Origin of the sequence: Mycobacterium sp., from assembly GCF_002863225.1 — a bacterium.
In the GTDB taxonomy this organism is placed as follows: domain Bacteria; phylum Actinomycetota; class Actinomycetes; order Mycobacteriales; family Mycobacteriaceae; genus Mycobacterium.
In genome coordinates this window covers 1-55,782 of sequence record NZ_PKEK01000035.1, presented here as the reverse complement: position 1 = coordinate 55,782, position 55,782 = coordinate 1, and the positions used below count along the sequence as shown (strand labels likewise).

General features: G+C 66.6%; 56 protein-coding genes and 1 pseudogene. 27 read left to right on the top strand and 30 right to left on the bottom strand.

The window, feature by feature from the left end; genetic code table 11:
- Window positions 1-58 precede the first annotated feature (58 nt).
- Window positions 59-796, top strand: a complete 738-nt coding sequence (locus tag CYU59_RS08480; protein ID WP_292981655.1) for an acetyltransferase — start codon at window positions 59-61, stop codon at window positions 794-796.
- Here CYU59_RS08480 and CYU59_RS08475 read toward each other — a convergent pair.
- Entirely contained in the window at window positions 793-2,133 is a 1,341-nt protein-coding gene (locus CYU59_RS08475; RefSeq protein WP_292981652.1) for a deoxyribodipyrimidine photo-lyase, read from the bottom strand. The two genes, CYU59_RS08480 and CYU59_RS08475, sit on opposite strands and share 4 nt — an antisense overlap.
- 16 nt (window positions 2,134-2,149) lie before the next feature.
- The gene (locus CYU59_RS08470) at window positions 2,150-2,632 is read right to left on the bottom strand and encodes a TspO/MBR family protein (RefSeq protein ID WP_292981649.1); all 483 of its coding nucleotides are present in this window, start codon (window positions 2,630-2,632) and stop codon (window positions 2,150-2,152) included.
- Window positions 2,633-2,722: 90 nt separating this feature from the next.
- Here CYU59_RS08470 and CYU59_RS08465 point away from each other — a divergent pair, with 90 nt between their 5' ends.
- The gene (locus CYU59_RS08465; RefSeq protein ID WP_292981646.1) at window positions 2,723-3,235 is read left to right on the top strand and encodes a MarR family winged helix-turn-helix transcriptional regulator; all 513 of its coding nucleotides are present in this window, start codon (window positions 2,723-2,725) and stop codon (window positions 3,233-3,235) included.
- Between the two features lie 41 nt (window positions 3,236-3,276).
- Entirely contained in the window at window positions 3,277-4,302 is a 1,026-nt protein-coding gene (gene fni / locus CYU59_RS08460) for a type 2 isopentenyl-diphosphate Delta-isomerase (protein ID WP_292981690.1), read from the top strand.
- A gap of 24 nt (window positions 4,303-4,326) precedes the next feature.
- On the opposite strand, the gene CYU59_RS08455 is transcribed toward fni, so the two are convergent.
- The 3 genes from CYU59_RS08455 to CYU59_RS08445 all read right to left on the bottom strand — a co-directional run bounded on the left by CYU59_RS08455 (window position 4,327) and on the right by CYU59_RS08445 (window position 5,945).
- On the bottom strand, window positions 4,327-4,866 hold the full coding sequence (locus CYU59_RS08455; protein ID WP_292981644.1) for a MarR family winged helix-turn-helix transcriptional regulator: 540 nt from the start codon (window positions 4,864-4,866) through the stop codon (window positions 4,327-4,329).
- Between the two features lie 96 nt (window positions 4,867-4,962).
- Window positions 4,963-5,664, bottom strand: a complete 702-nt coding sequence (locus tag CYU59_RS08450; protein WP_292981641.1) for a GAF and ANTAR domain-containing protein — start codon at window positions 5,662-5,664, stop codon at window positions 4,963-4,965.
- A gap of 62 nt (window positions 5,665-5,726) precedes the next feature.
- Entirely contained in the window at window positions 5,727-5,945 is a 219-nt protein-coding gene (locus tag CYU59_RS08445) for a DUF2945 domain-containing protein (protein WP_292981638.1), read from the bottom strand.
- Between the two features lie 186 nt (window positions 5,946-6,131).
- On the opposite strand from CYU59_RS08445, the gene CYU59_RS08440 reads away from it, so the two are divergent.
- The gene (locus CYU59_RS08440) at window positions 6,132-7,598 is read left to right on the top strand and encodes a DUF2867 domain-containing protein (RefSeq protein ID WP_292981635.1); all 1,467 of its coding nucleotides are present in this window, start codon (window positions 6,132-6,134) and stop codon (window positions 7,596-7,598) included.
- Here the strand turns inward: CYU59_RS08440 and CYU59_RS08435 are convergent.
- From CYU59_RS08435 to CYU59_RS08400, 8 genes and pseudogenes are all read right to left on the bottom strand, one after another.
- Window positions 7,577-8,572 (bottom strand): DUF5914 domain-containing protein, encoded by a 996-nt coding sequence (locus CYU59_RS08435; protein ID WP_292981632.1) that lies wholly within the window; start codon window positions 8,570-8,572, stop codon window positions 7,577-7,579. The genes CYU59_RS08440 and CYU59_RS08435 overlap by 22 nt on opposite strands.
- Window positions 8,569-10,092 carry an FAD-dependent oxidoreductase gene (locus tag CYU59_RS08430; RefSeq protein ID WP_292981629.1) on the bottom strand — a complete coding sequence of 508 codons (1,524 nt, stop codon included), beginning with the start codon at window positions 10,090-10,092 and terminating at the stop codon, window positions 8,569-8,571. Before CYU59_RS08430 ends, CYU59_RS08435 begins: the two co-directional genes overlap by 4 nt.
- On the bottom strand, window positions 10,089-10,814 hold the full coding sequence (locus CYU59_RS08425; protein ID WP_292981626.1) for a class I SAM-dependent methyltransferase: 726 nt from the start codon (window positions 10,812-10,814) through the stop codon (window positions 10,089-10,091). The genes CYU59_RS08430 and CYU59_RS08425 overlap by 4 nt, the downstream gene beginning before the upstream one ends.
- Window positions 10,801-11,112, bottom strand: coding sequence for a lycopene cyclase domain-containing protein (locus tag CYU59_RS08420; RefSeq protein WP_292981623.1), 312 nt, complete (start codon window positions 11,110-11,112; stop codon window positions 10,801-10,803). Before CYU59_RS08420 ends, CYU59_RS08425 begins: the two co-directional genes overlap by 14 nt.
- Window positions 11,109-11,432, bottom strand: coding sequence for a lycopene cyclase domain-containing protein (locus CYU59_RS08415; protein WP_292981688.1), 324 nt, complete (start codon window positions 11,430-11,432; stop codon window positions 11,109-11,111). The genes CYU59_RS08420 and CYU59_RS08415 overlap by 4 nt, the downstream gene beginning before the upstream one ends.
- Window positions 11,429-12,391 carry a phytoene/squalene synthase family protein gene (locus CYU59_RS08410; RefSeq protein WP_292981620.1) on the bottom strand — a complete coding sequence of 321 codons (963 nt, stop codon included), beginning with the start codon at window positions 12,389-12,391 and terminating at the stop codon, window positions 11,429-11,431. Before CYU59_RS08410 ends, CYU59_RS08415 begins: the two co-directional genes overlap by 4 nt.
- Complete coding sequence (crtI, locus tag CYU59_RS08405; RefSeq protein WP_363114166.1) at window positions 12,388-14,046, bottom strand: phytoene desaturase family protein; 1,659 nt, start codon at window positions 14,044-14,046, stop codon at window positions 12,388-12,390. The genes CYU59_RS08410 and crtI overlap by 4 nt, the downstream gene beginning before the upstream one ends.
- A gap of 47 nt (window positions 14,047-14,093) precedes the next feature.
- Window positions 14,094-14,840: pseudogene (locus tag CYU59_RS08400) on the bottom strand (polyprenyl synthetase family protein); the annotation flags it as partial.
- A gap of 569 nt (window positions 14,841-15,409) precedes the next feature.
- On the opposite strand from CYU59_RS08400, the gene CYU59_RS08395 reads away from it, so the two are divergent.
- Window positions 15,410-16,033 carry a TIGR03085 family metal-binding protein gene (locus tag CYU59_RS08395; RefSeq protein WP_292981614.1) on the top strand — a complete coding sequence of 208 codons (624 nt, stop codon included), beginning with the start codon at window positions 15,410-15,412 and terminating at the stop codon, window positions 16,031-16,033.
- Here the strand turns inward: CYU59_RS08395 and CYU59_RS08390 are convergent.
- The 4 genes from CYU59_RS08390 to CYU59_RS08375 all read right to left on the bottom strand — a co-directional run bounded on the left by CYU59_RS08390 (window position 16,030) and on the right by CYU59_RS08375 (window position 21,068).
- The gene (locus CYU59_RS08390) at window positions 16,030-17,382 is read right to left on the bottom strand and encodes a TIGR01777 family oxidoreductase (RefSeq protein WP_292981611.1); all 1,353 of its coding nucleotides are present in this window, start codon (window positions 17,380-17,382) and stop codon (window positions 16,030-16,032) included. The genes CYU59_RS08395 and CYU59_RS08390 overlap by 4 nt on opposite strands.
- Window positions 17,383-17,461: 79 nt before the next feature.
- Window positions 17,462-18,706, bottom strand: coding sequence for a glycosyltransferase family 4 protein (locus CYU59_RS08385; protein ID WP_292981608.1), 1,245 nt, complete (start codon window positions 18,704-18,706; stop codon window positions 17,462-17,464).
- On the bottom strand, window positions 18,703-20,247 hold the full coding sequence (locus CYU59_RS08380; RefSeq protein WP_292981685.1) for a glycoside hydrolase family 57 protein: 1,545 nt from the start codon (window positions 20,245-20,247) through the stop codon (window positions 18,703-18,705). Before CYU59_RS08380 ends, CYU59_RS08385 begins: the two co-directional genes overlap by 4 nt.
- Before the next feature lie 35 nt (window positions 20,248-20,282).
- The gene (locus CYU59_RS08375) at window positions 20,283-21,068 is read right to left on the bottom strand and encodes a class I SAM-dependent methyltransferase (protein WP_292981605.1); all 786 of its coding nucleotides are present in this window, start codon (window positions 21,066-21,068) and stop codon (window positions 20,283-20,285) included.
- A 251-nt stretch (window positions 21,069-21,319) separates the two neighbouring features.
- On the opposite strand from CYU59_RS08375, the gene CYU59_RS08370 reads away from it, so the two are divergent.
- From CYU59_RS08370 to CYU59_RS08355, 4 genes are all read left to right on the top strand, one after another.
- Window positions 21,320-22,120: an electron transfer flavoprotein subunit beta/FixA family protein gene (locus CYU59_RS08370; protein WP_292981603.1), complete on the top strand. Its 801-nt coding sequence runs from the start codon at window positions 21,320-21,322 to the stop codon at window positions 22,118-22,120.
- A gap of 36 nt (window positions 22,121-22,156) precedes the next feature.
- A complete protein-coding gene (locus CYU59_RS08365) occupies window positions 22,157-23,113 on the top strand; it encodes an electron transfer flavoprotein subunit alpha/FixB family protein (RefSeq protein WP_292981600.1) in 957 nt (318 codons plus the stop codon).
- Window positions 23,114-23,184: 71 nt separating this feature from the next.
- Window positions 23,185-23,526, top strand: coding sequence for a DUF3253 domain-containing protein (locus tag CYU59_RS08360; RefSeq protein ID WP_292981597.1), 342 nt, complete (start codon window positions 23,185-23,187; stop codon window positions 23,524-23,526).
- Window positions 23,527-23,599: 73 nt separating this feature from the next.
- Window positions 23,600-23,878 (top strand): hypothetical protein, encoded by a 279-nt coding sequence (locus CYU59_RS08355; protein ID WP_292981594.1) that lies wholly within the window; start codon window positions 23,600-23,602, stop codon window positions 23,876-23,878.
- A 23-nt stretch (window positions 23,879-23,901) separates the two neighbouring features.
- On the opposite strand, the gene glgX is transcribed toward CYU59_RS08355, so the two are convergent.
- Window positions 23,902-26,037 (bottom strand): glycogen debranching protein GlgX, encoded by a 2,136-nt coding sequence (gene glgX, locus CYU59_RS08350; RefSeq protein ID WP_292981591.1) that lies wholly within the window; start codon window positions 26,035-26,037, stop codon window positions 23,902-23,904.
- Between the two features lie 102 nt (window positions 26,038-26,139).
- Here glgX and CYU59_RS08345 point away from each other — a divergent pair, with 102 nt between their 5' ends.
- The gene (locus tag CYU59_RS08345) at window positions 26,140-26,640 is read left to right on the top strand and encodes a DUF427 domain-containing protein (RefSeq protein WP_292981588.1); all 501 of its coding nucleotides are present in this window, start codon (window positions 26,140-26,142) and stop codon (window positions 26,638-26,640) included.
- A 7-nt stretch (window positions 26,641-26,647) separates the two neighbouring features.
- Here CYU59_RS08345 and CYU59_RS08340 read toward each other — a convergent pair whose 3' ends face one another.
- Entirely contained in the window at window positions 26,648-27,028 is a 381-nt protein-coding gene (locus CYU59_RS08340) for an SRPBCC family protein (protein ID WP_292981585.1), read from the bottom strand.
- Window positions 27,028-28,506 (bottom strand): cryptochrome/photolyase family protein, encoded by a 1,479-nt coding sequence (locus CYU59_RS08335; RefSeq protein WP_292981582.1) that lies wholly within the window; start codon window positions 28,504-28,506, stop codon window positions 27,028-27,030. The genes CYU59_RS08340 and CYU59_RS08335 overlap by 1 nt, the downstream gene beginning before the upstream one ends.
- Before the next feature lie 47 nt (window positions 28,507-28,553).
- On the opposite strand from CYU59_RS08335, the gene CYU59_RS08330 reads away from it, so the two are divergent.
- Window positions 28,554-28,943, top strand: a complete 390-nt coding sequence (locus tag CYU59_RS08330; protein ID WP_292981579.1) for a PPOX class F420-dependent oxidoreductase — start codon at window positions 28,554-28,556, stop codon at window positions 28,941-28,943.
- Here the strand turns inward: CYU59_RS08330 and CYU59_RS08325 are convergent.
- Entirely contained in the window at window positions 28,940-30,703 is a 1,764-nt protein-coding gene (locus tag CYU59_RS08325; RefSeq protein WP_292981577.1) for an NAD(P)/FAD-dependent oxidoreductase, read from the bottom strand. The genes CYU59_RS08330 and CYU59_RS08325 overlap by 4 nt on opposite strands.
- A 148-nt stretch (window positions 30,704-30,851) precedes the next feature.
- Between CYU59_RS08325 and CYU59_RS08320 the strand changes: the two genes are divergently transcribed.
- From CYU59_RS08320 to mnmA, 4 genes are read left to right on the top strand one after another with little or no spacing between them, the layout of a single operon-like run.
- The gene (locus CYU59_RS08320; protein WP_292981574.1) at window positions 30,852-31,673 is read left to right on the top strand and encodes a GNAT family N-acyltransferase; all 822 of its coding nucleotides are present in this window, start codon (window positions 30,852-30,854) and stop codon (window positions 31,671-31,673) included.
- Entirely contained in the window at window positions 31,673-32,626 is a 954-nt protein-coding gene (locus CYU59_RS08315) for a lysophospholipid acyltransferase family protein (protein ID WP_292981571.1), read from the top strand. The genes CYU59_RS08320 and CYU59_RS08315 overlap by 1 nt, the downstream gene beginning before the upstream one ends.
- Window positions 32,627-32,659: 33 nt before the next feature.
- Window positions 32,660-33,841: a cysteine desulfurase family protein gene (locus tag CYU59_RS08310; protein ID WP_292981568.1), complete on the top strand. Its 1,182-nt coding sequence runs from the start codon at window positions 32,660-32,662 to the stop codon at window positions 33,839-33,841.
- On the top strand, window positions 33,838-34,911 hold the full coding sequence (mnmA, locus tag CYU59_RS08305; RefSeq protein ID WP_292981566.1) for a tRNA 2-thiouridine(34) synthase MnmA: 1,074 nt from the start codon (window positions 33,838-33,840) through the stop codon (window positions 34,909-34,911). Before CYU59_RS08310 ends, mnmA begins: the two co-directional genes overlap by 4 nt.
- Before the next feature lie 32 nt (window positions 34,912-34,943).
- Here mnmA and CYU59_RS08300 read toward each other — a convergent pair whose 3' ends face one another.
- Window positions 34,944-35,573 carry a sensor domain-containing protein gene (locus tag CYU59_RS08300; protein WP_292981683.1) on the bottom strand — a complete coding sequence of 210 codons (630 nt, stop codon included), beginning with the start codon at window positions 35,571-35,573 and terminating at the stop codon, window positions 34,944-34,946.
- Window positions 35,574-35,606: 33 nt separating this feature from the next.
- Between CYU59_RS08300 and CYU59_RS08295 the strand changes: the two genes are divergently transcribed.
- From CYU59_RS08295 to ligA, 4 genes are all read left to right on the top strand, one after another.
- A complete protein-coding gene (locus CYU59_RS08295; protein WP_292981563.1) occupies window positions 35,607-36,620 on the top strand; it encodes a methionine synthase in 1,014 nt (337 codons plus the stop codon).
- A 21-nt stretch (window positions 36,621-36,641) separates the two neighbouring features.
- Entirely contained in the window at window positions 36,642-37,181 is a 540-nt protein-coding gene (locus tag CYU59_RS08290; RefSeq protein ID WP_292981560.1) for a nuclear transport factor 2 family protein, read from the top strand.
- A gap of 62 nt (window positions 37,182-37,243) precedes the next feature.
- Window positions 37,244-37,951, top strand: coding sequence for a peptide-methionine (S)-S-oxide reductase MsrA (gene msrA / locus CYU59_RS08285; protein WP_292981558.1), 708 nt, complete (start codon window positions 37,244-37,246; stop codon window positions 37,949-37,951).
- A gap of 90 nt (window positions 37,952-38,041) precedes the next feature.
- Window positions 38,042-40,084: an NAD-dependent DNA ligase LigA gene (gene ligA, locus CYU59_RS08280; RefSeq protein ID WP_292981681.1), complete on the top strand. Its 2,043-nt coding sequence runs from the start codon at window positions 38,042-38,044 to the stop codon at window positions 40,082-40,084.
- A gap of 13 nt (window positions 40,085-40,097) precedes the next feature.
- Here ligA and CYU59_RS08275 read toward each other — a convergent pair whose 3' ends face one another.
- Complete coding sequence (locus tag CYU59_RS08275) at window positions 40,098-41,180, bottom strand: PPE family protein (RefSeq protein ID WP_292981555.1); 1,083 nt, start codon at window positions 41,178-41,180, stop codon at window positions 40,098-40,100.
- 304 nt (window positions 41,181-41,484) lie between these two features.
- Here CYU59_RS08275 and CYU59_RS08270 point away from each other — a divergent pair, with 304 nt between their 5' ends.
- A complete protein-coding gene (locus tag CYU59_RS08270; RefSeq protein ID WP_292981553.1) occupies window positions 41,485-41,628 on the top strand; it encodes a hypothetical protein in 144 nt (47 codons plus the stop codon).
- Between the two features lie 178 nt (window positions 41,629-41,806).
- Here CYU59_RS08270 and CYU59_RS08265 read toward each other — a convergent pair whose 3' ends face one another.
- Together CYU59_RS08265 and CYU59_RS08260 are read right to left on the bottom strand one after the other, a co-directional pair.
- Entirely contained in the window at window positions 41,807-42,349 is a 543-nt protein-coding gene (locus CYU59_RS08265; RefSeq protein WP_292981551.1) for a hypothetical protein, read from the bottom strand.
- Window positions 42,350-42,379: 30 nt separating this feature from the next.
- Entirely contained in the window at window positions 42,380-43,039 is a 660-nt protein-coding gene (locus CYU59_RS08260; protein ID WP_292981549.1) for an amino acid-binding protein, read from the bottom strand.
- A 134-nt stretch (window positions 43,040-43,173) separates the two neighbouring features.
- Between CYU59_RS08260 and gatC the strand changes: the two genes are divergently transcribed.
- From gatC to gatB, 5 genes are all read left to right on the top strand, one after another.
- Window positions 43,174-43,473: an Asp-tRNA(Asn)/Glu-tRNA(Gln) amidotransferase subunit GatC gene (gatC, locus tag CYU59_RS08255; RefSeq protein WP_292981546.1), complete on the top strand. Its 300-nt coding sequence runs from the start codon at window positions 43,174-43,176 to the stop codon at window positions 43,471-43,473.
- The gene (gene gatA, locus CYU59_RS08250) at window positions 43,470-44,951 is read left to right on the top strand and encodes an Asp-tRNA(Asn)/Glu-tRNA(Gln) amidotransferase subunit GatA (RefSeq protein ID WP_292981543.1); all 1,482 of its coding nucleotides are present in this window, start codon (window positions 43,470-43,472) and stop codon (window positions 44,949-44,951) included. Before gatC ends, gatA begins: the two co-directional genes overlap by 4 nt.
- Before the next feature lie 104 nt (window positions 44,952-45,055).
- Window positions 45,056-46,087: an ATP-dependent 6-phosphofructokinase gene (locus tag CYU59_RS08245; RefSeq protein WP_292981540.1), complete on the top strand. Its 1,032-nt coding sequence runs from the start codon at window positions 45,056-45,058 to the stop codon at window positions 46,085-46,087.
- Window positions 46,065-46,814 carry a PAS and ANTAR domain-containing protein gene (locus CYU59_RS08240; protein ID WP_292981537.1) on the top strand — a complete coding sequence of 250 codons (750 nt, stop codon included), beginning with the start codon at window positions 46,065-46,067 and terminating at the stop codon, window positions 46,812-46,814. The genes CYU59_RS08245 and CYU59_RS08240 overlap by 23 nt, the downstream gene beginning before the upstream one ends.
- A gap of 10 nt (window positions 46,815-46,824) precedes the next feature.
- Window positions 46,825-48,348, top strand: coding sequence for an Asp-tRNA(Asn)/Glu-tRNA(Gln) amidotransferase subunit GatB (gene gatB, locus CYU59_RS08235; RefSeq protein ID WP_292981534.1), 1,524 nt, complete (start codon window positions 46,825-46,827; stop codon window positions 48,346-48,348).
- On the opposite strand, the gene CYU59_RS08230 is transcribed toward gatB, so the two are convergent.
- The 3 genes from CYU59_RS08230 to CYU59_RS08220 all read right to left on the bottom strand — a co-directional run bounded on the left by CYU59_RS08230 (window position 48,345) and on the right by CYU59_RS08220 (window position 51,919).
- Entirely contained in the window at window positions 48,345-49,424 is a 1,080-nt protein-coding gene (locus CYU59_RS08230; protein WP_292981531.1) for a hypothetical protein, read from the bottom strand. The genes gatB and CYU59_RS08230 overlap by 4 nt on opposite strands.
- Window positions 49,425-49,520: 96 nt before the next feature.
- Window positions 49,521-49,994, bottom strand: coding sequence for an LppA family lipoprotein (locus CYU59_RS08225; protein WP_292981528.1), 474 nt, complete (start codon window positions 49,992-49,994; stop codon window positions 49,521-49,523).
- Between the two features lie 83 nt (window positions 49,995-50,077).
- The gene (locus tag CYU59_RS08220; RefSeq protein ID WP_292981526.1) at window positions 50,078-51,919 is read right to left on the bottom strand and encodes an alpha/beta hydrolase; all 1,842 of its coding nucleotides are present in this window, start codon (window positions 51,917-51,919) and stop codon (window positions 50,078-50,080) included.
- A 264-nt stretch (window positions 51,920-52,183) separates the two neighbouring features.
- Between CYU59_RS08220 and CYU59_RS08215 the strand changes: the two genes are divergently transcribed.
- On the top strand, window positions 52,184-53,035 hold the full coding sequence (locus CYU59_RS08215; RefSeq protein ID WP_292981523.1) for an alpha/beta hydrolase: 852 nt from the start codon (window positions 52,184-52,186) through the stop codon (window positions 53,033-53,035).
- 18 nt (window positions 53,036-53,053) lie between these two features.
- Here the strand turns inward: CYU59_RS08215 and CYU59_RS08210 are convergent, their stop codons facing one another.
- Window positions 53,054-54,175: a PQQ-dependent sugar dehydrogenase gene (locus CYU59_RS08210; RefSeq protein WP_292981520.1), complete on the bottom strand. Its 1,122-nt coding sequence runs from the start codon at window positions 54,173-54,175 to the stop codon at window positions 53,054-53,056.
- Window positions 54,176-54,341: 166 nt separating this feature from the next.
- Here CYU59_RS08210 and CYU59_RS08205 point away from each other — a divergent pair, with 166 nt between their 5' ends.
- A complete protein-coding gene (locus CYU59_RS08205; protein ID WP_292981517.1) occupies window positions 54,342-55,199 on the top strand; it encodes a DoxX family protein in 858 nt (285 codons plus the stop codon).
- Here the strand turns inward: CYU59_RS08205 and CYU59_RS08200 are convergent.
- Window positions 55,196-55,597, bottom strand: a complete 402-nt coding sequence (locus CYU59_RS08200; protein WP_292981514.1) for a PH domain-containing protein — start codon at window positions 55,595-55,597, stop codon at window positions 55,196-55,198. The two genes, CYU59_RS08205 and CYU59_RS08200, sit on opposite strands and share 4 nt — an antisense overlap.
- Window positions 55,598-55,782 lie beyond the last annotated feature (185 nt).

The following is a 55,782-nucleotide window of genomic DNA, read 5'->3' as shown; positions in this document are numbered from 1 at the left end:
TCCGGCTCCTCGGCCCGCCGTCCCGGCGCGCATCGTCGCCGGACTAGGCTCTCCGGCCATGACGAGCATGTGGGGCGCACCGATCCACCGCCGCTGGCGTGGATCGAATCTGCGCGACCCGCGCCAGGCCAGGTTCCTCACGCTGGCTTCGCTGAAATGGGTGCTGCGCAATCGCGCGTACACGCCGTGGTACCTGGTGCGCTATTACCGGTTGCTGAAATTCAAGCTGGCCAACCCGCACATCATCACCCGCGGCATGGTCTTCATCGGCAAAGGCGTCGAGATTCACGCCACGCCAGAGCTGGCGCAGCTGGAGATCGGACGCTGGGTCCACATCGGCGACAAGAACACGATTCGCGCGCACGAGGGCTCGCTGCGGTTCGGCGACAAGGTGGTGCTGGGTCGCGACAACGTGATCAACTGCTACCTCGACATCGAGCTCGGCGATTCGGTGCTGATGGCCGACTGGTGCTACATCTGCGATTTCGACCACCGAATGGAAGACATCACCCTGCCGATCAAGGACCAGGGCATCGTCAAGTCGCCGGTGCGGATCGGGCCCGACACCTGGGTCGGGGTGAAGGTCTCGGTATTGCGCGGCACCGCGATCGGGCGGGGCTGCGTGCTGGGTTCGCACGCCGTCGTCCGAGGTGAGGTGCCGGACTACTCGATCGCGGTCGGGGCCCCGGCAAAGGTGGTCAAGAACCGGCAGCTGGCGTGGGAGACCTCCGCCGCGCAGCGCGCCGAGTTGGCCGCCGCGCTGGCCGACATCGAGCGCAAGAAAGCGGCCCGCTAGCTCATATTCTGGTACCGGCGGAGCGCTTCGGCGCGTTCGGCACTGTGGTCGACGATCGGTTCGGGGTAGCCGGCCGGGCGGTCGCCCTTGGCCAGCGTGACATCTTTCGCATCGGCGAGTTCGGCCACCCAGCGGCGCACATAGTCGCCTGAGGGATCGAACTTCTCGGCCTGCCGGGTCGGATTGAACACCCGAAAATACGGCGCGGCATCGGTGCCGCACCCAGCGGACCACTGCCAGCCGTGTTGATTGCTGGCGATGTCGCCGTCGACCAGTTGGTCAAGGAAGTGACGCGCCCCCCACTGCCAGGGCAGGTGCAGGTCTTTGACCAAGAACGACGCCACGATCATCCGTACCCGGTTGTGCATGAAGCCGGTGTCGCGCAGTTGGCGCATGCCGGCGTCGACAATGGGAAACCCGGTTTCGCCAGCTTTCCATGATTCGAACTTCTTCTCGGCTTCCTTGCCCGAGTCGGTCTCGATGGCGTCGAAGTCCTTGTTCCAGTTCCACCACGCACTTCTCGGCCAGTGGTGCAGCACTGCTGCATAAAAATCGCGAAAAGCCAACTCCCGCAGATACGCTCTTGGACCGGCGCGGGGCTGGTCCAGGTCAGCCGCCATGGTCCGCGGGTGGATCGTGCCGAAATGCAGGTGAGCCGACATCCGGCTGGTGCCGTCATGGCCCGGCGTGTTGCGGTCGTCGCCGTAGTTCTCGAGTCCCTTGTCCAGAAACTTCTTCCACTGCTTACGCGCGGCGGCCTCACCGGCCGGCAGGTCGATGTCGGCTCCTGGGTCGGGGATCTCCACCGGCTTGGCGCCCTTACCCAGTGTGTCGGGGTCGACCCACGTGGCGGACTTGGCAGACGAGCGCGCCGGGGCGCGCCATCCCATGTCGCGCCATCGCCCGAAAAACGGTGTGAACACCTTGTAGGGCTCACCGTCGTCTTTGGTCACCCGTCCCGGCGACACCAGATACGGTGACCCCGTCGCGACCAGAGGTATGTCGCCCAAGGCGTCGCGGACCCGCTCGTCGCGCCGCCGGCCGTATGGCGAGAAGTCCTCCGAGATGTGTACCGACCGCGCGCCGATTTCCTTGGCCAGCGCGGGAATTCGTTCTTCCGCTGGACCGCGGGTCACCAATAGGCGGCCGTCCAGATCGTCGCGCAACCGCCGAAGCGAGTCGCACAGGAACTGCATCCGCCGATCACCGGATGATGCCTCCAGCCGAGGATCGAGCACGAAACAGGCCAAGACTTCGTCGCTGTCGGCGGCGGCACGCAACAGCGGAGGGAGGTCGCGCAGCCTGAGGTCGCGGCGGAACCACAACAGGGCGGGCATCAGCGGATCACCTGGTTCATCGGCGGTTGAGTACCCAAATATGCCCGGACATCAATGTGGCGAACGCGCACCACAGCGGATACGGCAACAACGCCCGCCCGGCCCGCGAATCGGCCGCGGCGGTGCGTCGGACGAGGTCGGCGCTGCTGGCGGCCAACACCCCAGCACCCAGTGCGGAGGCGCCGAGCTTCTGGTACTTGAAGAACAGCCAGCTCCAGCCGGCGTTCAAGATAAGGTTCGCGACCAGCGCGATTGTGTAGCTGCGGGCCTCGTCATGCCGGCCGGTGGTGCGCAGGCGGTCGATGGCCGTCGCAGATGTCACGGCGATATCGCCGTACAGCGTCGTCCACGCGATCGGAAACACCTCATTGGGCGGTACGTAGCTCGGCTTGCGGAGCTTCGAATACCACCGAGTGATCCGAGGTTGGCTGGCCACACTCCCGATGCCAGCGGTCGCCCCGACGGCAAGAGTTGTTGCTGCCAGAGTCTGCTTGTTCACAGTGAAATCCCTTCGACTCCGCGATTCTTTCAGTCAATTAAGTATTAATCAACTGAAGTAAAGCTCATATGCAGATAAGCTGGTCGCGTCATGAACCACGAAGAGACCGCAGGCGACCGGGCCGCACTCGAGCAGCAGATATCAGCGTATCTGCGCGTCATGACTGCGGAATCCGAACAAATCGGCCGGGCCTTCGCCGCGGTACATGAGGTGCGGCCCACCGACTTTCGGGCGCTCATGCACGTCATGGTGGCCGAGACGGCAGGTGAGCCGGTCACCTCCGGCGAATTGCGCCAGCGCATGGGACTCTCTGGTGCGGCGATCACCTATCTGGTCGACCGGATGATGGCGTCCGGCCATATCACCAGAGAGTCCGATCCGGCGGATCGGCGCAAGGTCATCCTGCGCTACTCCGACTCGGGGCTCGCGACTGCGCGCGCGTTCTTCGCCCCGCTGGGAAGCCATTCGCATGACGCGATGGCGGGGTTGCCGGATTCCGACCTGGTGGCCGCCAGCAGGGTGTTCGCCGCGCTGATCGAGGCGATGCAGCGATACCAGGACGATCTGGCATCCTTCAAATCTCTTGAGCGGACTGATGATTGAGCGAGGCGAAAGGGGGTGCCGTGCCGACTGATTCGAACGGGATGACCACCCGCAAGCGACGACACATCGACGTGTGTCTGGATGACCGGGTGAATTTTTCCGGTGTCACGACTGGTCTCGAGCGCTACCGCTTGCCGTACAACGCACTGACACAGACCAGCCTCGCCCACGTCGATCTGGCCACCCACTTTCTCGGTGCTCCGCTGCGGGCCCCGATGTTGGTCGGCGCGATGACGGGCGGCGCCGAGTTGTCGGCAACGATCAACCGGAATCTGGCCGAAGCGGCACAGCTGCTCGGCATCGGCATGATGCTCGGCTCCCAACGGATCATGCTCGACAGCGCCCTGGGGGAGCAGGCGGCGTCCAGCTTCGACGTTCGCGACGTGGCGCCGGATGTGTTGTTGATCGGCAACATTGGGCTGGCGCAGTTGACGGTCGCGGGTATCGAGGACATCTCCAATGCGCTCAAACGAGTCGGCGCGGACGCCCTTGCGGTGCACACCAATCCGTTGCAAGAGGCGGTTCAGCGAGACGGCGACGGTGACTTCTCCGGGTCGATCGATCGATTGTTCGAAGTTGCTGCGGCGTTGGACTATCCGGTGCTGCTCAAAGAGGTCGGGCACGGCATCGGCACCGCGGCGGTGGCCGAGCTGACCAGTCGGTCAGGCGAATTGCCGCTGGCTGCAATCGACGTCGCCGGTGCGGGCGGAACCTCGTGGGCACGAGTGGAGCAACTGGTCCGCTACGGGGAGGTCCGCTTTCCGGACTTGGCGGACTGGGGCATCCCCACCGCGCAGGCCATCGTCGAGGTGCGGGAGGCACTGCCCACCGTTCCATTGGTTGCCTCCGGAGGCATCCGCACCGGAATGGACGCAGCCAAGGCGTTGGCTCTGGGCGCGGATGTGGTCGCGGTAGCCCGCCCATTGTTGCCTGCGGCAATCGAATCGACTGCGGCAGTTGTCGATTGGTTGGAGCGCTTCATCGAGGAGCTGCGGATCTGCCTACATGGCACGGGAGCCTCGGACTTGTCGGCGCTGCGCGATATCGGCGTCGCACCGATGCAGTGACCCCGCGGCCCTGACGTGCAGCAGTCAGACGAGATTGCGCGAGGGGGCGTTCGGCGTCGATGCCGCTTTCTGCTCGACGAGGTCGCCTTCGAACGACGACATCGCTGAAATCATCGCGGTGAAAACACGATGCGCGGCAACGAGGTCTCCGTCGGGCAGTTCGGCGAGCGCCGCACTCAGGTGGACGCCGAGCGGTGTGAAGAAGCCGTGGGCCATTTCCATGCCACTGGCCTCGTAGCGCAGCAGCGCCTTGCGCCGGTCTGCGGGATCCGACTCGCGCCGGATGTGTCCGGCGTCGATCATCCGGTCGACCAGATAGGTGATCGCTGCGGGGGAGACATCCATCCGTTGCCGGAGCTGGGCCATCGTCAGAGGCTTACCCGCGGTTTCGGCGACCATGACGTGCAGCAGGGCGTGAAAATCGTTGCCGCTCACGTCGTGCCTGCGGGCGAAGTAACGGCCGATGCGGTCGGACTGTGCGGTGACCGCCCGCATGTCGGCCGACATCAGCTTCTCGAGCTGCGACCTGCTGGGAGGTGCATTGCTCATGCCCCGCTTAGTCACCCGACCGCATCCTTTTCAGCCATTCTGACCTACGTTCACGAACCCGGTAGATCAGCGACGATACGCCAGAACCTTACACAATCTCGACGTCGCTGTTCAGCCACCGACGGGTAACTCTTCGCCCGCGACCACGCGTTGTGCCACCTGGGCAATGGGTGTGCTGGAGTTCTGGGACATCAGCTTGAGCATCTCGAATGCCCGGGCGGCGGTGACGTCGAACCGTTCCATCATCCGCCCCTTGGCCTGGCCGATGATGTCGCGCGAAGCCAGCGCGGCGCGGAACTGATGATCACGCCGGGTCATGTTCCACACCAGACCGGCGTGCGTCGCGAAGATCAAGCCCAGATCGACGGATCGGTCGTCGAAGGCGTAGGCAGTCTCGGTGTAGAAATCGAGCGACGCCGTCGTCGAACCCTCCCGCAGCATCCCCAGAGAGAGGATCGACCGGATCGGGGTCTGGTGGATTGCCTCGTCGCGGTACCGAGGCCAACGGTCGTCTGCGGCGAGATCGTCGACGCGGATGCATTCCTGCACTGCCCCCGCCGTCAGAGACGGTCCCTGTTGACAGAGATTCTGAATGTCGGCCAGCAGCACCGGATAGCGGTGCGTCGCCGCTTCGGACTGTGCCACGCAACCCCGTTTGCTGACGGTGACTGCCGCGTATCGGGCTCCCGGGACCGACTCCGCGGCCACCGTCATCAACTGGCTCAGCAGTGTTGGTGTATCCAACAAGGTGCGTTGGTGGAGATCAGATACCAACCGCGTTACGCGCAGAAAAGCATCGGAATGCGAATCCACAGCCAGCTCCTCGGAATTGCCCGAGTTCACGTCGATCTTCGGCAACGGTGGCTGACCGGGAATCAGGATTTCCGGCGCTTCAGAGCGTCTGGTTTGTGCACCGCGTCCGCCCCGGTCTTGTCACTGATGACCCGGTACTGCGGCTCGTCCGTGGATGCCCGCACTTTTCGGCCTGCGGCGGTGGTGTCGCGGGTGATCTTTTCCTCGATCGTGCCGGTGACGGTATGACCGTGGCTTTCCCAGGCGACCTTGTCGCCCTTGGTGAAGTCCTTCTCTGCCATGGGACGCCTTTCTGAACAGACTGCCGGCCACTCTTTGAAATACAACTATAAACTTAACTATTAAGCTTGTGAAGGAGATATTGAACGCAGCCGTGTTCGCGCCGTCAGCAACCGCCGAAACGGGGTATACCCCTTGTGCGGCGGGTAGCGCCGAAAGAGAACGAGAAAAAATCAAAGGAGTGAGCGATGCGGTGTGTCATCTTCGGTGCCACCGGCTACCTGGGTACGCGCCTTGTTCCCGCGCTGCTGTCGGCCGGTCACGAGGTCCGCGTCATGGCCCGTACTCCGGCCAAGCTCGACGACGTGCCGTGGCGCCAGGACGTCGAGGTCGTCGAAGGTGACGTCACCGACGAAGACCAGGTGCGACAAGCGCTCGACGGCCAGCAGGTCCTCTACTACCTCGTCCATTCGATGCTGGCCGCGGACTTCGTCAAGGTCGACGCCCGCGGGGCGAAAATCGTCGCCGACGCGGCCAAGCAGGCGGGACTCTCACGAATCGTCTACGTCGGCGGCATCATCCCCGACGAACAAGAGCTGTCCGCACACCTGGCCTCGCGGGCCGAGGTCGGCGACCTACTGCGTAAGTCGGGCGTCCCCACCGTGGAACTGCGCGCCGCGGTGATCATCGGCGCGGGCTCGGCCAGCTTCGAGATCATGCGCTACCTGACAGACCGTCTTCCGGTGATGGTCACTCCCAAGTGGCTGCGCACCCGGGTGCAGCCCATCGCGGTGCGTGACGTGCTGTACTACCTGACCGGCGCGGCAGAGTTGCCCGCCGATGTGAGCCGGGCCTTCGACATCGGGGGCCCCGAGACGTTCACCTACACCGACATGAGCGCCCGCTACGCGAAAATCTCGGGCCTGCGCAAACGAGTGGCAATCCCGGTCCCGGTCCTGACGCCCCGGCTTTCCTCACACTGGGTCAACCTGATCACCCCGTTGCCCCGAGCGCTGGCAACGTCGCTGATGGACTCCCTCGAAAACGACGTCGTGTGCGGGGAGCACGACATCGCCGAGCACATTCCGGACCCCGACGGTGGCCTGATGCACTACGACGACGCAGTGATCGACGCGCTGTCGCGCGTGAACGAACTCGACCTGCAGACCCGCTGGTCGCGGCCCGGACAGGAAGACCCGCCCGCGCACCCACTGCCCACCGACCCGGACTGGGCGGGTGGATCACTGCACGAGAAGTCGATCGAACGTTCAGTCGACGCCGACGCCGAGACGTTGTGGAAGGTCTTCGAGTCGATCGGCGACGAACACGGCTGGTCGGCAGCACCTCCGGCCTGGGCGCTTCGCGGCTGGACCGGACGAAACGGCAAGAACGGCAAGCGATCACAGCAGCAGAATCGGTCATTACGTGCGGGCGAGGCGCTGGACTGGTGGCGAGTCGAACATGTCGACAAGCCCCGGTTGCTGCGGCTGCGCGCGGACGTTCCGCTGCCGGGGCGGCTCTGGCTGGAGTTGTCGGTGAGCGACGAAGCCCAGGGTCGCTGCCGCTATCGGCAGCGGGTGGTGTTTCAGCCGTACGGCCTTCCCGGTGAACTGTTCTGGGCCGCCTCGGGCGTGCTTCGACGGGCAGTGTTCGCCGGGATCGCCAAGGACGTCACCGTGAAGGCGAGCGCCGGCTACGTGCCGGCCCGCAGCTGATAGCGGCGCTCGGCGTAGGCCACGTCGTCTTTCCACAGCCGTGCCGAGGCCACTCGCATGAGCCCACCTATCAGGGGTGCGACGCTGCGCGCGCGTTTGAATCCCGTCCGGCCCGAGTGCGCGATGGTGGCTTCGATCACCGCGGTTCGCGGTCGACCGTCCGGACCCGGACCGATTGGCGTGGCATGAGTTTCGACGACACTGCCCACACCCTCGCCGTCGACGATCCGCATCACGATGGTGCGTGCTTCGGGGCTGGTGAACTCGGCGACGGTGGGCACACCGACGCGCCCGACGCGAAATGTCACCGCAACCAGGAAGCTGTCTACCTCCTCGGTCGGCGTGGTCAACACCTCGAGCTGGGTGAAGGAGTAAGGGTGATACCACGCCCCGTGCCAAGGATCGAGCCGGTTGGCGATGATGTCGGATGGTTCGCAGGTGCCGACCATGCTGGCGACCGCGTCGATCGTGTCGCCGATCGGCCGGGCCGGAATCACCGGCTGGTCGAGCGGCTCCTCACCGCCGACACTGTCCAGCCGAACCCACGCCAGCACCCCGTCGTCGTAGCTGGGCAATGCGCGCCAACCGAATTCGTCGGAATCGCGGCTGAGGCACAGGCCATGCCAGCGACAAATCAGCTCTCCGTCGTGGACCGCGGCGGTCGCAAGGTCGGCGCCTAGATGAGGGCAGCTGCGGGGACCGACGCACAGTCGGGACTGCCGATCGCGCCACGCGACCAATTCGGTACCGGCGATCCGGGTTCCGAGTGGCCGGCCCGCACGCACCTCGCGGCTGCCGGCGAAGGCATACCAGTTGCCGGTCGGTCGGCGCTGTGACCGGTCCAGTGCGGCGTTGATCACAGCGGGGGAGGCGTCGGCGTAGGTCGGGCGCTGACCTGTCCAGGTCCCCGGTGGGATCGGTTGCAGCGGCCAATCTTTGGGCCAGCGCCGTCGCACGTTGTCGCTGATGCTCATGGTCGCGGCGACCTTTCTCCGCCGGCGAGACGGCGCAGCAGTGCCGATCGGCCCCGGGTCGGGACCGAGGAGAGTTCATGGCCGGCGATTCCCCAGCGCTGCAGTATCTCGTTGGCGGCGGTCCAGCCGGTCGTGGCCGCCCGCTCCATCAGTGCGACCGGCAAGTCGATGCGCACTCCGTCACCGGCCAGCAGGAGCCCCGGCTGCGGTGTGAGAACGGTTGGACGCTGCGCAAAGGTGCCCGGGGCAAAAAGCGGACAGTCGTTGCGCTGCAGCGTTTGTTCGTGAACGATTTTGGCCTCGGTGGTCTCGGGGTAGATTTTGTGCAGTTGGTCGAGCATGGCATTTTCGGGCTGGGCGGATTCGACTGCGTATGAATGCAATTCAACGACAGAGCCGCCGGTTCGCTGGGTCCAGTCGGCGGCCTCACGCTCGTAGCGGTCCAAGACGCTGATGTTGTCGACGGGCTCGTGCCCGGAGGTGCCCAGAAACGGCGGGCGGTCAGCTGCCACCGGACGGTCGAGCCACAATCGCTGCACCAGGAACGGCGGCGCAGTGCGCAGCCGCTTGATCCTCGCCCGCCACATGTCGTCGCAGAGCGACGGTGAGGATTCGACGATCCGTTGCAATCCAGCGATATCGGTGGCCAGCACCACCGCGTCGGCATCGAACCCAACGCCGGCGTCGGCGTCGACGTGAAACGTCTCGTCGTCAGCACTCTCGATGCCCGTCACCGAAACACCTTGATGGAAGCGAACTCCCAGTCCCTCGAGGTATCGCTGCAGCGGCGTCCACAGCGCGGTGTCGAAATTGCGGTTGGCGACGTCGAAGATCAATCCCTCGCTGGACCCGAGGAAGTAGATGTGGAACATCGCGGCCAATTCCGCGGCGGACAGGTCGGTGGGGCTGGCGAAGAAGCTGCGCGAGAAGACCTCGAAGGCCAGGTGGCGGGCCGCCTCGGGGAAATTGATGCTCTTCAGGAATGTCTCGGCGTCGATGTGATCGAGCCGCTGAAAGATGTCCGGCACCGACACCGTGGCAAGCGGCGCGGCCGCCCGTGCATCGATCTTGAGAAGGTCGGTGATCCGGAAAGTCGGGCTGCGCAAGGCGAATACGAGCGCGTTCCACGGCGGGGTGCGGGGAAGGCCGCGGAAGGTGTCTCTGCGGCCGGCCCCGTCGATGAGCGGGTAGTCGTCGACCGCGGTCAGCATCGACAACGCCGGGTCGACGCGTTGCAGGAGTGCGCGCAAGTTGTAGTACTGCCGGAAAAACGCGTGGAAGCCGCGATTCATGGCCAGATCGACGCCGTCCAGCTGTTCGGTCCAGCCGCCGACCCGACCGCCCAGGTATCGCTCGCGCTCGACCACGTCGACCGAGATGCCGCGCTCCGCCAGTCCGGTCGCCGCCGCGAGTCCCGCGATTCCCGCGCCGACCACCACGGCCCGCGGCCGTGACGCAAGCCCGTCGGCGCTTTGTCGACCCTGCGGTGCCGGGAAGACGCGGCGATGTCGGTCGGTCATGTCGGCGCGTTGCCCAGAAAGGTGTGCGCGATGTTGGCTTCCCAGCCCGGCATCGTTTCGCTGCGCACGTCGATGAAGCCGGCGTCGCTCATCCGCTGCCGCAGACGTGTGGCGCCGTCGAAAGTCAACACGCTTCGCCACAGGTGCCGGTAGAGCGTCGCGTCGCGGGTCCGCAACCAGCCGGACGGAATGATGATGCCCCATGCCACCGCGTTCCAGATCGCGGTCCCGACGCGGGAGTCGCGCACCGAGTAGTCGTGCACGGCCAGCGGTGCGCCGGGTGCCAACAGGGTGCGCAGCGCCCGCAACTGGGTGTCGGGGTCGGACAGGTTGCGAATCAGGTACGCGGCCAGTATCCCGTCGAATGGGCCGACGACGCCGTGTTCGGCGAGACCTTCGACCGGAGTGTGCACGAAGCGCACCGAGGACGGCCAGGACTTTGCGCGGGCCTGGTCGAGCATGCCGCTCGACGCGTCGATCGCGACGATCTCGGCGTGCGGCGCAACGCTCAGCAGCGCCGCCGTCGACGCCCCGGTGCCGCATCCTGCGTCGAGCAACCGCAATCCACGACCCTTATTGGGCAGTTGCAGTCGTTGGGCCGAAAGCCGAAGGTGGGCATGGTATCCCGGGCTGGTGCCGACGAGTCGGTCGTAGGCGTACGCGCCCACGTCGAACGCGGCGGGCACTTCGGTGCGGGGCAGGCCGGTGTTACTGACGCTCACGTTGTCGCTCCCATAGCAGCAGGACGGCGGTAACCAGGGCAAAGCCGAACAGGAAATCTTCGATCGGGATATCGAGCGGAAACCGGATCCCGCTGGTCTGCCGGTTGTCGTAGATCACGATCGGGGCACTCAGCTTGGTGAGCCACCCGTCGGTCAAGATCTGAAATCCGACCACGATCACCATCGACAACCAATATGCCGTGCGGCGGAAAAGCCCGGTGCGCAACGCGACCAGCTCGAGCGCCACCACGGCCAGCACCGACAGCACCGCCGGCAGGGTGTACCCGACGCCCGTCATCTGCGCTTGACCATTCGCAGAATGGCACTCACGGCGTTGTAGGTCAGCAAGCCGCACAGCGGGATCACTAGAAAGAACAAGACTTCTTCGATCGGCAGGTGAACGGGAAGATCCACTCCGGTGACATAGGCCGGGTTGTAGGTCCAGATGCGCAGCGCGATCGCGACCTCGTCCCACAGCACGAACACCGCCGCGACCGGTAGTACCGCACGCGCGGCCCGCCACCCCTGGCGATACACGCCGGGGCGGAAGATCTCCAGCGGCAAAGTGATCGCCAGGCACGCACCGAGCACGATCAAATACTGCCACCGATCCATCAGGCGGCACCGAAACTGCGATCACCCGCTGCCGCCGGTTGCGTCAGCCGCGCCCGCCACGACCGGACCAGACCGGCGCCGGCGACGCGTAACCGTCGCGCGTTGCCCACGGACGCACGCTGGGTGAACACCGCGAAGTTGCTGGCTTCGATGCGATCGAGGATCTCCGAATACAGCCTCAATGCGACGTCGACGCACGGTCGCGAACGTGGTTGCAGCATCGGAACACCCTCCGCCGCGTAACGATAGATCTGACGCGCAATGTCGTGCTGCTCGGCCAGCGCGTTACGCACCCGCGGGTCGGTCCGCCGGTTGTAGTGGCACCACATCAGCACGTCGCGATCGACGCCGTGGGAGGCGAGCTCGTCGGCCGGCAGGTAGACGCGTCCGCGCACCAGGTCCTCGTCGATGTCGCGCAGGAAGTTCGTCAGCTGGAATGCCCTGCCCAGTGCCGCCGCGTGTGGTGCTGTCGCCTCACGGTCCGCAACGGTGCCCAGGATCGGAAGTACTTGCAGGCCAATCGCTTCCGCCGAGCCCTTCATGTACAGGTTGATCGCGTCGCGATCCGGATAGTCGGTGATCGTCAGATCCATCCGCATCGAGGTCAGGAAGTCATCGAACAGCTGGTCGTCGATGGCGTAGCGCCGCGCGGTATCCCGCACGGCGGCGAGCACCGGGTTGTCCGGATGCTCGACGGGGGAGAAGAACTGGTCCGACAGCTGTGTGAGGCGAGCGGCCCGGGTCTGGGTGTCCAGGGACGGATCGAAGTCGTCGAGAATGTCGTCGGCGTAGCGCGCGAAGCCGTAGAGGGCATGAATCGGCGGGCGTTGATCCGGTGCGAGCAGGCGGGTGGCCAAAAAGAAGGTGCGCCCGTGCGCGGCGTTGAGGACCCGGCAACGGCGGTATGCGCCACGCAGATCCGGATCGTCGATACCTGCGGCGCTCAACTCGGTGCGGATCACGATTGGCCGGCTTTCGCGATGACAGTCCGCGCCGATCCTGCCGGGGCGCCGGTGATCCGATCGGCGGCCAGGCGGCCGGAGATCATCGCGGTGGGCACCCCGACACCGGGAACAGTCGACGATCCGGCCAGGACGGCGTTGTCCACGCCCCGCACGGTATTGGCCGGTCGGAACGGTCCGGTCTGGGCGAAGGTGTGGGCCAGCGAGAACGGCGTGCCCGCGATCATCCCTTGAGCGGCCCAGTCCTCGGGATTGACGACGTGCAGTACCTCGGCACCGTCCCGGAAGCCCGGGATCAGCCGCGCCCCGACGATATCGATGAGTTGTTCGGTATAGCTTTCGCCGATGCGCGACCAGTCGACGACACCGCGCTCGAGGTTCGGCGCCGGTGCCAGCACATAGAACAAGTCGTGGTCCCGCGGGGCCAGGCTCGGGTCGCTGGCGGACGGGCAGGTGACGAGCAGGGACGGGTCTCGCATCAACCGTCCGTCGCGGATGATGTCGGTGAAGGTCTGATCCCATTCACCGCCGAAGATGATGTTGTGGTGTGCCAGAGCCTGATTGGCCGCCGGTGACTGTCGACGGCCGATGTGTGCGACCACCGCGGAGGGCGCGGGCCGCAGGCGACCCGGGCGTCGCGGTGCGCGGTCTAGCAACGAGTAGGTGGTGGGCAGCTCGGTGGTCAAAATCACCGCGTCACAGGCGATGCGCTGCTCGTTGTCGGTGAGCACGGCCTTGACCCGGTCGCCGCTTCGCTCCAGGCCGGTCGCCGTCGCGCCGTACACGAAGCGCACGCCGGCGTCGGTTGCCGCCGCGGCCAGAGCGTCGGGTAGTGCGCGCATTCCGCCGCGCGGGAAGTAGACCCCGGAGATGGTGTCCATGTACGCGATAACTGCGTAGACCGCCAAGGCTTTTCGCGGTGAGACACCGGCGTACAGAGACTGGAACGTGAACACTCGACGCAGTCGCGGGTCGGAGATGTAGCGGTTGACCATGGTGTCCCACTTGCGGAATCCGCCCAGGGCCGTCAGGCGCGCAAGCTGCGGAGTGAGCAGCGACAGTGGGGAATCGAAGTTTTCGGCGATGAATCCGTTGAACTCGGTGTGGTACAGCCGGGTCAGCCAGTCGCGTAGCTTGCGATAGCCGTCGGCTTCTTCGGCGCCGGCGAACTGGGCAATCGCGTTCGCCATGAGATCGGCGTCGCTGTGCACGTCGATGCTGCTGCCATCGGCGAACTGTGCGCGGTACGCGGGTTCTACCTCGATCAGATCAAGCCGGTCCGAAAGACTTTCGCCTACCGCCGCGAAGGCCTCGTCGATGATGTCGGGCATGGTCAGAACCGTCGGACCGGTGTCGAGTTGATAGCCGCCGATGTCGGCCCGGCCGGCACGCCCACCGGGCCAGTTCTCCCGCTCGACCACGGTCACCTCGCGCCCGCGTCCGGCCAGGTGCAGCGCGGCTGTCAGACCCGACAGGCCGGCGCCGACGACGACCACGTGACCGGTAGGCCCCTTGACGGTGCGCATCAGTCGGCCCGTTCCGTGCAGACGGCGGCCATGTTGGTCAACGCTGCGCGCACCGGATCGCCGATCTGTAGCTGGTCGAGCTCCTGTAGTGCCGACGTGACTCGCTCGTTGATGGTGTCCTCGATCCATTGCACGGCGCCGGTCGACACGATCAGCGCCCGCCATCGTTCGATGGCGCTGTCGTCGAGATTGCCCGTGTTCATCAGTTCGTTCAACTCTTGTCGCGTCGTCAGGTCGGCCAGCTGGTGTGCGGCGATGACCACGCTGGTCGCTTTGCGCTCGATGAGGTCTTGGCCGTCCGGTTTACCGGTGACCGCCTGGGAGCCGAATACTCCGAGCAGGTCGTCGCGCAGTTGGAACGCCTCACCGACCGCCTCGCCGTAGCGGCCCAGCCCGGAGACCGTGCGATCGCTGCAGCTGCTCATGGCCGCGCCGATCTCCAGGGGCCGGCGCACCGTGTAATTGCCCGACTTGCGCCGAGCCACTTCCAGCACAGTGTCCAACGACGGGAGATCGCGGATATCGCTTGCCAGATCGGCGAATTGGCCCACGGCGAGCTCGGTGCGCATGGCGTCATAACGCGGCCAGGCCTGATACAGACTGCGATATTCGACGCCGCTCTCGCGCATCATTTGCTCGGCCCAGATCAGGCAGAGATCGCCCAGCAGGATGGCCGCTGATTCGCCGAATCGTTCCGCCGGACCAGAACGCTTTTGGCTGCGGTGCCATTGGCTGAATTGAACGTGCGCCGAAGGGCGGCCGCGGCGCGACGAGGCTGCGTCCATGACGTCGTCTTGAAGCAGGGCGAACGCGTGCAGCAGCTCCAACCCGGCGGAGGCGAACAGGGCCTCGTCGCTGTCCGGGCAACCGGCCAGCCAGCCCAGATACATGTAGGTAGAGCGCAAGCATTTACCGCCGGCCACGAAGTTCACCAAGATGTCGCCGGCGACTTCCACGCCCGACTCGGCCAGTTCCGCGGAGCACCGACCGGCCACGAAATCGCTGACATGGGCGAGAACCTTGCGGCGCAACCCGATTCGCCACGCCTCGAACTTCGTGGGATCAGACCAGGACTGCTGGTCCAGCTCGGCAGGTGCCGCGGAAGGGGCCAGCGAGAGTGCGCGCACCTCACCCACTTAGGCCCCTCTCGAACGGTCTGCCGACAAACCGTCGGTACGGTTCGGTCTCACGCTTACCTCCTACGAAGCGAAGACAAACACGTTCGCGCTGCTCAAGCAGGTTCGCTTCACAAGATTAAACTTTAACTTACTGAACATCTGGCCGCCTCGCCAGCGGGATATCTCACCCGGATTTGGGTATCACTCCCGCCGGTGGTCGCCGGAGACGGTTGGCGGCGGTGCAGGGCGATGAGGAGGAGCGGCGAAAATGACTCCCGCCGGTGACGATGCAGAGCGAAGCGATGAGGAGGAGCGGCGAAAATGACTCCCGCCGGTGACGATGCAGAGCGAAGCGATGAGGAGGAGCGGCGGACATGACAGCAGCACGACGTGAGCGGGACGCGCTGGTGGCGACGTTTCGCGAGGTAGGTCCGCAAGCGCCGACCCTCTGCGAGGGCTGGAACACCACTGACCTCGCCGCTCACCTGGTGGTGCGCGAACGCCGCCTCGACGCCACCCTGGGGATCGCGGTTCCGTTCCTGGCCGACTACACCGCCGGAGTCCAGGACAAGACCGCCACCTCGAACACCTGGGACGCGCTGATCGACCTGGTGGCATCGGGGCCGCCGCTCTATTCGCCGTTCAAGCTGCTGGACCCCGTTGCCAATCTCGGCGAGATGTTCATTCATCACGAGGACGTCCGCCGAGCGGTCGACGGCTGGGAACCACGGGTGCTGGACGACGCCACCGCGACGCAGTTCCGCCGCCAACTCACGCTGATGAGCCGAATGATGTTGCGAAAGTTGCCCGCTCAGGTCTCTTTGGAGACGCCGGCCGGTGAGCAGATCGCCCGCGTCGGCCGCGGTGACGCGGTGACCATCACCGGGGAGCCGCAGGAGTTGCTGCTGTTCGTGGCGGGCCGCGACGCCGTGCGCGTTCACTTCGACGGTGACGGGCCGGCGGTGGAGGCGGTCCGGACGGCGCCGCGCGGTCTCTAACCTTTGCCCAGCAGATGCCGCAGCGTCTCCTCCAGGCCGGGACGGCGGAAGTGGTGATCGGCCTGCTGTAGCCGGGCGGGCAGCACGCGCTGATTCGCCAACGCGAGTTCCCGCGCACCCTGCTCGCCGAGCAGCACCTTCGGCCCCAGCGGCGGCACCGGTAGCAGCGCGGGCCGGCGCAGCACATGAGCCAGCACGTGGGTGTAGTCCACGTTGCGAACCGGTTGGGCCGCCACCGCGTTGACCGGCCCGGACAGTTCGGTGTCCCACAGCGCCCGGTGGTAGATGTCGACGAGATCGTCGATGCCGATCCACGAGAACCACTGCTGGCCGCTGCCGAGTCGGCCGCCGAGTCCGGCGGCGAACAGCGGCCGAAGCAGCTTCAGCGTTCCGCCGGCGGGGGATTGCACGATCCCGGTTCGCACCCGCACCACGCGGATGCCGGCCTCGTCGGCCGGTGCGGTCGCGTCCTCCCAGTCGGCGACCACATCGGCCAGGAACCCGTCGCCGCGTTCACTGCTCTCGGTGAGCGACTCGTCGCCTCGGTCGTAGCCGTAGTAGCCGACCGCGGACGCGCTGACCAGCGTCTTGGGTCCGTCGGTCGACTGCGCGATCAGCTCGGCCAGCCGGCGGGTCGGCCCAATCCGGCTGTCGCGGATCGCGGCGCGGTGTGCGTCGTTGAACCTCCCCGCGATCGATTCTCCGGCCAGATGGACCACCGCGTCGACGCCGGCCAGCAAATCCGGATCCGGGTTGTCTGGATTCCATTGTCGTTCATCGGGTTTCGTCGTCGAATGCCGCACCAGCCGGATCACCCGGTGGCCGCCGGTGGACAGAAAGGCGGCCAGCTGAGCGCCGACGAGCCCGGACGCACCGGTGATGGCGACGGTGAGCGGGGTCAACCCCCGGGCGGCCGCCTCCCGGTGTACCGCGAAATCGTCGGCCAACTGTTGGTGGCGGTATCGGAACATCGACCGCAGGGCGGCCGCGGGGACGGGCGTCTCGACCCGGTCGATCACGCGGGTGCGTTCGCCGCTGACCTCCTCGAAGTCATGGGTGTGCCGCCAGCGCACGGCCAGCTTGGCGGGCAGGGATGCGAGGCCGTCGGCTCCGATGGCGTCGACGAAGCGGCGCGGCGGGTCGTAGTCGTCCGATTGGTGCTGGGCCACCCAGCGCAGACCGCCCGGCAGCGCCAATTCGGCCCGCCCGTTCTCCAGCGACTCGGCCTCGGCGATCAGCCGCATCGGTGACCACGGCGGCGTGAGCCGGGTGAACGCGCCCGGTCGGCCATGCCATTCGAAAACGTCGTAGATGGGTGCGTCGATGACACTCGAATACTCAATTCCCATGTGGCTGACGGTACCCGTGACTGAGAGATCGGCCGTCTGCTCCACCGGTCGCAAGCACCGGCCGGGCGTCGAGCGGTGGCTACCGATCCGGCAGTGCGTGCTCGACGATGGCCGGCCGCGGAAGGGGTTGGCGTTCGGCGCGCTTGGCCGACAAGTACACCTGCGCGGTCTCGTCGGCGACGGTGTGCCAATCGAAATCTGCGGTGAGGCGCGCCCGGGCGGCCTGCGCGCGGCGCTGAGCCGCGCCCGGATTGTCGAGCACCGCGATGACGGCGTCGGCCAGCCGGGCGACGTCGCGCGGCGGATACGACACGCCGGTCTCGCCGTCGATCACGGCTTCGCCCAGGCCACCGATGTTCGAGGTCGCCAGCGGGGTGCCGGCCGCGGCGGCTTCCAGCGCCGCCAACCCGAACGGTTCGTAGTGGCTGGGCAGTACCGCCACGTCGGCACGATGCAGGGTGGCCAACAGATCGTCGTGATCGAGCCGGCCGACGAAGTGAGTTGCCCTGAGCACCTTGTATTTACGGGCCTGTTCGACGAGCCAGTCCTGCTGGGTGCCCTCGCCCGCGATGGTCAGGGTGGCGCCGGGATGGGCTCGGCGGATCCGGGGCAGCGCGGCGATGGCCTCGTGCACGCCCTTCTCGTATTCGAGCCGCCCGACGTACAACAGTTCCGGCGGCCCGGTGCGCGGATTGCGGCGGGCGAACGGCCAGCGCGCCGCCTCGATACCGTTGCGAATGACGGTGGTCTCGGCCAGGCCGGGTCCGAACAGCTCGCTGATCTCTTCGCTCATCGAGGCCGAACATGCGATGAGGCTGTCGGATTCGCGTACCAGCCATGATTCGACCGCGTGCACCTGCCGACTGATCGGGCCGGAGACCCAGCCGGAATGCCGACCGGCCTCGGTCGCGTGGATCGTGGAAACCATTGGCACGTCGTGAAATTCGGCCAACGCGATGGCCGGGTGCGCGACCAGCCAGTCGTGTGCGTGAACCACGTCGGGACGCCACGGTTCGTCGCTGCCCTGTTGTTTGAGGGCCAGCCCGGCGCGGATCATGGCGTGACCCATGGCCAGCGTCCACGCCATCATGTCGGTGCCGAAAGCGAATTCGTGCGGGTCCTGCGCAGCGGCGACGACACGGACGTTCTCGTCGACTACATCCGACGACGGGTGGGTGCTCGGATCGGTGCCGGTCGGGCGGCGAGACAGCACCACGACTTCGTGGCCCGCGGCGGCGAGTGCCGTCGACAAGTGGTGGACGTGTCGGCCCAATCCGCCGATCACCACCGGCGGGTACTCCCAGGAAACCATCAAGACTTTCATCGCGGCAGCCTCCGGGCATCCAGTGCGCCGAACAAGCCGTCGGCCCGATTCCAGCCGTCGGCCAGCCGCTGTGCCACCTCGCGGCGTCCCGACGCCAGCGCGCCGGCGATTTCACGGGTGGCGTGCGCGTGCAGGTGCGCCCGGTAACGGGCGTAGTCGGCGGCGGAGTCTTTACTCACCATGAACGGCCAATCGCTGGACACCGTCAGTAGTGTCTCGCGGAGGATCTGATCGGCGATGTGGTCGCGGGGAGTCGGGCCGTCCAGCGACGCGGTCTGGGCCAGAGCCTTGTCGACACAGGCCAGGGCGGTGTCGACGACCTCGGTGTTGAGCTGCACGAGGTCGGCGACCTTTTCGCCGGACCACACTTGCCAGTCCTTGCCGGAACCCCATGAGCTGGGCGGCAATTCGACGGCGCTACCGACGAAGCCCGCACCGGCCGCGTCGCTGAGCGTGCCCAGCCGCACCCCCGCCTCCGGCAGCGCCCGCAACACCCGCTCGAGCCATGCCGGGCCCTCGTACCACCAGTGGCCGAACAACTCGGTGTCGAATGCCGCGATCACGTGTGCCGGACGTCCGATCCGCTCGGACTCCGACAACAGCCTGCGCCGCACAACGTCGACGAAGTCCGCGACGTGGCTGTCGATCGCGCGATCGGCGCGTTCGGGGTCGTAGGGCGCCTTCTTGTCCGACGGCACGCCCCGGCCGGTGACGCGGGCCGGTTTGAGTCCGGTGCGGTGGTCGTAGGTGTGGAAGTCGCGGTAGGCGGCGTGACCCGGGTAGCCGGATTTGGGTGACCAGACGCGGTAGCTCACCTGCAGGTCGCGACCGAAAGCGATCACGTCGGTATCGCCGACCGGCCGGCCCAGCGCGGTGTCGCCGTGCAGCGAGGGTCCGTCGACCATGAAGTGGCCGACACCGGCCGCGTCGTAGTCACGTTCCATCCCGGGGGCGTAGGCGCATTCAGGCGCCCAGATCCCAGTTGGCTTGTGCGACAACCGCTGCTGGGCGTCGGCCAGTCCTTCGCGCAGCGCGAATTCGCGCAGCCGCGGGTTCAACAACGGCTGGAAAGGATGGGCCAGGGGGCCACCCAGTAGCTCGACGGCGCCCGCGTCGATCAGTCGCCGCAGCAGCGGACTGGCGCCGTGACGCCAGTAGGTGGTGAAATCGTCGAGCGCCTGCTCGGTTTCGGCCATCTCGCGAATTCCGAAGGCGCGCAGAGCTTCCGGAGCCGAAGCGGGGGAGCCGCCGGTGGCGTCGCCGGGCCGGACGCTGGCGGCCTCGGCGGCGCGCAGGTGCCAGTTGGCCAGCCAATGATGCATCCCGTCAAGGCAATACGGGTCGTCGAGCTGCGCCATCACGACCGGGGTGACGCCCAGGGTGATCAACCGGTGCCGATCCTCGTCGGCCAGTCGCCGAAGAACCTGCAGCAGCGGCAGATACGACGCCGCCCACGACTGGTAGAGCCATTCCTCGCCGACCGGCCAGCGGCCATGGTGGGCCAGCCACGGCAGATGCGTGTGCAGCACCAGGGTGAACATCCCCGGCACGGTCTGCCTCGCCGTCGTCGGCGGGGTCACGGACGGACCGCGATCGCGACGAGATCCAGGCTGTCGTCGATGTGGTGGGACTCGTCGGTGTCCGCGTCGACGATCACGAAGTCGGAGGCTTCGACTGCCGCGACATCGGCCATCAGCTCGGCCGGCCAGGGCGCGTCGGCCACGGCGCGGGCGATCTGGGCGTCGATGATCGAGCCGCCGTGCCGGGCGTCCATTTCGAGCAGGCGCGCTCCGTGGAAGACACCGCTCATCGACAACGACGTGAAGCCGGCGTCGCTCAGCAGCTCCGTCATCTCCGCGGCGTTCAGTTCGCGAGTGTGGAACGGGTTGATCGGGGTGTCGCGTCCTGGCGAGAACGTGATCCGGTTGGGCGTGGACATCAGGAGCACCCCGGACGGGCGCAGGACCCGTGCGCACTCCCGGACGAACTGTGGCTGATCCCACAGGTGCTCGATCACCTGGAAGTTGACCACCACGTCGACCGATTGGTCCGCGAGCGGCAACTGGGCGAGGTTGCCGTGGGTCACCTCGACCCGCGGGTAACGCGCTCGTACATGAGCCACGGTCGCCTGGTCGTAATCGACCGCGGTGACCCGGCGCGCGACCCCGGCGATCAGGTCGGCGCCGTAACCCTCGCCACAGCCCGCCTCGAGCACGTCGAGACCCACGCAGCGCTGCGCCAACTGCTGGTAGACCACCTCGTGACGGCGGAACCAGTAGTTCTCCACGGCGAGGCCCGGGATCGTGCGTTCGCCGGTCAACGGCAAAGCGACGTCCGGGATGTCAGGGATGAATGCGCTCATTGCATAGGCAGGCTAACGCGTGGCGACGGGTTCGCGAATGCCTGACTTCGGGTATTCCTCTGTCTGGAGCATGGCGCCGCTCGCTCCCGAAGGCACGGGGGGACAGAACCTGCAGGACGACCCGCTATGGTGTGAGTGCAAACCACACTAAGTTACCGGTCAGTAACATGCGGGTGCGGTAAGCACATGACGCGAAAAATGTTCTGCGGCTCGCCGCTGCAGGACGCACTCGAGGAGGACGAGCCACTCTCATGACGAACATCGTGGTCCTGATCAAGCAGGTCCCGGACACCTGGTCAGAGCGCAAACTCAAGGACGGCGACTGGACGCTGGACCGTGAGGCCGCCGACGCCGTGCTGGACGAGATCAACGAGCGCGCGGTCGAAGAAGCGCTGCTCATTCGCGAGAAGGAAGCAGCCGACGGCACCGAAGGATCGGTCACCGTGTTGACCGCCGGACCGGAGCGTGCAACCGAGGCGATCCGCAAGGCGCTGTCCATGGGTGCCGACAAGGCCGTGCACCTGCTCGACGAGGGCTTGCACGGCTCGGACGTCGTCCAGACCGGTTGGGCACTGGCCCGGGCACTGGGCACCATCGAGGGCACCGAGCTGGTCATCGCCGGCAACGAGGCCACCGACGGCACAGGCGGCGCGGTTCCGGCCGTCATCGCCGAGTACCTGGGCCTGCCGCAGCTGACGCATCTGCGCAAGCTGTCGCTCGAGGGCGACAAGATCACCGGTGAGCGCGAGACCGATGACGGTGTCTTCGCGGTGGAGGCCACGCTGCCCGCCGTCGTGAGCGTCAACGAGAAGATCAACGAGCCGCGCTTCCCCTCCTTCAAAGGCATCATGGCCGCCAAGAAGAAGGAAGTCACCAAGCTGACGCTGGCTGAGATCGGTGTCGAGGCCGACGAGGTCGGTCTGGACAACGCCGGTACCAAGGTGCTCACGTCGACCCCCAAGCCGCCGAAGACCGCGGGCGAGAAGGTCAGCGACGAGGGCGAGGGCGGCAACGACATCGCCAAGTACCTGGTCGGCCAGAAGATCATCTAAGACGTAAACCTTTAACCGAAAGACACGGAACAACTCATGGCTGAAGTATTGGTGCTCGTCGAGCACGCTGAAGGCGCTGTCAAGAAGGTCACCGCCGAATTGATCACTGCGGCACGCGTTTTGGGTGAACCGGCCGCCGTCGTGGTGGGTAAGCCCGGCACCGCCGAGCCGCTCATCGACGGGCTGAAGTCGGCCGGCGCCGCGAAGATCTACGTCGCCGAGTCAGACACCGCCGAGAACTATTTGGTCACCCCGGTCGTCGACGTGCTCGCCTCGTTGGCCGAATCCGCTTCTCCGGCAGCCGTTTTGCTGGCCGCCAACGCCGACGGCAAGGAGATCGCGGGCCGGCTCGCTGCCCGGATCGGCTCGGGTCTGCTGGTCGACGTCGTCGACGTGCAAGCCGACAACAAGGCGATCTGGTCCATCTTCGGTGGCGCGTTCACCGTCGAGGGTCAGGCCAACGGTGACACCCCGGTGATCACCGTGCGTCCGGGCGCGATCGACGCCGAGCCCTCCGACGGCGCCGGCGAGAAGGTCGACGTCGAGGTTCCCGAGCCCGCCGAGAACGCCACCAAGATCACCTCGCGCGAGCCGGCCGTCGCCGGCGACCGCCCGGAACTCACCGAAGCCACCATCGTGGTCTCGGGCGGTCGCGGTGTCGGCAGCGCCGACAAGTTCACCGTCGTCGAGGAGCTGGCCGATTCGCTGGGTGCCGCAGTGGGCGCATCGCGCGCCGCGGTGGACTCCGGCTACTACCCGGGCCAGTTCCAGGTGGGCCAGACCGGCAAGACCGTCTCGCCGCAGCTCTACATCGCGTTGGGCATCTCCGGGGCCATCCAGCACCGGGCCGGCATGCAGACCTCCAAGACGATCGTCGCGGTCAACAAGGACGAAGAGGCGCCGATCTTCGAGATCGCCGACTACGGCATCGTCGGCGACCTGTTCAAGGTCGCGCCGCAACTCACCGAAGCAGTCAAGACCCGCAAGGGCTGATCTGTCGCGAAAAGCCCCCGCACGCCTGCGCGTGTCGGGGGCTTTTTTGTCCGCGGGCCTAGCCTGGTTGCATGAGCAGCGACCCCCGGCGAGAGCTGGCCCGGGCGGCTGACGGCGGCGGTCCCGGCGCCCAGGCCGCCAGGAGCGCACTCGGCGGCGGGTCGGACGCGGCGCGACTGCGGGCGGCGATCATGGCGCTCACGCACCACCGCGGCCCGGATTCGAGCATCTGTCCCTCCGATGCGGCGCGCGCGGTCGGTGGCTCCGAGTGGCGCAACCTGACCGAGTTGAGTCGCAGCCTCGCTTTCGAATTGGCGTGCGACGGCGACGTGGACATCACCCAGCGCGGTGACGTCGTCGATCCCCGCCGGCCGGCACGTGGACCCATCCGAATCCGGTTGTCGCCACCATGAAGGCCTGGTGAGGTTTGAAATCCCCCGCCCGGGTGAAAAGACAGGTGCTTATCCTCCCAGGAAAGGGCTCGACATGAAGGCAATGGCGCCCGCCGCGATCGCGATCGCGGCGGTTCTGTTCAGTGGTTGTTCGGCTTCTCAAGTGATCAACACCGGTGGTGACACCAAGTGCAAAGACTTCACCACGCAGGACGAGAAGAAGCAGAACGAAGAGATCAGCAAAATGCTGAAGGACAAGAGCGGCTCTGAGCCGGCGAATCTGCAGATCACCGCCACCAGGTTGTCGGCGGCCACCTACTGCCAGACGCTGGGCAAGCCCGAGAGCAAGATCTCCGAGGCTCCGCACGGCTGATTGACATCGGTTGTGCTGCAGGCTTACTCGTTGTGGGCCTGCAGCACCACCATCGCCCTCCCGGCGACCTTGATGGTGTCGCCGGCGGAAGCCGGTTGCGGGTCATCGAGACTGCCGCGCAAGACCGCGCTGTCGACGACAGGCGTCCACGATGGGCCGAATTCCGCAGGGGGCAAGGTGAATTCGATCGGTTCGTGGTGTGCGTTGAAGCAGAGCACAAACGAATCGTCAGTCACCCGCTGTCCGCGCGCGTCGAGGTCGGGGATGCCCAGGCCGTTCAGGTAGACCGCGACCGATTTACCGAACCCCGAACCCCAGTCGTCATCCGTCATTTCCGAGCCGTCTGGGCGGAACCACGAGATATCGAGTTGACCTTCGGCGCCACGCCGTCGAACCGGTAACCCGGTGAAGAACCGCCGACGTCGAAATACCGGATGCGACGCCCGTAGGGCCGACACCGAACGGGTGAACTCCACCAGATCCTCGTCGGCCTTGTCCCAGTGCACCCAGGTGATCTCGTTGTCCTGGCAGAAGCCGTTGTTGTTGCCGTTCTGCGTGCGGCCGAGTTCGTCGCCGTGACAGATCATCGGAACACCTTGAGACAGCAGCGTTGTCGCGAGAAAGTTACGCTGCTGGCGAGAGCGCAGATCGTTGATCTCGGGATCGTCGGTCGGACCTTCGACGCCACAGTTCCAGGACTGGTTGTTGCTCTCGCCGTCGTTGTTGTCCTCGCCGTTGTCCTCGTTGTGCTTTTCGTTGTAGGACACCAGATCGCGCAACGTGAAGCCGTCGTGCGCGGTCACGAAGTTGATCGATGCCACCGGCCGCCGTGCGGTGGATTCGTAGAGGTCGGCCGATCCGGTCAGCCTGGAGGCGAACTCGCCCAGCGTCGCTGCTTCGCCCCGCCAGTAGTCGCGAACCGTGTCGCGGTACTTGCCGTTCCATTCCGTCCACTGCGGCGGGAAGTTGCCGACCTGGTAGCCACCCGGTCCGACATCCCAGGGCTCGGCGATCAGCTTCACCTGGCTGACCACCGGATCCTGTTGCACCAGTTCGAAAAACGCCGACAGTCGGTCGACGTCGTAGAACTCGCGGGCAAGGGTGGACGCCAGGTCGAAACGGAAACCGTCGACGTGCATCTCGGTCACCCAGTACCGCAACGAGTCCATGATCAATTGCAGCGTGTGTGGGTGTCCCACGTTGAGACTGTTGCCGGTACCGGTGTAATCCATGTAGTACTGCAGGTCGTCGTCCACGAGCCGGTAGTACGCGGCGTTGTCGATCCCGCGCATGGACAGGGTCGGGCCCATGTGGTTGCCCTCGGCGGTGTGGTTGTAGACCACGTCGAGGATTACCTCGATGCCCTCTTCGTGCAGCGCGCGGACCATGGTCTTGAACTCCTGCACCTGGCCGCCGGGGGTGCTGCTGGAGGTGTATTTGAAGTCGGGCGCCAGGAAGCCGATGGTGTTGTAGCCCCAGTAGTTCGACAGCCCCTTGTCCACCAACGTGGAGTCGTTCGCGAAGTGGTGCACCGGCATCAGCTCGATCGCGGTGACGCCCAGGGACTTGAGGTGTTCGATGATCACCGGATGCGCAATGCCGGCATAGGTGCCGCGCATCCGCTCCGGAACCTCAGGGTGCAGCTGAGTGAGACCCTTGACGTGCGTCTCGTAGATCACGGTGTCCGCGTATTCGTGGCCGGGCGGACGGTCGTTTCCCCAGTCGAAGAAGGGGTTGATCACCACCGACTTCGGCATGTTGGGTGCGGAGTCGTCATCGTTGCGGCTGTCGGGGTCGCCGAAGTTGTAGCTGAACAACGACTGGTGCCATTCGAAGTTGCCGTCGATCGCCTTGGCGTAGGGATCGAGCAGGAGTTTGTTGGCGTTACACCGGTGGCCCTCGGCCGGGTTGTACGGCCCGTGCACCCGGTAGCCGTAGCGCTGGCCCGGTTCGACGGTCGGCAGAAAACCGTGCCAGACGAAACCGTCCACCTCGTTGAGCGTCACCCTGGACTCGCTGCCGTCAGCGTCGAAGAGGCAGAGCTCCACCTTCTCCGCGACCTCGCTGAACACCGCGAAATTGGTGCCGGATCCGTCATAGGTGGCACCCAGCGGATAGGCCTTGCCCGGCCACTGCTCGATGCGTTTCGATTCCGCCACGAGGCCCGCTTTCATTCGGGGGCCACAAGACGCGACCCGACGGTGCAGGTTACCCGCCGTGCGGCGAGTCACACATGCTGTGAAGCGGGGCACAATGAGGGTGTGACGCCGTGGCCGACCCCTGACAAACCCGGACCTGGACAGGAATCGGTGTGGGACTACCCGCGACCGCCCAGGCTGGAGGAATTCGCCGGCTCGATCACCGTCGAGCTGGGTGGCCGGACGATCGCATCGACCACCCGCGGCTGGCGGGTGCTGGAGACCAGTCATCCGCCGACCTACTACCTGCCCGAAACCGCGTTCGACGCCGGGGTGCTGCGGCCCGCCGACGGTGCGTCATGGTGCGAATGGAAGGGGCAGGCAACGTATTACGACCTATGCACCGATGGCCGGGTCGCGCCGCGGGCGGCATGGACCTACCTGCGACCCACCCCCGGTTTCGTGGCGCTGGCGGGTGCGATCGCGGTGATGGCCGCGGCCGTGGATCGTTGCACCGTCAACGGAGAAGAGGTGACGCCCCAGCCGGGTGGTTTCTACGGCGGTTGGGTCACCAGTTGGATTGTCGGTCCCTTCAAGGGAATTCCAGGATCGATGGGGTGGTGACGGTCGACTACGGGCCGGCGGTCGCGATCGCTTCGATGCGGCGTAGCGCGATCGCGCACACCGACAGATAGGGAGCCGCCCACAGCGGCGCTGACATACTTGCTCGCGCCCCGCCGTCGGCCGGCTCGACTCGGTGATGGGTTGCCGGGATGCCGGCCACTCTCCAAGCCCAATGCCGGCCAGGTTCGAACTCGGTGATGGTGAACGGGGCGGAAACTCCCAATGATGTACGCACCGAACCGGTTACACCCGATTCCAGGCTGGTGTACGGGTGATCGAGCGAGGCCCCGCTGACCGTCGGCCCCCAGATGGGCCACTTATCGAGGTCGACGAGAACGCTCCACACCACCGACGGTGGCGCAGCGATGAAGCGGTCGACGGCAAGCATTACGGCGCCCGCCCGCCCAGACTTCGTTGCTGTTCGACGACATCGCCGAGATCGCGGAGTCGACGCATTCCGGCCAGCGGCTGGTTCATCCGGTAGTTGTTCGCCAGGTGTTCGGCGTTGCGGTCCAGGAACGACCAGTAACCGCCGGTGAACGGGCAGGCGTGATCGCCTACTCGCTCGCTGGGACGGTAACGGCAGTCGCCGCAATAGTTGCTCATCCGGTTGATGTACGCGCCGCCGGAGACGTACGGCTTGGTCGCCATCAGCCCACCGTCGGCGTGCTGGGACATGCCCACCACATTGGCCACCATCACCCACTCGTAACCGTCGACGAAGCAGCGATGGAACCAGTCGGTCATCGCGGCCGGGTTCCAGCCGCGCTGCAGGGCATAGTTCGACAGCACCATCAGTCGCGGAATGTGATGCACCCAGCCGTGATCGCGAACCTGCGCCAGCACGTCCTTGAGGCAGTTCGCCTCCACCGCGTCGGCGTCCAATTCGGCGAACCACTTCGGCACCCGGGTACGGGCCTCCAGCGCGTTGCGCCGTCGGTAGCTGCGCCCGAAGTGCCAGTAGACATGCCAGATGTAGTCGCGCCAGCCGATCAGCTGCCGTATGTAACCCTCGACGCTTCCCAATGGCGCCTTGCCCGACCGGTAGGCGTCCTCGGCGGCGTACGCGCAGTCGAGCGGGTCGAGCAAGCCGAGATTCATCGGTGCCGAGAGCAGGCTGTGCGCCATGAAGCGATCGCCGCTGAGGATGGCGTCTTCGTGAGGGCCGAAGTGCGGCAAGCGGTCTCGAATGAACACCTTCAGCGCCTGCTGTGCTTCGGCTGCGGTGACGGCGAACTCCCGCGGGCCGTCGCGGCCGACGAACGACACGTCGCCGTCGCGTTCCCAGCGGTCGAGGTCTTCGCGGACCTTTTCGTCGATCTCGTCCTCGTCGGGCCGCCATGGCGCCTTGATCCCGAGATCGCTGCTCTTGGGTGCGGGCTCACGATTGTCCGCATCGAAATTCCACCGCCCCTGCGCGGGCTGGTTGCCCTCCATCAGCAGGTCGAAGCGCTTTCGCGCATCGCGGTAGAAGTTCTCCATCTTCAGGGTTCCGTGGCCCTCGGCCCACTTGCCGAATGCTTCGCGGTCGGTGCAGAATCCGCGAGCCGGAAGAACCTCCACGCCCGGCAGCGACCGGACGAACCGGTCGGCCGCCCACGAGGTGGGCTGGCACACGCTGAGCGGCTCGTCCAGCTGGTCGAGTGCCTCCCGGTAGGTGCGGGTCCGCAGGAACGTGGCCTGGTCGCCGAGTTCGGCCGCGCGGTGGCGTAACGCGGAGAGCACGAGGTGGGCTTTCTGCCGGTGGAAGCGGCGGCGGCTGAACACGGCGCGCGATTCGACCAGCAGGACCGGCTGGTCGGGTTGGTCGAGGAAATGTGGCCCGAGCTGGTCGGCGAAACACCAGCGCCGGGTGTCGGAACTCATACCGGTGCCATACCCTCGCGGACAGATTCTGAACCAGGAGGGACGCGATGTCAGACGCAGTGTCGGCACTGGGCGATGAGAAGTTCGTATCGCTGACGACGTTCAAGAAAGACGGCACCGCCGTGGCGACGCCGATGTGGATCGGGCGGGACGGCGATCACCTCTTCGTCTGGACGCCCGCCGACAGTTGGAAGGCCAAGCGGGCCAAGAACAATCCACGGGTCCTGCTGGTGCCGTGCAGTCGGCGCGGGAAGGTCCACGACGGCGCCCACCCGGTAGAGGGTGTCGCCGAGGTGATCACCGAGCCCGCCACCGTTGAGCGTCTGGCCGACGTGATCCACCGCAAGTACGGCTTCGAGTTCACCATCGTCACGTTCATCGAGCGCATCCTGGCGCGCGGATCAAAGCCGCGACTGGTTCTGCGGATCGCTGTCTAGCCGAGCCGGATATCGAAGCCCTCGAGGGTTTCGGCGCTGCGCCAGGCCTCCAGGATGTCGGCGTATTCGGTTGGGCTGCCGAAGAAGAAGCTGTCTTTGTTGAGTCGTGCACTCGCTTGGCCCTCGCGGTTGTAGTAGCCGGGGGTGCATGCCTCGCGCCGTCCGGCGATGACGCTGGAGCGCTGGACGACGGTGTCGACCCAGGCGGCCTCGGCATCGGCGGTGGCCTCGACTTCGCCGGCGTCGTGTTGCAGCGCCCACGCGATGACCCAGGCGATGTGTCGGGACTGGGTGTCGATCAGGTACGGGAAGTTCACCGTGAAGCCGGATTGCGCGATGCTCTCGATGAAGCAGTTCGGAAAGCCGTTGACGTGCAGGCCGTGCAGAGTGCGGACACCGTCGGACCACTTCTCGGTGAGGGTGAGCCCGTCGTGGCCGACGATGTCGAAGCCGGTGCGCTGCGAGTAGCTGGTGCCGACCTCGAACCCGGTGGCGAAAATCAGGCAGTCCAAGGGGTATTCGACCCCGTCCACCACGACGCCGGCGGCGGTGATCTGCTCGACTCCGAGACCGTGGGTATTGACCAGTGTGACGTTGCCGCGGTTGAACGCCTGCAGATACTCGTCGTGGAAGCACGGCCGCTTGCAGTAGTAGCCGTACCAGGGCTTGAGCGCCTCGGCCGTCGTGGAGTCGGTGACAATGGCCTCGACCCGGGCCCTGATCTCCTCCATTTTGGCGAAGTCGGCCATCTCGGCGGCGTTCGGGCCGCCTTCGTTGACGATCGGCATCGTCCTGGTGAGGCTGGTCCATGCATCGTCGACCAGATCCTCGTCGGATGACCCTCCGGCAGTGAGGATTTGGAAGTTCTCCATCCGTCGCCGCTGCCAACCCGGTTCCAGCGACGCGGCCCAGTCCGGCTCGGTCGGGCGGTTGGCCCGCACGTCGACTGTCGATGGAGTCCTCTGGAAGACGAACAACTCTCCGGCTGCCTCGGCGAGCCTCGGCACGCACTGGATGGCGGTTGCGCCGGTGCCGACGATTCCGACCCGCTTGTCGGACAATGCGCCCAAGTCCTCGCCGGTGTAGTCGTAGTCCCAGCGACTGGTGTGGAAGGTGTGTCCGGCGAAGTCGGTAATACCCGCGATCCCAGGCAGTTTCGGCTTCTGCAGGTAGCCGTTGGCCATCGCCACGAATCGGGCGCGAATCTCGTCACCGCGATCGGTCGAGATGATCCATCGGGAAGTACCCGGCTCCCAACGGATTTCCTGCACCTCGGTCTGCAGGCACGCGTCGCGGTACAAGTCGAAATGCTCGGCGATGCGGCGACAGTGCTTCCAGATCTCGGCACCCTTGGCGTATTTCTCGGTCGGTATGTAGCCGAGCTCCTCGAGAAGTGGCATGTAGACATAGGACTCGACGTCGCAGGCGATCCCGGGATACCGGTTCCAGTACCAGGTTCCGCCGACGTCGGCGGCCTTGTCGATCAGGCGGACGTTGTCCACGCCGAGTTGCTTACAGCGCGCCCCGATCAGCAGTCCGCCGAAGCCGGCCCCGACCACGGCCACATCGACCGAGTCCCTGATCGGGGCGCGGTCGAAGTCCGGGTTAGCCCACGGGTCGTCGCCGAACTTGCTGAAAGCGCCCGCGATCTCGACATATTGGGAGATGCCGTCGCCACGTAACCGGCGTTGCCGTTCTTCGGCGTATTTGAGGCGCAGCTTGTCGGGATCGAAGCCATCCCCAGCCTGGCCAGACGTCACGGCTGAATAGTGGACCAATTTTGTGACCCAGGCAACGTCGCCCGCTTCCCAATGTTTGGAATTGGGCTGCGACATCGTCATCTACCGTGCATGGACACGTTACGGCGACGATGCCAATTAGCTGGACAACGACGCAACAGTGGCGCACATGCGTACCGAATCGGTCCTCATACCCGCTTCGCAGGCACGTTCATCGACAGAACCGCGCTATTCGCTGCTGCTGTCGACAGACCCCGATGACATCGAGTCTGCTCAGCGCCTGCGTTACGACGTGTTCAGCCGCGAGCCCGGGTTTACGCTCAGCGGCGACGGTCTCGACGCCGATTGCTTCGACGAGCACTGTGACCACCTGCTGGTGCGCGAGGAGAGCTCCGGCCAACTGGTCGGTTGCTATCGCATGCTGACGCCAGTCGGTGCTGTGGCGGCCGGAGGGCTTTACACCGCAACGGAATTCGACATTCGGTCGCTGGATTCGTTGCGGCCCTCACTGGTGGAGATGGGCCGGGCGGCGGTGCACAACGAGCACCGCAACGGTGCCGTCGTGCTGCTGATGTGGGCCGGCATCCTGGCCTATCTCGACCGCTGCGACTACGACTACGTCACCGGTTGCGTATCGGTACCGGTGGCGGCGGACGGTGAACCGCCGGGCACGCAGATCCGCGGGGTGCGCGACTTCGTGTCGCGACGCCATGCCGCGCCGGCCGACTACCGGGTGGTGCCGCGGCGGCCGGTGATCATCGACGGGTGCTCGCTCGACGAGATCGCACCGCCCGCACGACCCGTCCTACCGCCGCTGATGCGGGGATACCTGCGGTTGGGTGCGCGCATCTGCGGTGAGCCGGCCCATGACCCGGACTTCGGCGTCGGAGATTTCCCCGCTCTGCTGGACAAGCGCGAGGCCGACACCCGCTACCTGCGGCGCCTCCGCTCGATGACGGCGGCCACCGAAGCCGCGGGCCGGGCGGTCTGATGAGCGCTCCCGCGCCGCGCGACCACGCCTGGCTGCCGCGGGCGACCTGCGACACCAGCTGCATCCCGGTCGGCGGCTACCGGGCGACCCGCCGAGTGTTCGTGACGCTGCGGGTGGCCCGGCGATTCGCCCTGCTGGTGCTTCTCGCACCGGCCCTACCGCTGCTGGCGGGGGTGCTGCCGGGCTGGTCGAAGTCGCGGCAGATCTACTGCCGCGTGCTGCTGTGCTGCCTCGGCGTCAAGGTCGCCGTGTCGGGTGGTCCGATCCGCAATCTGCCCGGTGTGCTGGTGGTCAGCGACCACATGTCGTGGCTGGACATCCTGACGATCGGCGCGGCGCTGCCGTCCAGCCGGTGGAAGGCCTCGCCGCTGTCGTTCGTGGCCCGCGCCGACGTGGCCACCACCTGGGCGGTTCGGATGATGGCCCGCATCGTCAAGGTCATCCCGATCGAGCGCGCCAAGCTGCGTCAGCTGCCCGAGGTGGTGGCCGGCGTCGCGGCTCGGTTGTACGCCGGCCACACGGTGGTGGCCTTCCCGGAGGGCACCACCTGGTGCGGCCGATCCGGGGACGGAGCGGGCCGCGCCGCGGCCCGAGGAGAAGCCGCAACACCGAGCCCGAGCGGTCATTCCCACCAGGGGGCGGGGCCCTACTACCCGGCGATGTTCCAGGCCGCCGTCGACACCGGCCGACCGGTCCAGCCGCTGCGGCTGCGGTACACGCACCGCGACGGCAGTGTGTCGACAGTGCCGGCCTACATCGGCAACGACACGCTGCTGGCATCGATCGGGCGGCTGATGGTCGCCCGCCGCACGGTGGCGAACATCTACGTCGAATCGCTGCAGCTGCCGGGAACCGATCGGCGGGAGCTGGCCCGTCGCTGCCAAGCGGCCGTCCGGGTCGCTGCTACACCGCCCTCGGATCACGACCGGCGGGCATCGGTGCTGGCTTCCTGACCCGCCGGAGGCGCTCGCTATCCTGGGCAGGTCATGGTCTACCTGGATCACGCTGCCACCTCCCCGATGCACCCCGCGGCCGTCGAGGCGATGACGGCCGTCCTGAGCACCGTCGGCAACGCCTCGTCGCTGCACGCCACCGGTCGTCTCGCGCGCCGGCGGATGGAGGAGGCCCGCGAGCTGATCGCGGCCAAACTCGGTGCCCGGCCGTCCGAGGTGATCTTCACCGCCGGCGGCACCGAGAGTGACAACCTGGCCGTCAAGGGCATCTACTGGGCGCGCCGAGACGCGGAGCCGCGCCACCGTCGGATCATCACCACCGAGGTCGAACATCACGCCGTGCTGGATGCGGTGATCTGGCTCGCCGAGCACGAGGGCGCCGAGGTGACCTGGCTGCCGACGGGCGCGGACGGATCGGTGTCCGCGGCATCGCTACGGGACGCGCTGGAGCAACACGACGACGTCGCGCTGGTCACGGTGATGTGGGCGAACAACGAGGTCGGCACGATCATGCCGATCGACGAACTGGCTGCGGTGGCGGCTGAATTCGACATCCCCATGCACAGCGACGCGGTGCAGGCGGTGGGCCAGCTGCCGGTCGACTTCGGGGCCAGCCAGTTGTCGGCGATGAGCGTGGCCGCGCACAAGTTCGGCGGTCCGGTGGGCGCGGGTGCGCTGCTGCTGCGCCGCGACGTCAGCACCACGCCGATGTCGCATGGCGGCGGTCAAGAGCGTGACATTCGTTCCGGTACACCCGATGTCGCCTCAGCCGTCGGCATGGCCACCGCAATCGAGATCGCCGTCGACGGGTTGGAGGCCAACAGTGCGAGGCTGCGACTGCTGCGTGATCGCCTGATCGCCGGCGTGCTGGCCGCGGTCGAGGACACCCGCCTCAACGGCGCCACCGGCGTCCGTCGACTGCCCGGCAACGCGCACTTCACCTTCGACGGGTGTGAGGGTGATGCGTTGCTGATGTTGTTGGACGCCAACGGGATCGAGTGTTCGACCGGATCGGCGTGCACGGCAGGCGTTGCGCAGCCGTCGCATGTGTTGATCGCGATGGGTGCCGACGCCGCCAGCGCCCGGGGATCACTTCGCCTGTCGCTGGGGCACACCAGCGTCGAATCCGACGTCGACGCGGCGTTGCAGGTGATACCCGGCGCCGTGGCGCGGGCCCGGCAGGCGGCGCTCGCCACCGCGGGGGTGTCCCGGTGAGGGTGCTCGCGGCGATGAGCGGAGGGGTCGACTCCTCGGTCGCCGCCGCCCGGATGGTCGACGCCGGTCACGACGTGGTCGGAGTGCATCTGGCCCTGTCGCATGCACCCGGCACGCTGCGCACCGGCTCGCGCGGATGCTGTTCCAAAGAGGACGCCGGTGACGCTCGACGAGTCGCCGATGTGCTCGGGATCCCGTTCTACGTATGGGATTTCGCGGACAAGTTCAAAGAAGATGTGATCGATGACTTCGTGTCGTCGTATGCCCGCGGTGAAACCCCCAATCCGTGCGTGCGGTGCAACGAGCGAATCAAGTTCTCCGCGTTGTCCGCTCGCGCGCTGGCGCTGGGGTTCGACGCGGTCGCGACGGGTCACTACGCGCGGCTTTCGGATGGACGGCTGCGCCGCGCCGTCGACGCCGACAAAGACCAGTCCTACGTGCTCGCAGTGCTGACCGCCGGGCAGCTGCGGCACGCGGCGTTCCCGATCGGAGACACCCCGAAATCGCAGATCCGCGCCGAGGCGGCCCGCCGCGGTCTGTCGGTCGCCGAGAAACCGGACAGCCACGACATCTGCTTCATCCCGTCGGGCGACACCCGCGCATTTCTGGGTGCGCACATCGGCGTGCGCCGCGGCTCGGTGGTCGACCAGGGTGGCGCGGTGCTGGCCACCCACGACGGCGTGCACGGTTTCACCATCGGCCAGCGCAAGGGGCTGGGCATCGCCGGTCCGGGGCCGGACGGTCAGCCGCGCTACGTCACCGCGATCGACGCCGAGAGCGGCACCGTGCAGGTCGGATCGGCGGCTGATTTGGAGATCTGGCAACTGACGGGCCACCGACCGGTGTTCACCGCGGGCTCCGCGCCCGGCGGGGTGATCGACTGCGCGGTACAGGTGCGTGCCCACGGTGAAGCGGTCGACGCGGAGGCGCAACTGGTCGGCGAGCAACTGTCGGTGCGGCTGCGCAGCCCGTTGCGGGGTGTGGCGCCAGGCCAGACCTTGGTGCTGTACCGCCGCGACGCGGACGGCGACGAGGTGCTGGGCAGCGCCACCATCGCCGCGGCGTCCTGACACGCCTGAGCGGTACACCCTCGGCGGAACGGCTATCCCGGCACGTTGGCGGCGATGTTCGACATCACGATCGTCGAGACCGATTCCGCGAAACCGCAATAGGTGACTTCGACCAGCACCACCGACTTGAGCAGATAATCGCGCCCGCAGTCGCCGGGCCGGGTCTGCAGCGACCGCTCGTCCGCGCTCCACGTGCCCACCAGCCCGAATCCGGCCGAGGTGGCCGCGCAACCGCGGACCGTCGTCACCAGCACCCCGAAGGCGCGTCGCGCGGCGTCGCCGTCGTGATACGCCGCGGCACCCTCGGAGATCAGGCCGCCGTGCGGGGGATCTTGAAAGGTGGTTTTGTGGAACGTCTCGAGCTCGTTCCCGAAGGTCGCGGTGTCGGCGTAGACGAAGCGGCACTCCGGCGGCGCGCTCTGGGCGAGCGTGTCGATGTCGACGGGGGACGTGGTGTCCATCGACGGGATGATCGTCAGGTGCTCGTCGCCGCCGGTGATCGCCTGCATTCTGGGCTGATCCAGCAGCACCTGTCCGACGTCAAAACCGCCTGCCGCGACACCTATTTCGGCGGCGGGGCTGCCGCTGACCAGGCGAGTGCACGCCGTGGCCAGTAGCGCCGCGGCGCACAGCGTCAGCCGTCGCGTCGTCATCCTGACCAGAGCGTAATCCCAGCGATCGAATACGGTTCTCGGGTGAGCGTTTTCGCAACCGGCACCGGCATCGGCTCGTGGCCCGGCACGGCCGCGCGACCGGCCGCCGAGGTCGTCGTCGGCGAACTGGGCGCTGCGATGGCCCATCTCGTCGAGTTGCCCGCCAGGGGTGTGGGCGCCGATATCATCGGCCGCGCGGGCGCGTTGCTGGTCGACATCGCCCTGGACACCGTCCCGCGTGGTTACCGGGTGGCGGCTCGGCCCGGCGCGGTGACGCGCCGCGCTGTCAGCCTGCTCGCCGAGGACATCGACGCCCTCGAAGAGGCGTGGGAGGTGGCCGGGCTGCGGGGCAGCGGGCGACCGGTCAAGATCCAGGCACCCGGGCCCATCACGTTGGCCGCCGAGCTGGAGCTGCCCAACGGGCATCGGGCGATCACCGATCTGGGGGCACTCAACGACATCGCCGCCTCGCTGGCTGAGGGAGTCGCCGTGCACCGGGCCGCGGTTGCGCGTCGGCTCGACACCCCGGTGGTCGTGCAGTTCGACGAGCCGTCGTTGACCGCCGCGGTCTTGGGTCGGCTGACCGGCGTGACCTCGCTGAGTCCGGTGGCCGCGATCGAGGAGACGCTGGCCACCACCACCCTCAACACCTGTGCGATGGCCGCGGGCGCCGAGGTGTCAGTACACAGCTGCGCGGCGTCGATCCCGTGGAAAGTGTTGCAGGACAGCAGTATCGATGCGGTGTCGATCGATGCCGGGACACTGCGGGCAGGCGATCTGGATGCGGTCGCGGAGTTCGTCGAATCGGGTCGGGCCGTCCTGCTGGGAGTGCTGCCGTCCAGCGCGCCGACCCGCCGCCCCGATGTGGAAGAGGTGGCCACCAGCGTCGTGGCGATCACGGATCGGCTCGGCTTCGGCCGGTCGGTGCTGCGCGACCGCATCGGCATCACCCCGACGTGCGGGCTGGCCGGCGCCACCCCGGAGTGGGCCCGCACCGCCGTCGGCCTGGCCCGTCGCGTCGCGGAGGCTTTCGCCGACGACCCCGAAGCGATCTGAGCCGGCGGCTAGCGTTGCACGATGGCCTCACCCGACGTGCAAGAGATGCTCGACGACTATGCGTTGCGAAAGCTGGTGCACAGCTACTGTCGTGCGGTCGACCGCGGCGACCTCGACGCTCTGCGCGACCTGTATCACCCCGACGCCCAGGACAGTCACGGATCGTTTTCGTCGGGCTCAGTCGAGACTTTTCTGCGCACACTCGCCGAATCCCGGCCCTACATCCGATCGATGCAGCACCACATCACCACCACCAACTTCGTCATCGACGGCGACATGGCCGAGGGCGAGGTGTACAGCATCGCGACACACTCCTTCGCCGCCGGTGACCGCGACACCGAGGTCATCGTCGGCGGGCGCTACCTCGACAAGTACGAAAAGCGTTCCGGAACATGGAAATTCACCACGCGCTGCATTGTCACCGACTGGGCACACGTCAATGATCCGTCGCACATCGACGTGAGCCATCCGATAACCCGTGACACGCCACAGGGCCGTCCTGGATCGGACGATCCCTCCCTTGAATTCTTCTCGTCGCTGAGGCCGTCAGATCAGCGTTGACGATCAGACCCCACTCAGAGAACTGCTATACGCTGGCGGTTTCTGGGGGAGAGGACTCATCGATGAATGGCAGAACCGGACGTCAGCGCATGGTCGTGGCGAGTTGGCTCGCGGTGGTGGGCCTCGCGGCCGCGGTGTTTCTGGTGCGAAGCCCGGCGATCCCGTCCGCGAGCGGGACGACCGTCGGCGCGCTTCCTGCGCCGACAGTGGACGAGCCGACGACCGGCCGTCCCAACTCCGAGACCGCTGTCCTGGCCGGTGGCTGCTTCTGGGGCGTGCAAGGCGTCTACCAGCACGTCAAAGGGGTGACGTCGGCTCAGTCGGGCTACGCCGGGGGAGAGCAGGGGACAGCTGACTACGAGACCGTCGGCACGGGCAAGACGGGGCACGCCGAGTCGGTGCGGATCACCTACGACCCGACGCAGGTCAGCTACGGCCAACTGCTGAGGGTCTTCTTCGGCGTCGTCCAGGACCCCACCGAGCTGAACTTCCAGGGTCCCGACGTCGGTCCGCAGTACCGGTCGGCGATCTTCGCTCAGGACGACAGCCAGCAGAAGATCGCGAACGCCTACATCGCTCAGCTCAATCAGGCGGGTGTGTTCCCGTCGCCGATCGTCACCGTCGTGACGCCGGGGGCGCAATTCTTTCCTGCGGAGTCCTACCACCAGGACTACCTGAAGCTGCACCCGAACAACGCCTACATCGTCGCCAACGACCTGCCCAAGGTCGGCGCGCTCAAGTCGGACTTCCCGGATCTCTACCGCGACTAGCCCGAATTCGGTGTCGGCGGCCTCGGATAGCCTGCGTGGGTGAGTTCACCCGAGGCTGATCCGGCTCAGGCCGATCCCGTTGGGCCCGAGGTGCGCCGCGCCTGGGGCGAGCTGGCCGACGAGGTGCGTGAACACCAGTTCCGCTACTACGTGCGCGATGCGCCGATCATCTCCGACGCGGACTTCGACACGCTGCTGCGCCGGCTTTCCGCGCTCGAAGACGAGCACCCCGAGCTACGCACTCCGGACTCACCCACTCAACTCGTCGGGGGTGCCGGCTTCGCGACCGACTTCACCTCCGCCGATCATCTCGAGCGGATGCTGTCGCTGGACAACGTTTTCAGTGCCGAGGAGTTCGACCTGTGGTCCGGCCGCGTCACCGGCGAGGTCGGCACCGATGTGCCGTATTTGTGTGAACTCAAGATCGACGGCGTGGCGCTGGCACTGGTCTACCGAAAGGGCCGCCTGATTCGGGCGGCGACCCGCGGCGACGGGCGCACCGGCGAAGACGTCACCCTCAACGCGCGCACGATCGACGACGTCCCCGAGCGTTTGACCGGCAGTGACGACCACCCGGTGCCCGACGTGCTCGAGGTGCGCGGTGAGGTGTTCTTCCGGCTGGCCGATTTCGAAGCCCTCAACGCCGCACTGGTCGAGGACGGCAAGACCCCGTTCGCCAACCCGCGTAACAGTGCGGCAGGCTCACTGCGGCAAAAGGATCCGGCCGTGACGGCCCGCCGCAGACTCCGGATGATCTGTCACGGACTCGGGCATGTGGAGGGCTACCGACCGGACACCCTGCACGACGCCTACCTCGCGTTGGCGGCCTGGGGTTTGCCGGTGTCAGACCACACAACCCGGGTCGAGAACGCCGCCGGAGCCCTTGAACGCATCGCGTACTGGGGTGAGCACCGCCACGACGTCGATCACGAAATCGACGGCGTGGTCGTCAAAGTCGACGACGTGACGCTGCAACGCAGGCTCGGATCCACGTCACGCGCACCGCGCTGGGCGATCGCCTACAAGTACCCGCCCCAGGAAGTCCAGACCCAACTGCTCGACATCCGGGTCAACGTCGGCCGCACCGGGCGCGTCACACCGTTCGCGTTCATGACGCCGGTCACCGTCTCCGGATCGACGGTCGGCCTGGCCACCCTGCACAATGCCGCCGAGGTGAAGCGCAAGGGCGTGCTGATCGGTGACACGGTGGTGATCCGCAAAGCCGGTGACGTGATTCCCGAGGTGCTCGGTCCCGTGGTCGACCTGCGTGATGGCTCTGAGCGCGAATTCGTCATGCCCACAACATGTCCCGAGTGCGGCACCACCCTGGCGCCGGCCAAGGAAGGCGACGCCGACATCCGCTGCCCGAATTCGCGGTCGTGCCCGGCGCAGCTGCGGGAGCGGGTGTTCCACGTGGCCGGCCGCGGCGCGTTCGACATCGAGGGCCTGGGTTATGAGGCGGCTACCGCGCTGCTCAAAGCTGAAGTCATTCACGACGAGGGTGAGCTGTTCGGCCTCAGCGAAGACGAGTTGTTGCGCACGGAGTTGTTCACCACCAAGGCCGGCACGTTGTCGGCCAACGGCAAACGCCTGCTGGCCAACTTGGACACCGCCAAGAAGCAACCCCTGTGGCGGGTGCTGGTGGCGTTGTCGATTCGCCATGTCGGGCCTACGGCGGCACGGGCTTTGGCCACCGAGTTCGGCAGCCTCGAGGCGATCACCTCGGCGTCGACGGAGCAACTCGCCGCGGTCGAAGGCGTCGGCCCCACGATCGCCGACGCCGTCACCGAATGGTTCACCGTCGACTGGCACTGTCAGATCGTCGACAAGTGGCGCGCCGCCGGGGTGCGGATGGCCGACGAGCGCGACGCCAGCGTGCCGCGCACCTTGGAAGGGGTGACGATCGTCGTCACCGGATCACTGGCCGGTTACTCGCGCGATGACGCCAAGGAGGCGATTCTGACGCGTGGCGGCAAAGCGGCCGGTTCGGTGTCGAAGAAAACCGACTACGTGGTCGCGGGTGACTCTCCCGGGTCGAAATACGAGAAGGCGGTCGAACTCGGAGTGCCCATTCTCGATGAGGACGGGTTCCGAAAGCTGTTGTCCGACGGCCCTTCTGAACCGCAGGAGTGATCGGTTCCGGCGATCAGTCGCAGGACGAACGCATGCGGATCACGGTGCTCAGACCGGGTCGCGATGACGCCACATAGCTGCCGATACCCGGCCCGGCACCTCGAGTGGTCGGCATCATCGGAACCGCCGGTGTAGGACTGATCGGCGCCGCGCTCCATGCCCCGAGAGCCGGTGCCGCCGAACCGGACACCGACGCAGCGGTCTGCCAACCTCCGGGAGTCGACAGCGCCCCGACCTTGGACGCTGTGCCGACATGCGCTGTCATGGCAACGCGCGCAACGGTTCCCGTCACCGCGGTCAATCCCGGCGACGTGATCGGCCCGGTCGGGACGATTGGTTTGGCGAGCGCCAGTACGCTCATTCGCGCACGGCCGGTCTCGGATTTCATGGTGATGCGCGCGGGGGAGGCCAACCGCTGCAAGGCATGCACGATGGTCGACGGCGCCGTCCGGTTGGGTGTCTGCGCGGTGACCGCCTCGTCGGCTATCCCAGGTGGGGGGAGGAAGGGCGTCACATTGGCGGCTCTGGCGGATGCGTCGGCGTAGGTGTACATCGCGGTGCTGTCCTGGGCCCACATTTCGCGGTACTGCGCCTCGTTGGCGGCGATGGCGTGGGTGTCCATCCCCAGTGAATTGACAGTGGCCAGGGCCGCCAACTGTGCGCGGTTGGCGGCGACCACCGCTGGAGGCACGGTCATCAGGCGGGCGGCCTCGTAGGCGGCCGCTGCGGCGCGGGCGTGCTGTGCGGTTCGGGTTGCCAGAGCGGCTGTGTCGGTCAGCCAGGCCAGGTGCGGGGCGGTAGCGGTCATCATGGTCGCCGACGCCGGGCCAAGCCACGATTGGCCGGTCAGCTCGGCGGCGGTCGTGTGGTGGGAGCGTGCCGCGTCGTAGAGTTCCGCGGCGAGCCGGTCCCACGTCGCCGCGGCGGCCAGCAACGAGTCGGAACCGGGGCCGGCGTACATCCGGGCGGAATTGATCTCCGGCGGTATGGATCCGAAATCGGCGACCAGGAAACTCTCGGAATGACTTGCGGCGCAATGCGTCTTCGCGGTGAAGCCGACGGGTGTTGGTTTTGGCGTGATCGTCAAAGTAGCCATGGATGCTCCTGCATGTGTTGCGGTCAGAAAGTTTCGATGGATCAGCGCGAGACCTCACTGCTGCGCAGCATCGACTGCGGGTGAGGTCACGTGAAGGGTGTATGACTGCTGCCGCGCCTCATCGGCGCCGCACGGCTTGTGGCAGAAGTGTTCAGCGCTGCGAGATACAGAGCTGTGTCAACAGCTTTCGGCCTGTTGCCGATACAGCAGTGGCGCCGTCATGGGCGGTGATGCGTTGGTTCCCGGGAGTCGGCCACGTCGGCGGGTGATGCCACCAGCGTGACGGCGTCAGGGAGCGCGTGCGGTGAGGCAGCGTGCGGTGATGCAGGGCAAGGGCATCGAACGTCTTGTGGACGCTGGGCAGCAGATCCGCGGGCGGGTCTGTCCGCTCGGCGTTGCCGGCGCTCGTCGCCAGGGCGGTTTCGGCGGATTCGTCCGTGATCGATGAATCGAATCGCGCTATGCCGCAGCCTATTCCGCTGAGCAGAACGCAGATCGCAACTGCCAGACAAGCGAACAAGCCCGATCGGGGCGTTCTCGGCTTCTGGCTGAAAGTCACAGTGGCGCAACTTTAACAGCGATTCCGACTGGCATATCGGGTTGCATAGCAACCTCATATCAGTGCGCTACGGCAGCAACGGCAGTCGCCACAGCGGGGTATGGGGATCCAACAACCACAGCCGAATCGCGGTGAACCGGAACAGCCGCAGGGTGCCCGTGATCAGCACCGCAGCCAACGGCAGGTCGCCCAATGCCGCCGTCAGCGAGGCCATTCGAAAGTCGTTGGCGCCGGCCGTCATCAGATCGAACCAGGCGTCGCAGATGAGCAACGTGCCGGTGGCGAACGCGGTCAGCAACATCACCTGCCGCCGCAACATTCCGAATATGACGGTCGCGGCCATCAATCCCAGCAACAACAGATCGAAGCCCACCCAGGTCGCGGTCCAGTCGTGCACCAGATAGTCGTCAGGCAGTGCGAAAGCCAGATACACGATCCAGGGAATCAGCACCAACGTCCCACCGGTCATGACTCCCAACCAGCCCCACCGGATTCGGCGCGCTTCGGAAACCGGCAGAAGGTCAGACAGTGGTCGCTCGAGGCGTTGGATCAGCTGACGTCGTTCGGTGGGTGACAGCGCGGCGATCTGCGCGTCGGATAGCGGGCTCACCGGCGGTGAGTACCCCGTTTGCCGATGCACTCAGTGCAACAGTGTCCCCACGATCCCGGCGAGATAGCCCAGTCGGGCCACCTCGGACGGCCGGAAGGCCGGGCCGCCCGGCCGGCCCAGGACCACGGCGGTGTCGGCCGAGCCCAGCGGAGCGGCGATCAGGGTGGTGTCGAGTTCGCGCCAGACCTGGGGGAACCAGTCCTCGCTGGTGTCGAGTTCCGTCGCGTGCTCGATCGGTATCCACGGCACGTCGGTCAGCTGAGTTTCGGGCGCACCGGGACTGCCGGCCACTCGCGTGGTTGCCTCGTCGGTCTTTCGCAACACCGAACACCAGCTCACCCGCAAAACCTGTGGAGCCTCGTTGACCAGGACGTTCAGCTTTGCGCCGGTGTTGCCCGCCGCGGCCACGTGGTCGATCAACGCCAGCTCGCGGTGCGCGTCGAGTAATCCGGTGTGCGGCCGCAGGCTGTCCACCCGCACGCCCTGCAGCGCCTCGGCCGCGGTGATCAGCGTGTCCGGCATCCCGCGCGGCGGCAGCTCGACCACGAGGTCGTCGATGGCGTAGTCGGGTCCGCGCTCGACGACGTCCAGCGAAAGGATGTCGGCGCCCACTGATCCGAGGGCCACGGCCAGCGAGCCGAGGCTGCCTGGTCGGTCGGCCAGCTGAACGCGCAGCAGATACGTCGACACGCGGACACTGTGTCACAGCCGCGAGCGCGAGGCATGTCGGCGAGGCAGTGCACCGAGCGTGCGGCCAGCTTCACGGTCGAGGTCGAGCGTGCTGCCAGCTTCACGTTCGCCACAGCGAAGTAGGCTTTCCAGTCGTGTCCCAGATCTCCCGCGACGAGGTCGCCCATCTGGCCAAGCTGGCCAGGTTGGCGTTGACCGACAACGAGCTGGACAGCTACGCGGGTCAGCTCGACGCCATCCTGACCCACGTCGGTCAGATCCAGGCCGTGGACGTCACCGGTGTCGAAGCGACCGACAACCCGCTCAAAGCCGTCAACGTCACCCGCCCGGACCAGACCGCGCCCTGCCTGACGCAGCAACAGGCGCTCGCCGAGGCGCCCGAGGCCATCGACGGCCGCTTCGCAATTCCCCAGATCCTCGGCGAGCCGGAATGACGGAGATCATCCGGCAGGACGCCGCGACGCTGGCCGCCGGCATCGCCGCCAAGGAACTGTCGTCCACCGAAGTCACGCAGGCATTCCTGGACCAAATCGCGGCGACCGACCAGCGCTACAGCGCCTTCCTGCACGTCGCGGCCGATGCGGCATTGTCCGCGGCCGCCGCGATCGACCAGTCCCTGGCTTCCGGCGAGCGACCTGCGTCGGCGTTGGCCGGCGTGCCGCTGGCCCTCAAAGACGTCTTCACCAGCGTCGACATGCCCACCACCTGCGGGTCGAAGATCCTCGAGGGATGGCGTTCGCCCTACGACGCGACCGTCACCGCCCGGCTGCGAGCCGCCGGCATCCCGATCCTGGGCAAGACGAACATGGACGAGTTCGCCATGGGCTCGTCGACGGAGAACTCTGCCTACGGGCCCACCCGCAACCCGTGGGACACCGACCGGGTGCCCGGCGGATCAGGCGGCGGTAGCGCCGCCGCGCTCGCCGCGTTTCAGGCGCCCCTGGCGATCGGCACCGACACCGGTGGATCGATTCGCCAGCCGGCTGCATTGACCGCGACCGTCGGGGTCAAGCCCACCTACGGCACGGTGTCGCGCTACGGCCTGGTGGCCTGCGCGTCGTCCCTGGACCAGGGCGGCCCCTGCGCGCGCACAGTCCTGGACACGGCCCTGCTGCATCAGGTGATCGCCGGGCACGATCCGCGCGACTCCACCTCCATCCGGGCCGATGTGCCCGACGTCGTCGGTGCCGCAAAGCTCGGTGCCGCAGGCGATCTCACCGGCGTCCGGGTCGGGGTGGTCAAGCAGCTGCGCGGCGAGGGCTATCAGCCGGGTGTGCTGGCGTCGTTCAACAAGGCCGTCGAGCAGTTGACCGCGCTCGGTGCCGACGTCTCCGAAGTCGACTGTCCGCACTTCGACCACTCGCTGGCCGCCTACTACCTCATCCTGCCGTCGGAGGTGTCGAGCAACCTGGCCCGCTTCGACGCGATGCGGTACGGCCTGCGCGTCGGCGACGACGGCACTCACAGCGCCGAGGAAGTGATGGCGTTGACGCGTGCTGCCGGTTTCGGTCCAGAGGTCAAGCGGCGCATCATGATTGGAACCTACGCGCTGTCCGCAGGTTATTACGACGCCTATTACAACCAGGCGCAGAAAGTCCGCACCCTGATCGCGCGCGACCTCGACACCGCCTATCAGTCCGTCGACGTGCTGGTGTCGCCCACGACGCCCACGACGGCGTTCCCGTTGGGCGAGAAGGTCGACGACCCACTGGCGATGTACCTGTTCGACCTGTGCACCCTGCCGCTGAACCTGGCCGGCCACTGCGGAATGTCGGTGCCATCGGGGTTGTCCGGCGACGACAACCTGCCGGTGGGGTTGCAGATCATGGCGCCGGCGCTGGCCGACGACCGAATTTACCGGGTGGGTGCCGCTTACGAGGCCGCCCGCGGAGCTTTGCCCACGGCGATCTAGGACGCCTGGGTAGGACCGTCCGGCTGCTGGTATGGCCGTTCCGCCCGCACCGTCGCCGGGACGGATCCGCTGCTGCGGCGACTCGCACCGTGCAAGATGAGTGCATGCGGATCGGAATTCTCACCGGTGGCGGCGACTGTCCTGGGCTCAACGCAGTCATCCGAGCGGTGGTGCGCACCTGCGATTCCCGGTACGGGTCGTCGGTGGTCGGCTTTCAGGACGGCTGGCGCGGATTGCTGGAGAACCGGCGAATCCAACTCGCCAACGACGACCGTAACGACCGCCTGCTCGCCAAGGGCGGCACGGTGCTCGGCACCGCGCGGGTCAACCCGGACAAGCTTCGGGCCGGGCTGGATCAGGTCAAGCAGACGCTGGACGACAACGGCATCGACGTCCTGATCCCGATCGGCGGCGAGGGCACGCTGACCGCCGCGCACTGGCTGTCCGAGGAGAATGTGCCTGTCGTCGGGGTGCCGAAGACCATCGACAACGACATCGACTGCACCGACGTGACTTTCGGCCATGACACCGCGCTGATGGTGGCCACCGACGCCATCGACCGGCTACACAGCACGGCCGAGTCGCATCAGCGGGTGATGCTGGTCGAGGTGATGGGGCGGCACGCCGGCTGGATCGCGCTCAACTCCGGGTTGGCCTCCGGCGCGCACATGACGCTGATTCCCGAGCAGCCCTTCGACATCGACGAGGTGTGCCGTCTGGTCAAGCGACGCTTCCAGCGGGGCGACTCGCATTTCATCTGCGTGGTCGCCGAGGGCGCGAAGCCGGCCGAAGGCTCGATGAAGCTGGCCCAAGGTGGCACCGACGAGTTCGGGCACGAACGGTTCACCGGCGTGGCCGCGCAGCTGGCCGTGGAAGTGGAGAAGCGGATCAACAAGGACGTCCGGGTGACTGTCCTCGGACATGTGCAGCGCGGCGGTACTCCGACCGCGTACGACCGGGTGCTGGCGACCCGGTTCGGCGTCAACGCCGCCGACGCCGCGCACGCCGGGGAGTACGGGCAGATGGTGTCGCTGCGCGGCCAGGACATCGGCCGGGTGCCGCTGGCCGACGCGGTGCGGCAACTCAAGCTCGTCCCGCAGAGCCGCTACGACGATGCGGCAGCGTTCTTCGGGTGACGACGTTGCGCCTGCGATCGGAGCAGAGCTGGTGACCGGCGGCGTCGAGGATCACGCGGCCGAGGTCGAGCAGGCGCTGGCGGGCGCACCGCAGCGCGTTGGATGGTTCCGCTTCTACTTCGACGACCAGCGCTGGGAATGGTCGGAACAAGTGCAGCGGATGCACGGCTACCAGCCGGGCACGGTGACGCCGACGACCGAACTCGTGCTGGAGCACAAACATCCGGAGGACCGCAGCGAAGTCAAGCAGACCATCGACGACATGCTGCTCACCCGCCGGCCGTTCAGCACGCGGCACCGCATCATCGACACCGGCGGCGTCGTTCATCAGGTGGTCGTCGTCGGGGATCGGCTGACCGACGACGACGGCGCCACCATCGGGACGCACGGCTACTACGTGGACATCACGCCCATCACCGATCGGAGCCGGGAGGACCTCATCACCGCCCGGGTCGCCGAGATCACCGAACACCGGGCGGTGATCGAGCAGGCCAAGGGCATGCTGATGCTGGTTTACGGACTCGACGAGGACGCGGCTTTCGACTTGTTGAGGTGGCGATCTCAGTCGAGCAACGTCAAGCTGCGGGAACTGGCGGAGATGGTGCTCACCAACTTTCGTGACGCCCGCGACGACGCCATCAGCTCCCGTTCGGCGTTCGACCATGCCCTGCTGACCAGCGGCGGGGGTTCGGACGGCGATGACGCGGCCGTCTCCGGGCGCAATTAGGATCGTTGCCATGACTTCCGTGGCGAGAATTCCCAGCGCATCCGGGGCCGAACTACTCGACTACGACGACGTGCTCACGCGCTACGAGCCGGTGCTCGGCCTGGAGGTGCACGTCGAGCTGTCGACCGCCACCAAGATGTTCTGCCCGTGCGCCAACGAGTTCGGCGCCGAGCCCAACACTCAGGTCTGCCCGGTGTGTTTGGGTCTGCCCGGCTCGCTGCCGGTGCTCAACGAGGCCGCCGTCGAGTCGGCGATCCGAATCGGCCTGGCGCTGAACTGCGACATCGCGCCGTGGGGCCGGTTCGCCCGGAAGAACTACTTCTACCCGGACCAACCGAAGAACTACCAGATCTCGCAGTACGACGAGCCGATCGCGATCAACGGCTACCTCGACGTCCCGCTCGACGACGGCAGCACCTGGCGCATCGACATCGAGCGTGCCCACATGGAAGAGGACACCGGCAAGCTGACCCACCTGGGCAGCGACACCGGCCGCATCGCCGGCGCCACCACGTCGCTGGCCGACTTCAACCGGGCCGGCGTGCCGCTGATCGAGATCGTGACCAAGCCGATCGAAGGTACCGGCGAGCGGGCGCCGGAGATCGCCCGCGCCTACGTCACCGCGTTGCGGGACCTGTTGCGCGCGTTGGATGTCTCCGATGTACGCATGGACCAGGGTTCGCTGCGCTGCGACTCCAACGTGTCGCTGAAGCCGATCGGTGCCACCGAGTTCGGCACCCGCAGCGAGACCAAGAATGTCAACTCGCTCAAGAGCGTCGAGGTCGCTGTTCGTTACGAGATGCGACGCCAGGGCGCAGTGCTGGACTCCGGTGGCCGAGTCATCCAGGAGACCAGGCACTTTCACGAGGACGGTTTCACCAGTCCGGGCCGCACCAAGGAAACCGCAGAGGACTACCGCTACTTTCCCGAGCCCGATCTGGAGCCGGTTGCGCCCAGCAGTGACTTGGTCGAGCAGCTACGCCAGACCATTCCGGAACTTCCTTGGTTGCGCCGCAAGCGAATTCAGCAGGACTGGGGCATCTCCGACGAAGTGATGCGCGATCTGGTGAACGCGGGAGCGGTGGCGTTGGTGATCGCGACCGTGGACCAGGGCGCGTCGAGTGAGTCGGCGCGCGCATGGTGGGGCAACTTCCTGGTGCAGAAGGCCAACGAGGCCGGTGTCGAACTCGACGAACTGCCCATCAGCCCAGCCCAAGTCGCTGCGGTCGTGGCGTTGGTGGATGACGGAAAACTCACCACCAAGATGGCTCGCCAGGTCGTCGAAGGCGTGCTGGCCGGCGAAGGGGAGCCCGAAGAGGTCATGACGGCTCGCGGTCTGGTCGTGGTGCGCGACGATTCGTTGATCCAGGCCGCGGTCGACGAAGCCCTGGCCGCCAATCCCGATGTCGCCGAGAAGATTCGCGGCGGCAAGGTGCAGGCGGCGGGCGCGATCGTCGGCGCCGTGATGAAGGCCACCAAAGGACAGGCCGACGCCGCGCGGGTGCGCGAACTGGTGCTTGCGGCCTGCAGCTAGTTGAACATCCCGGCAAGTTCGCCGAACAGCTGGGCGAGCGGCTGACCCACCCCGTCCCAGCCGACAGCTTCAGCTATCGCCTGGTCTTGCATGAACAACGACGCGATGGGCCCCACCAAGGTGGACGGAACGTCGAGTGTGGCGCACGCGATGCTGCAGTTGCCGAACGTATCGACAATCCCGATGCCGTCGATCAGCGAGCCGGCCGGACTCAGCAGGCCACCGAGGTCGAGGTTGATCGCGCTGGCGTCCAAGTCCGCAGGCGCAGCGATTCCGAATTGGGTCAGCAACGTCTCCAGGTTGATTTCCCCGTAGCCGTTGAGGAAGGCGTTGGTGACGTTGGCCGGCATGTTGAGCAGCTCGTCGAACGCCGTCGGGTAATCGGGGGTTCCGCCGCTGAGCGCCGCGGTGATCGCGGTGATGTCCTCGTTGATCTGCAGCAGCGGACCGACGGTCGTGCCGAAGCTGCCCCAGAGAATTCCGCTCAGCGGCGACCCCGAGAATTCAAGGTAGGGCTGGATTTCGGCGGCCTGGTCTTCGCCGACCAGCAGCGGCAAGATGTCGATGTTCACGTTCGTGCACAGCGGGCAGATACCGATGTTGAAGTCGAGGCCATTGGTCAGGATGTCGATCAGACCGTCCTTTCCCGGCAGCGGAATGTCGAAAAGGTGGCCGAGAAGCGTGTCGATGCTGATGGTGCTGGGTGTCGGGTCGACCGAGGTGTAGATGTAGGGCTCGGGATCGGTCGGGACGAACGGGGTGGTCGCCGCCGTGTACGCGAGGCCCAGGTCGGTGTCGAAGCTGCGGGTGCCCTCGAAATAGGCGGGGATGTTGGCTGCGAACTGCTGCAGGTCGGCGAATGCCGCGGGCGAGAAATGGTCGTAGATGTCGGTCGCGTTGGCCAAAGCCGTTTGCAGCACCTGATCCCAGGGCACGTCGCCGGCGGAGAGTTGCACCGCCCGGCTCTGCACGGGCAGATCGGCCATCGGTACCACCCGCGGCGCGACGACCGCACTTGCGGCAACCAGGGTGAACGCAAATGCTGCGGTGGTCCGGTGGCGAGCCGTGCTGTTCATGTGTCTCCTACTCGACCCCTCGTGGGCAGGTAGATATTAGCTGAGCGCTCGCTGAGGATTACATAAACGCGGAACTTCGGGACCGCGGTTCGGCGACTACTTTTTGTCGCGGGGGAGTCGGCAGCCGGTGTATCCGGAGACAACGAGGTTGCCCCGGTAGCCGACCTTGATGAACAGGCCGGTCGGACCGTAGAAGCCGACATCGTGGTTTCCGGGTTGATCTTTCATGACCTGTATCTCGGTGGCCTCGAGCTTGGCCGCGGCGTCTTTGGCGGCGGTCTGAATTTTCGCCCAGTTCGATTCGGAGACATCGACATTCGCGGCAACCTGATTCGGCAGGAAGAAGCGCTTTCCGTCGGTCTTCTCGTAAGGACGCTCGCATTGATCGCCCGACCCCTCCTGCGGCGTCTCCCACGCGATGGTCGGGATGAGTTGGCTTGCCGCGGCGGTGATCTGGTTGATCGCGGCCTGGACCTGGGTCTGGGTGTCTTCGAACGACGGGAGCGATTTCAGTGTCTCGACGGCCTGGGCGGCAACAGACGGTGAGGTGGGTTCGTAGGGCTGGTTCACGTGGCATCCTCCTGCGACTGAAACGATCGCGGCGACAGCACCGGCGAACAACGCGCGGGGCGACCGTGACGTGGACGTGTCTGTCATTTCTGGGGCACCGCCTGATTGCCGAGTCCGGCCAGGACGGCGGCGATGTTGTAGTTGGTGGTCCGAAGTCCGCCTCCGTCCGGGAAGCGGGGGTAGTCGCTATGCCCGTGCGCCCCTTGCAAATCCAACGTTCCGCCGTGCCCGTCGGGCACGACCGTCGGCGCGGTGCTCAGGTGGGTGAAGTTGGGGTTGGTGGCGGGGTTGGGTCCGAAGTCACCGGCGCCGGTGGCGTCGGCACCGCCCAGCAATGTTTCGGCGAGCGCGTTGAACGGCGGCGGCAGTAACGGCGCCACCGTGTGCGCGATGGCCGGCCCGTCGTACACCCACTGGATGGGATCGTCGGGGGTCTCCATGGTGAACACGTGTCCGGGTTGCAGATGTAGATCCTGAGGTGTGGATGCCTCGATGCCGGGGGAGCCGTAGAACAGCGCCCGCGAGACTCCGTGGTCGCCGGGCTCTTGCAGCGCCAGCCCGGTGGTCAGCGAGCCGTAGGAGTGCCCGATCGCGGTCAGGTCCGCCGGTCCGCCTTGATGGGCCGCCTGGATCCCGTCGTAGAAGTTGGCCAGGTCGTGGGCGCCGGCTCGCGCGACGTCGTCGTGGCTGACGCCCCAGCCGCCGACGACGGACGCGCCGGGTTGGTCGAAGCCGGGCACCTGCGGCGGGTCGTATCCGATCCACGCTATGGTCGACACGCTGTCGTGCTCGTGGCCGGGGGTGAGGCTGAGTTGGCGGAGGGCCTCGGTCCGAGCGTTGGTGGCTTCGGATGCCATGCCCTCGATGGCACCGTGCACCGTCGTGTTGAGGCCGGGTGCGGTCACCGAGACGTGGGTCGACTTGTCCGGGTCGCCGACGGCGACGGCGGCGCGGGCCTGCTTGCCGGTCTGGGTGTCGAGCAGCATCAGCTTGCGGTCCGGGCTGGCGCGAACCGCCCTGTCGACGGCCTGCAGATCGGGGAGGTATTTGGATCCCTCACGGGCGGAATCGTATTGGCGTTGCCACGCTTCGTAGTCGAGCCGGTCGTCGAAGATCGCGCCCGGCTCGTTCGGTGCCGGGATGTTCTGGCCCTGTGCCCAATCCGGGTGCTGTGCGCGCAACGCGTCGGCGCGCGCCGCGGCGGCCGTCGCGCTGCCCATCTGGTCGGTGAGGTTGAGCCGGTTGTAGTGATCCCGGTCGACGGCGGGCAAGCCGTTGTCGTTACCGATGTTGTGGTTTCGGCTGTACAGCCAGTCCTTCTCTTCGGGTGTGAGCTTGTTCCACAGGTCGTGAAGTTGTTTCGGGTCGGTCGGCAACGGCTGCGACAGGGCCTGCTGAATCTCGGGTCGATTGTCGTGCGGCATCGGCGTGATCGGCGCGTCGCCGTCGGCCATGTTGATCGCCGCCGCCAACTCGGCGTCGACGGTGTTGGCCTCGGCCAGGATCTTGTCGAGCCGTGGCTGCAGCTGCATCTCAGCGAGGAGCGCCTCCATCGGCGGACCGTTGAACGACGCGCTGGGCACCACCGTGTTGGTCAGCGGATCGATGGTCATCTGCAACTCGGTGGCGTCGGCGCGCAGGGTCCGTAGTTCGGACTGCACGTGCTCGATGTCGTTGGCGGCCTTGCCCGCGGCCAGCGCGACGGCGATGGATTCGTTGCCGTGTGCGTCGAGGTCTTGGCGGATGGTGGCGTTGGCGTGTTTCCTGGCCTCGGCGGTGGCTCCCTCCCAGGTGTCGAACACCGAAAGTGAGCTCAGTTGTCGTGATGCCTCCAGGGTGGCGCGGCCACGCGCCCCCGCGGCGTGGAACACCTCGCGCACCGACTCGGCGCTCCATCGGTCGATATCCGCCACCGTGACCGCCACGATTACGGCCTCGGCCAATCCGCCTGTCGCGGCGTCGAAGACGGCGATCGGCGGCCGGCACGGTGCTCGGACGGATGCCGCCGAGGTTCGCGATCCATGGGCACGCGCTTACGGTACGCCGTTCGGCGCGGTGTCGAATGCACTCAATTCACCTGATTCGCGCTGCTACCGAGGTCGACGCGAGGCTCGAGCAATCAGCGGACAGGAAACGGCGCCAGGGTGACTCGTGGCAAGCCCGAACCAGGTGAGTGGGAACATTGCACGATGACCGGCCTCGGCGAACAGCTGCGCGAGCAGACAGTGGACACGGTCCTGGGTCGAATCCGGCTGCAGGTCGGGGGATCCGGCGCGCCGATCGTCTTCTGGCCGAGCCTGTTGATGACCGGCGATATGTGGATCGGGGTGGCCGCCGATCTCATCGGCCGCCACCAGGTTGTGCTCGTCGACCCTCCCGGGCAGGGAGGTAGTCAGCCGCTGACGGGTTTCTTCGGTTTCGACGAGTGCGCCCGCTGCGTCGCGGACATCCTCGACGGGCTCGGTCTCGAGAAGGCTCACTTCGTCGGCAACTCGTGGGGCGGCATGATCGGTGCGACCTTCGCCGCGACGTATCCGCAGCGGGTCGGGGGAGCGGTGCTGATGAACTGCACGGCCGGCCGCGCCGGTCTTCGTCAGAAGGTCGAGTTCGCGATCCTGCTCCGAGTGGCGAAGTGGACGGGTGAGATCGGCCCGCTGCTGAATCGCCCAGTGCTGAAAGCGTTCTTGGGTCCCACCACGATGCGCGAGCGGCCGGAGGTGGTTGCGCACGTGACCAACGCGGTGAAGTCTCTCGACATCCACTCCGCCTGGTGGGCGGTCAAGAGCGTCGTCACGCGCCGGCCCGATCAGCGAGAGCTGTTGGGCCGCATACAAACACCGGTGATGGTGGTCGGCGGCGCCGAGGACGTCACATTCCCGCCCCGCGACGCCGTCGAGATGGCCAAGGCCATCCCCAATGCGTCGATTCGGGTGCTCGACGGGGTGGCGCACCTGGCCGGGTTGGAGAATCCGGCTCTGGTGAGCGCCCTTGTCGAGCAGTTCCTGTTCAGCGACGGCGAAAGCGGCTCTACCGCAACGTAGGCCGGCAGCCGGTTCGGATCAGGTCTTGTCCTCGTTGGCCCGCGGGAAGCCGCCGCCCTGCGGGAACAGCGGGAACACCACGTCGTCCAGCTTCATGGCGTCGCCGCTGGTCTTGTTGACCGTCGCGCCCCACACATTCCCGTCGGGTGACATCCGCAGCGCCCATGCGTGCCCGTGGGTGTCCTGCCGGACGACATCGGGTTGACCGGTCACGGCGCCGGTCCCTTGGGCGAGGTGGATGGCGACCGTCTGTTTGGTGTTGACCAGATTGACCAGAACGGTGCCGTCGAGCGCCGAACACCCGCCCGCCCCCGGCCGGTCCGGCCAGGTCCACACGGTGGAGACCTTGGAGTCTTTGGTGATGCGCTGCAGCCGATCCGCGGTCGGGGTCCGATCGACGACGAACAACGAGCCGTCGACCGGGTCGACGCACAGACCCCCGCCCGCACCGATGCCGCTCAGCGCCGTCGTCGGCGGTGCCTGATTGACCGTGGTGGGCTGCTCGATGCGAATCACCTTGCCCGCCAGCGACGCCGGATCGTTGGCCATCGCGGGGTTGCCCGCGTCGCCGGTCAGCACGACCAGCGTGGTCGGGCTGGTGAAGAACAGTGCGCCGGTGTTTCCGTTACCGCCCTTGGGGATTCCGGTCAGGATGTCTTTGGGGGTGTCGCCGTCGGCGACCCTGATGACACGGTTGTCGGTGGGAGTGCTGATGTAGGCGTACATCAGCCGGTCCTGTGAATAGGTCGGCGAGAGCACGATGTCCATCAACCCGCCGTCACCGGCCGGGTCGACGGGGATGACGGTCTTCACCTTCGGCTCGGCGCTGACCGACACCTCCTTGACGGCCCCAGTTGTGCGCTCGGCGACCAACGCCGACTTGCTGTCGGGCAGCATCAGCAGACCGCTGGTCGCTTCCAGGCAGCCCTGCATCACGCCGGGGGCGGGGCATTCCTTGGGGAAGGGCTTGTCGGGCAGCGGTGGTGGGGGAGGTGGCGGCGAACTGGGCGCGCCGTGGCGCTCGGGCTCGGTGGTGAACGGCTGCGACTGGATGTCGTTGAACTGCGCACAGCCGGCCAGTACGAGCATCGCCGAGCAGAGCACAGGCATGCTGTGCCGCCCCGACCACCTCAACCGCATAGCTGCCAGATTACGGATATGTCGCCGCGTGCGCCCGCGACGGGTGCCGGGCGACACCCACATTCGTCCGCAAACACCGACCCGCGCCCCGCGGCTGGCAAATCGCGACCGCGAAAGCGCCGCTCAAATCCCCGATTCGCAGGAATTTGCCCTTACCCTGGCACGGGTGAGCAGTCAACCGAATGACGCGCATTGGCAACGACAGGACTCCTCCGCGGTGCCCACCGCGGCACGACCGGCTTCAGCAAGCCTGGTCGACCCCGAGGACGACCTGCCGTCGGACACTTACGCAGGCGACTTCGAGACCACCCAGATACCGCACTACGACTCCGCCGACTCGGGCAGTGTCCGGTCGGCCAGCAGCGGCTTCGGGTTGATGCCCGGTCGCCACGAGCCCTTGCCCTACCAGCCTCAACCCACCGGGCAGCATTCGATCTTCACCCCCGACGGCATCGACGAGCACGAGCAGCTCGACGACGAGCGGATTCGCGCCGCCAACCGGCGCGGCACGCAAGACCTGGGTCTGCTGTTCCTGCGGGTGGGCCTTGGTGGCGTGTTCCTCGCCCACGGGCTGCAGAAGCTGTTCGGCTGGTGGGGCGGGCAGGGTTTGAGCGGCTTCAAGAATCAGCTGTCCGACATCGGCTACCAGCACGCCGACATCCTCACCTATTGCGCGGCCGGCGGCGAGATCGCTGCCGGTGTGCTGCTGGTGCTCGGGCTGTTCACGCCGCTGGCCGCGGCGGGCGCACTGGCTTACCTGACCAACAGCCTGCTCGCCGGCATGTCGGCGCAGCACAACCCCCGGTCTTTCCCGTACTTCCTGCCGAGCGGCCACGAGTACGAGATCACGCTGATCGTGCTGGCCGCCGCCGTCATCCTGGTCGGACCGGGACGCTACGGCTTCGATGCCGGTCGCGGTTGGGCCCGGCGGCCGTTCATCGGGTCGTTTGCCGCGCTGGTGCTCGGCATCGGTGCCGGTGTCGGGCTGTGGATGCTGCTCAACGGCGCAAATCCGGTCGGCTAGCCCGCATACGGGTTGGGGACGCGGCCGGCGCTCGCGCGGGTGAGTTGCGGCAGCGTCGCGAAGGTGACGGCGGGTAACCGCAGCGGACGGCCGTTCTTGATGTCGGCACGGGCCCAGGAGCCCCTGTTGAAGCGCAGGCCCTCGATGTCATCCCAGGGCACCGATCGGCTGCCGAGCAACGTGCGTACCGTGACTCCGGCGGCGTCGGCCTGGGTTCGGAGGCGAATGATCAACGCCGACAACAACACCGGGAGGATCAGCAGCGGCGCTGTGACCGGATAGATCTGTACCGGCACGAGCAGACCCAGCGCGAAGAAGCCGACTGCGAAATGGGCCATCGGTGAAATGGTGAGCGCCACCGGTGGTGCGGTTGCCGGTTCCGGTGACTCTCCTGCCATGTATGCATCATGACACCGACGTCTGAGCTGGGTTTCCCGGTGAGCCGGGTAGCTACCGGGATCCTATTGCCTCGTGTCAAGATGCGCGCGAAGTTTGATTCGTTGCCTCATTCGAGGATGCGCGCGTAACGGAAGCCTTGGGCTTGGGTCCGGCCTTGCTGGTGGTCAGGGTGAGCAGCTCGCTG

Excerpts from the sequence above, each read along its gene's own strand:
- CYU59_RS08480 (WP_292981655.1), top strand. The coding sequence starts at position 59 with ATGACGAGCATGTGGGGCGCACCGATCCACCGCCGCTGGCGTGGATCG.
- CYU59_RS08475 (WP_292981652.1), bottom strand. The coding sequence starts at position 2,133 with ATGCCCGCCCTGTTGTGGTTCCGCCGCGACCTCAGGCTGCGCGACCTC.
- CYU59_RS08465 (WP_292981646.1), top strand. The coding sequence starts at position 2,723 with ATGAACCACGAAGAGACCGCAGGCGACCGGGCCGCACTCGAGCAGCAG.
- fni (WP_292981690.1), top strand. The coding sequence starts at position 3,277 with ATGACCACCCGCAAGCGACGACACATCGACGTGTGTCTGGATGACCGG.
- CYU59_RS08445 (WP_292981638.1), bottom strand. The coding sequence starts at position 5,945 with ATGGCAGAGAAGGACTTCACCAAGGGCGACAAGGTCGCCTGGGAAAGC.
- CYU59_RS08440 (WP_292981635.1), top strand. The coding sequence starts at position 6,132 with ATGCGGTGTGTCATCTTCGGTGCCACCGGCTACCTGGGTACGCGCCTT.
- CYU59_RS08435 (WP_292981632.1), bottom strand. The coding sequence starts at position 8,572 with ATGAGCATCAGCGACAACGTGCGACGGCGCTGGCCCAAAGATTGGCCG.
- CYU59_RS08430 (WP_292981629.1), bottom strand. The coding sequence starts at position 10,092 with ATGACCGACCGACATCGCCGCGTCTTCCCGGCACCGCAGGGTCGACAA.
- CYU59_RS08420 (WP_292981623.1), bottom strand. The coding sequence starts at position 11,112 with ATGACGGGCGTCGGGTACACCCTGCCGGCGGTGCTGTCGGTGCTGGCC.
- crtI (WP_363114166.1), bottom strand. The coding sequence starts at position 14,046 with ATGGATCGAGGACACCATCAACGAGCGAGTCACGTCGGCACTACAGGA.
- CYU59_RS08395 (WP_292981614.1), top strand. The coding sequence starts at position 15,410 with ATGACAGCAGCACGACGTGAGCGGGACGCGCTGGTGGCGACGTTTCGC.
- CYU59_RS08390 (WP_292981611.1), bottom strand. The coding sequence starts at position 17,382 with ATGGGAATTGAGTATTCGAGTGTCATCGACGCACCCATCTACGACGTT.
- CYU59_RS08385 (WP_292981608.1), bottom strand. The coding sequence starts at position 18,706 with ATGAAAGTCTTGATGGTTTCCTGGGAGTACCCGCCGGTGGTGATCGGC.
- CYU59_RS08380 (WP_292981685.1), bottom strand. The coding sequence starts at position 20,247 with ATGTTCACCCTGGTGCTGCACACGCATCTGCCGTGGCTGGCCCACCAT.
- CYU59_RS08375 (WP_292981605.1), bottom strand. The coding sequence starts at position 21,068 with ATGAGCGCATTCATCCCTGACATCCCGGACGTCGCTTTGCCGTTGACC.
- CYU59_RS08370 (WP_292981603.1), top strand. The coding sequence starts at position 21,320 with ATGACGAACATCGTGGTCCTGATCAAGCAGGTCCCGGACACCTGGTCA.
- CYU59_RS08365 (WP_292981600.1), top strand. The coding sequence starts at position 22,157 with ATGGCTGAAGTATTGGTGCTCGTCGAGCACGCTGAAGGCGCTGTCAAG.
- CYU59_RS08360 (WP_292981597.1), top strand. The coding sequence starts at position 23,185 with ATGAGCAGCGACCCCCGGCGAGAGCTGGCCCGGGCGGCTGACGGCGGC.
- CYU59_RS08355 (WP_292981594.1), top strand. The coding sequence starts at position 23,600 with ATGAAGGCAATGGCGCCCGCCGCGATCGCGATCGCGGCGGTTCTGTTC.
- CYU59_RS08340 (WP_292981585.1), bottom strand. The coding sequence starts at position 27,028 with ATGCTTGCCGTCGACCGCTTCATCGCTGCGCCACCGTCGGTGGTGTGG.
- CYU59_RS08335 (WP_292981582.1), bottom strand. The coding sequence starts at position 28,506 with ATGAGTTCCGACACCCGGCGCTGGTGTTTCGCCGACCAGCTCGGGCCA.
- CYU59_RS08330 (WP_292981579.1), top strand. The coding sequence starts at position 28,554 with ATGTCAGACGCAGTGTCGGCACTGGGCGATGAGAAGTTCGTATCGCTG.
- CYU59_RS08320 (WP_292981574.1), top strand. The coding sequence starts at position 30,852 with ATGCGTACCGAATCGGTCCTCATACCCGCTTCGCAGGCACGTTCATCG.
- CYU59_RS08315 (WP_292981571.1), top strand. The coding sequence starts at position 31,673 with ATGAGCGCTCCCGCGCCGCGCGACCACGCCTGGCTGCCGCGGGCGACC.
- CYU59_RS08310 (WP_292981568.1), top strand. The coding sequence starts at position 32,660 with ATGGTCTACCTGGATCACGCTGCCACCTCCCCGATGCACCCCGCGGCC.
- CYU59_RS08290 (WP_292981560.1), top strand. The coding sequence starts at position 36,642 with ATGGCCTCACCCGACGTGCAAGAGATGCTCGACGACTATGCGTTGCGA.
- msrA (WP_292981558.1), top strand. The coding sequence starts at position 37,244 with ATGAATGGCAGAACCGGACGTCAGCGCATGGTCGTGGCGAGTTGGCTC.
- CYU59_RS08275 (WP_292981555.1), bottom strand. The coding sequence starts at position 41,180 with ATGGCTACTTTGACGATCACGCCAAAACCAACACCCGTCGGCTTCACC.
- gatA (WP_292981543.1), top strand. The coding sequence starts at position 43,470 with ATGACGGAGATCATCCGGCAGGACGCCGCGACGCTGGCCGCCGGCATC.
- CYU59_RS08245 (WP_292981540.1), top strand. The coding sequence starts at position 45,056 with ATGCGGATCGGAATTCTCACCGGTGGCGGCGACTGTCCTGGGCTCAAC.
- CYU59_RS08240 (WP_292981537.1), top strand. The coding sequence starts at position 46,065 with ATGCGGCAGCGTTCTTCGGGTGACGACGTTGCGCCTGCGATCGGAGCA.
- gatB (WP_292981534.1), top strand. The coding sequence starts at position 46,825 with ATGACTTCCGTGGCGAGAATTCCCAGCGCATCCGGGGCCGAACTACTC.
- CYU59_RS08230 (WP_292981531.1), bottom strand. The coding sequence starts at position 49,424 with ATGAACAGCACGGCTCGCCACCGGACCACCGCAGCATTTGCGTTCACC.
- CYU59_RS08215 (WP_292981523.1), top strand. The coding sequence starts at position 52,184 with ATGACCGGCCTCGGCGAACAGCTGCGCGAGCAGACAGTGGACACGGTC.
- CYU59_RS08210 (WP_292981520.1), bottom strand. The coding sequence starts at position 54,175 with ATGCGGTTGAGGTGGTCGGGGCGGCACAGCATGCCTGTGCTCTGCTCG.
- CYU59_RS08200 (WP_292981514.1), bottom strand. The coding sequence starts at position 55,597 with ATGGCAGGAGAGTCACCGGAACCGGCAACCGCACCACCGGTGGCGCTC.